Here is a 57,671-nt window from a genome sequence, read left to right on the forward strand (position 1 = left end):
GGCGCGCGACGGCGCGGCACCCTGCCGCGACGGCGCGCCGCCGCGGGCCGCGCGCCGCGGCGTCGGGAGACCGCGAACCGGACGGGCGCGCAGGCTAGTCGCGCCCGTCCGCGTCGTCGCGCCCCGGAGCCGTGAGTCACCGGATCGCGTGACCTCGGTGGTCGTCGGGCGCGACACGCCCGGCGTTTCGCGCCGCGAAGTCTGGATTGTGGGGGTGATGTAGGCCACAGTGGGCGACCTGCGGTCGGCGACGGTGCCGACCGGGACCCCCGGAGGTGCACGTGTCCGAGAGTCATCACGAGACCGACTACCAGCGTGTGCAGCGCTCGGCGGAGTTCCAGGACCTGCGGCGACGCTTCCGGCGGTTCGTCTTCCCGCTCACGGCGCTGTTCCTCGTCTGGTACTTCCTCTACGTGCTGCTCGCGAACTACGCGCACGACCTCATGAGCACGCGGGTCGCGGGGAACGTCACCGTCGGGCTGCTGCTGGGCCTGGGGCAGTTCGTGTCGACGTTCGTCATCACCATGGCGTACGCGCGGTGGGCCAACCAGAAGCAGGACCCGGTCGCCGAGCGGCTGCGCGAGCACATCGAGTCCGGCGCCGTGCTGGACGACGGTGCGACCCGCCGCGGCGAGGGGAGCGTCGCGTGAGCGCGCTCACCGCCACGGTCCTGGCCGCGGCCGCCCCGGCCGAGCAGGTCGGCGAGCCGGCCGTGAACATCGCGATCTTCGGCGCGTTCGTGCTCGTGACGATGGTCATCGTCTTCCGCGCGTCACGGAACAACCGCAGCGCCGCCGACTACTACGCCGCCGGGCGCTCCTTCACCGGGCCGCAGAACGGCACGGCCATCGCGGGCGACTACCTGTCGGCCGCGTCGTTCCTCGGCATCTGCGGCGCGATCGCCGTCTACGGGTACGACGGGTTCCTCTACTCGATCGGCTTCCTCGTGGCGTGGCTCGTGGCGCTGCTGCTCGTCGCGGAGCTGCTGCGCAACACCGGGCGCTTCACGATGGCCGACGTGCTGTCGTTCCGCCTGCGGCAGCGGCCCGTGCGGATGGCGGCGGCGATCTCGACGCTCGCGGTCGTGTTCTTCTACCTGCTCGCGCAGATGGCCGGGGCCGGGGGCCTCGTGGCGTTGCTGCTCGGCATCGACAACGCCGCCGCGCAGGGGCTGGTCATCGCCGTGGTCGGCGCGCTGATGATCATGTACGTCCTGGTCGGCGGCATGAAGGGCACGACCTGGGTGCAGATCATCAAGGCCGTCCTGCTGATCGCCGGCGCGGGCGTCATGACCGTCTGGGTGCTCGCGCGGTACGGGTTCGACCTGTCCGCGCTGCTGCAGGGCGCGATCGACACCGCGGGCGAGGGCGGCGAGACCCTCATCGAGCCCGGCCGCCAGTACGGCGCGTCGGCGCTCACGCAGCTGAACTTCCTGTCGCTCGCCCTCGCGCTCGTGCTCGGGACCGCCGGCCTGCCGCACGTGCTCATGCGGTTCTACACCGTGCCGTCGGCCAAGGAGGCGCGCCGGTCCGTCGTGTGGGCGATCTGGCTGATCGGCATCTTCTACCTGTTCACGCTCGTGCTCGGCTACGGCGCCGGGGCGATCGTCGGGCCCGAGCGGATCCTCGGCGCACCCGGCAAGGCCAACTCGGCCGCGCCGCTGCTCGCCTACGAGCTCGGCGGGGTGTTCCTGCTCGGGATCATCTCGGCGGTCGCGTTCGCGACGATCCTCGCGGTCGTCGCGGGGCTCACGATCACGGCCGCGGCGTCGTTCGCGCACGACATCTACGCGTCGGTCATCAAGCGCGGCGAGGTCGCGCCCGACGGCGAGGTGCGCGTCGCGCGCATCACGGTCGTCGCGATCGGCGCGCTCGCGATCGTCGGCGGCATCTTCGCCAACGGGCAGAACGTCGCGTTCCTCGTCGCGCTCGCGTTCGCCGTCGCGGCGTCGGCCAACCTGCCGACGATCATCTACTCGCTGTTCTGGAAGCGGTTCAACACCGCGGGCGCGCTGTGGAGCATGTACGGCGGGCTCGTCTCGTGCGTGCTCCTCATCGCGCTGTCGCCGGTCGTGTCGGGCAAGGTCGACCCCGCGACGGGCGAGAGCCTGTCGATGATCCGCGACACGGGCGTCGACTTCGCGGTGTTCCCGCTCGAGAACCCCGGGATCGTGTCGATCCCGCTGGCGTTCCTGCTCGGGATCGTCGGCACGCTGCTGTCGAAGGAGAAGCCGCACCCCGAGAAGTTCGCCGAGATGGAGGTCCGCTCCCTCACGGGTGCGGGCGCCGAGAAGGCGACGTCCCACTGACTGGGGGAGCGCCCCGCTCAGGTGCGGGGTCGGTGCGCGCGCACGATCAGCGTCCCGGGCAGCCGGGCGCCGCGCACCGGCCCCCACCCGCCCCACACGCGCTCGTGGCCCGCCGGCCACTCGGGCTCGACCAGGCCGTCGAGCACGAGCCCGGCGCCCACGACGTCGGCGACGTGGTCGGCGACCGTGCGGTGGTACTCGGCGTACAGCACGCGCCCGTCGGCGGCCGTCTCGACGTACGGCCGGCGGTCGAAGTACGAGCGCGTCGCGGTCAGCCCGTGCTCGCTCGGGTCGTCGGGGAACGCCCAGCGCAGCGGGTGGGTGACCGAGAAGACCCACCGGCCGCCCGGCCGCAGCACGCGCGCGACCTCGCGGTGCACGCGCTCGGTGTCGGGTACGAACGGGAGGGCGCCGAACGCCGTGAACACGACGTCGAACGACGCGTCGGCGAACGGCAGCGCACGCGCGTCGGCCTGCACGAGCGGCGTGCGGGTGCCGGCCGCGGCGTCGAGCCGGGCGGCCGCGGCCAGCATGCCCGCCGACACGTCGGTCGCGACCGCGTCCGCACCCGCGACCGTGCGCAGCCAGCGCGAGCCCTGGGCGGCGCCCGCGCCGACCTCGAGCACGCGCGACCCGCGCACGTCGCCCAGCAGCCGGGCCTGCGACTCGCGCAGACCCTCGGGGCACCACAGCAGGTCGGCAGGTCCGAGGAACGCGCCGTGCTCGTCGAGGTACTCCTCGGCGTTCGCGTCCCACCAGCCGCGGGCCGCGCGGCCGCCGGCCTCCGCGGGCACGTCGTGGTAGCCCGCGTCGGCGAGCGCGTCGTCCTGGGATCCGTCGGTCACGCGCCCAGTCTGTCCGCATCACAACGCGTACCCAGCGGTAACACAGGTGTGACACAGCACACCTACCGTCGCGGGGGTTCCGCACGGCGCAGCGCACCGCTGCGTCCTGACGAAGGGTGGCACCAGTGAAGAGCAGGTGGCAGATCGTCGCCGTGGGCGTCGTGGCAGGGCTCGCCCTGACCGCGTGCGCCGCGAGCGACCGCGACGCGCAGGGCGGCACCACCGACGGCGCGAGCGGCGGCGGCCGTGACACGTTCATCTTCGCGGCGTCGTCCGACCCCGCGTCGCTCGACCCGGCCCTCGCCAACGACGGCGAGTCGTTCCGCGTCGCGCGGCAGATCTTCGAGGGCCTCGTCGGCGTCGAGCCGGGCACGGCCGACCCCGCGCCGCTGCTCGCCGAGTCGTGGGAGGTCAGCGACGACGGCCTGGAGTACACGTTCCGGCTCAAGGAGGGCGTGACGTTCCACGACGGCACCGACTTCGACGCCGACGCGGTGTGCTTCAACTTCGACCGGTGGAACGGCTTCACGGGCGTGCTGCAGTCCGAGTCGCTCTCGTACTACTGGCAGAAGGTCAACGGCGGCTTCGCGACGAGCGACGTCGCGACGCTGAACGGCACCGGCAAGTACGAGTCGTGCGAGGCTCCCGACGCGGGCACGGCCGTCGTGCACCTCAAGAGCCCGCTGCCCGAGCTGGTCTCGGCGCTCTCTCTCCCGGCGTTCTCGATGCAGTCGCCCACCGCGCTGCAGGAGTACGACGCCGACGGCGTCACGGGCGAGGGCGACGCCCCCGTGCTGCCCGCGTACGCGACCGGCCACCCGACGGGCACCGGCCCCTACACGTTCGAGTCCTGGAGCCCGGGCGAGCAGGTCGTGCTGACCGCCTACGACGACTACTGGGGCGACCAGGGCCAGGTGCGCCGCATCGTCTTCCCGATCATCTCCGACGCGACCGCGCGGCGGCAGGCCCTGCAGGCCGGCGACATCGACGGCTACGACCTCGTCGGCCCCGCCGACGTCGTCGCGCTCGAGGACGCCGGGTTCCAGATCGTCAACCGCGAGCCGTTCAACATCCTCTACCTCGGCATGAACCAGGCGAACCCCGACCTCGCCGACCCGCGCGTGCGCCAGGCCATCGCGTACGCCATCGACAAGGAGGCGCTCGTCGCGCAGACGCTGCCCGAGGGCACGGAGGTCGCGACGAACTTCGTCCCGCCGTCGGTCGCGGGCTGGAACCCCGACGTCGCGCAGTACGCGTACGACCCCGAGAAGGCGAAGGCGCTGCTCGCCGAGGCCGGGAGGTCCGACCTCACGATCGACTTCAACTACCCGACCAACGTGTCGCGGCCGTACATGCCGACGCCCGAGCAGGTCTTCACCGCGATCTCGGCGGACCTCGAGGCCGTCGGCATCACGGTCAACGCCGTGCCCGACCCCTGGAACCCCGAGTACCTCGACAAGATCCAGGGCGGCGCCGACCACGGCCTGCACCTGCTCGGGTGGACCGGTGACTACAACGACACCTACAACTTCATCGGCGTGTTCTTCGGGGCCCCGTCCAACGAGTGGGGCTTCGACGACCCGGCCCTCTTCCAGGCCGTCAACGACGCGCGCTACGTCGCCGACATCGACGAGCAGACGACGGCCTACGAGCAGGCCAACGCCGCGATCATGGACTTCCTGCCGGGAGTCCCGCTCGCGCACCCGGTCCCGTCGCTCGCGTTCAAGGCCGACGTCAAGGGCTACCCGGCCTCGCCGGTCCAGGACGAGGTCTACAACGTCGTCACGCTCGGCGACTGAGGGAGCGGCACCACCCGATGACCCGACTGATCCTGCGGCGCCTCGCGCTGCTCGTCCCGACGTTGCTCGGGCTGTCGGTCCTGCTGTTCCTGTGGGTGCGCGCTCTCCCGGGCGGGCCGGCGACGGCCCTCCTGGGGGAGCGCGCGACCCCGGAGGCGGTCGAGCGGATCAACCAGCTCTACGGCTTCGACCGGCCGCTCCCGCAGCAGTACGTGCAGTGGCTCGGCCAGCTCCTGCAGGGCAACTTCGGCGTCTCGACGCGCACGGGGCGGCCCGTGCTCGACGAGTTCCTCGCACGGTTCCCGGCGACGGTCGAGCTCTCGCTCGTCGCGCTGGTCGTCGCCGTCGGGCTCGGCATCCCGCTGGGCTACCTCGCGGCCCGGTACCAGGGCCGCGCGCTCGACCACGCCGCCGTCGTGCTGTCCCTGCTGGGCGTCACGGTGCCGGTGTTCTTCCTCGCGTTCCTGCTCAAGTGGGTGTTCGCGGTGCAGCTCGGCTGGTTCCCGTCCTCGGGCCGGCAGGACCCCGCGATGATCGCGACCCACCCCACGGGGTTCTACGTGCTCGACGGCCTCATGACGCGCGAGTGGGACGCGAGCTGGGACGCCGTCGTGCACCTCGTGCTGCCCGCGCTCGCGCTCGGGTCGATCCCGCTCGCGATCATCGCGCGCATCACGCGCGCGTCCGTCATCGACGTGCAGCACGCCGACTACGTCCGCACCGCCCGGGCCAAGGGCCTGTCGGGCCCGCACGTGCGCCGCCGCGTGATCCTGCACAACGCGATGCTGCCGGTGTCCACGACCATCGGGCTGCAGGTCGGGCTGCTGCTGTCCGGTGCGGTGCTCACCGAGACGGTGTTCGCGTTCCCCGGCGTCGGCAAGTTCCTCGCCGACGCGGTGTTCGACCTCGACTACGCCGTGCTGCAGGGCTTCATCCTGCTCATCGCCGTGGTCTACGCCCTCGTCAACCTCGCGGTGGACGTGTCGTACGGCCTGATCGACCCGAGGATGAGGACGCGATGAGCGCACCCGAGGTGTACGAGGTCCCGCAGCCCCCCGTGGACCCGGGGGACGCGCTCGCGGAGGACCGGCGCGCGGGCGAGGCCCTGTGGCGGGTCGCGGCGCGGCGCCTGGTCCGCAACCCCGCGGCGCTGCTCGGCGCCGCGATCGTCGTCGCGTTCGTCCTGGTCGCGCTGCTCGCGCCGGTGCTCGCGCAGCACCCGGCCGGCGCCCTGCCGGGCCGGGCGGACGTGCGCCCGACCTTCATCCCCGGTCCGTCGGCCGCGCACCCGCTGGGGCTCGACCGGTACGGCGCGGACGTGCTGTCCCAGCTGATCTGGGGTGCCCGGTCGTCGCTGTTGATCGGCGTGCTCTCGACGCTGCTCGGCCTCGCGGGCGGTGCGGCCCTGGGGCTGCTCGCGGGCGCGTTCGGCGGCTGGGTCGACTCGGTGGCCATGCGGCTGGTCGACCTCATGCTCGCCGTGCCGAGCCTGCTGCTCGCGGTGTCGATCGCGGCGGTGGCGGGTCAGACGCCGTCGGCGGTGGTCGTCGCGATCGGCGTCGTGCAGGTGCCGGTCTTCGCGCGGCTGCTGCGCGGCTCGATGCTCGCGCAGCGCGGGCAGGACTACGTGCTCGCCGCGCGCTCGCTGGGGCTGTCGCGCCGCACCGTGACCATGAGCCACGTCCTGCCGAACAGCGTGTCGCCCGTGATCGTGCAGGCGACGCTGCTGCTCGCGACGGCGGTCATCGAGGCCGCCGCGCTGTCGTTCCTGGGCCTGGGCGGGGGCTCGCCCACCACGGCCGAGTGGGGACGCATGCTCGTCGCCGCGCAGAACGAGCTCGAGATCGCGCCGCGTCTCGCGCTGTGGCCCGGTGTCTGCATCTCCGTGACCGCGCTGGGGTTCACGTTGTTCGGCGAGGCGCTGCGCGAGGCCCTCGACCCGCGATCGAGGAGGCGGTGAGCGTGACGAGCGCACCCGGCACCACCGGTGGCGAGCAGCCGCTGCTCAGCATCCGTGACCTCGAGGTCACGTTCCGCACCGAGGCGGGCCGGTCGACGGCCGTGCGGGGCGTGTCGTTCGACGTCCGCGCGGGCGAGACCGTCGCCGTGGTGGGCGAGTCGGGGTCCGGCAAGTCCACCACCGCGGCGGCGGTCATCGGGCTGCTCGCCGGCAACGGCGCGGTGACCGGCGGGCAGATCCTCTTCGAGGGCGAGGACCTCGTCACGTTCGACGACGCCGCGATGCACCGCCTGCGCGGCGCGCGCATCGCGATGGTGCCGCAGGACCCGATGTCCAACCTCAACCCCGTGCGCCGGGTCGGCGCGCAGGTCGACGAGACGCTCGTCGACAACGGCGTCGTCCGCGGGCGCGGCGTGCGCGCGCGGACGGTCGAGCTGCTGGCCGAGGCCGGGCTGCCCGACGCGGCGCGGCGCGCGCAGCAGTACCCGCACGAGTTCTCGGGCGGCATGCGCCAGCGCGCGCTCATCGCGATGGGCCTCGCGGCGCGCCCGCAGCTGCTCATCGCCGACGAGCCCACGTCGGCGCTCGACGTCACGGTGCAGCGCACGATCCTCGACGGGCTCACCGACCTCACCGACCGGCTCGGGGTCGCCGTGCTGCTCATCACGCACGACCTGGGACTCGCCGCCGAGCGCGCCGACCGGGTCGTCGTGATGTACCGCGGCGAGGTCGTCGAGCAGGGCGCCGCGCGCACGCTGCTGACCGACCCGCGGCACGAGTACACGCGCCGACTGCTCGCCGCGGCGCCGTCGCTCGCGTCACGGCGCATCGAGCTCGCGCGGCAGGGCGTCGCGGTCGCGCAGCCGGCGGGCGAGGACCTGCTCGCACCGACCGCGACCGTGCCCGACGGCGCCGCCGGACCGGCGGACGACGACGAGCGCCCCCTCGTGGAGGTCGACCACGTCACGAAGGTCTTCCGCCTGCGCGGGCGGGGACTGCTCGGCCGCGGCACCGACCTCACCGCCGTCGACGACGTGAGCTTCGTGATCCCGCGCGGGCGGACGGTCGCGGTCGTGGGGGAGTCGGGATCGGGGAAGTCCACGGTCGCGCGCATGATGCTCGACCTGCTGCCGCCGACGTCGGGGTCCATCCGGTTCGACGGCGTGGACGTCGCGTCGCGCGACCGCGCGGGCGAGGTCGCGTTCCGGCGGCGCGTGCAGCCGATCTTCCAGGACCCGTACGCGTCGCTCGACCCGTTGTTCACGGTGTACCGCACGATCGAGGAGCCGCTGCGCGCGCACGGCCTCGGCGACCGTGCGGCGCGGCGCGCGCGGGTCCGGGAGCTCATGGACCAGGTCGCGCTGCCCGCGGACCTGCTGCGCCGCTACCCGGCCGAGCTCTCGGGCGGTCAGCGGCAGCGCGTCGCGATCGCGCGGGCGCTCGCGCTCGAGCCCGAGCTCGTGGTGTGCGACGAGGCGGTCTCGGCGCTCGACGTCGTCGTGCAGTCGCAGATCCTGCACCTGCTCGCCGACCTGCAGGCGCGGCTCGGGCTGTCGTACCTGTTCATCAGCCACGACCTGGCGGTGGTCCGGCAGATCGCCGACCACGTGTGCGTCATGCAGGGCGGTCGGCTCGTCGAGCAGGGCACGGTCGACGACGTCTTCGGGGCGCCCCGGACCGCGTACACGCGGGCGCTGCTGGACGCGATCCCCGGTCGCGACCTCGACCTCGGGCGCAGCGCCTGACGAGCCGGGCGGGCCGTCGGCGCAGGTCGGCGGCCCGCCCGGGACCGAAGGCACGCGGCGTGGCCGGCGTCGCTCGCTAGGGTGGTACCGGCGCCGCGTCGACGCGCGCCCCATCCCCCCGACCTCCCGGGGGTGACCCCTGCGAACGAGGAGCTGCAGCGTGCGAGTCGGTCTGCTGACCGGAGGCGGCGACGTCCCGGGCCTGAACGCCGCGATCCGAGCGGTCGTCAAGCGGGGGGAGGGTGAGCACGGGCACTCGATCATCGGCTTCCGCAACGGCTGGAAGGGCGTCGTCGACGGCGACGTCATGCCGATGGGCCGTCAGCACATCCGCAACGTCCTGCCCACGGGCGGCACGCTGCTGGGCACCGCGCGGTTCCACCCGCACGCGTCCGACGGCGGGCTCGACGCGGTGCTCGCGACCCTCGAGGCCGAGCGCATCGAGGCCCTCATCTGCATCGGCGGCGACGGCACGCTGCACGCCGCGAGCAAGGTGGCCGAGGCGGGCGTCAAGGTCGTCGGCATCCCGAAGACCATCGACAACGACGTGTGGGGCACCGACGCGTCGATCGGCTTCGACACGGCCGTCAGCATCGCGACCGAGGCGATCGACCGCATCCACACGACGGCCGAGTCCCACAACCGCGTGATGATCGTCGAGGTCATGGGCCGCACCGCCGGCTGGATCGCGGTGACGTCCGGCATCGCGGGCGGCGCCGAGCTCGTGCTGGCGCCCGAGGACCCGTTCGACATCGACAAGGTCGTGAAGTTCCTCAAGCACCGGCACCGCGCGCACGCGAGCTTCTCGATCCTCGTCGTCGCCGAGGGAGCCGTGCCGGCCGAGGGCACCTCGATGCACTACGAGACGCAGGTCGGCAAGTTCGGCGAGATCGTCGCCGGTGCGATCGGCGAGCGGCTCAAGGTCGAGATCGAGCAGCGCACGGGCTTCGACACGCGCGTGACGGTGCTGGGGCACACGCAGCGCGGCGGGATCCCCACGGCGGCCGACCGCATCCTCGCGTCGCGCTTCGGCGTGGCGGCGATCGACGCGGTGACGGCCGGCACGACGAACGTCATGACGGCGATCCGGGGCGAGGAGGTCGTGCTCGTCCCGATCCAGGAGATCGCCGGGAAGGTCAAGCACGTCCCGCAGGACCTGCTGACCGTCGCGCGGGCGCTCGCCTGACGGCCCCTTTGCCTGTGCCGCCGTCCACCCGATAGGGTGGACGGCGGTGATACGCGCGCTCTCGCGTTCTCGCCCTGCCCGTGGTCCGGCCGTCGGCCGACGTCGGGGGCGGGTTCCGGGAACACCCGGGCGATCGGCGCTGTTGCCGAGACGACACCACTCCTGTCCGCACTACATCCTGTCCGCATCGGAGCCCACCCCTACATGAGCATCTCCACCCCCGCGAAGCCCGCCGCCCCGCAGGTCGCGGTGAACGACATCGGTTCGGCCGAGGACTTCCTCGCCGCGATCGACGCCACCATCAAGTACTTCAACGATGGCGACATCGTCGAGGGCACCATCGTCAAGGTCGACCGCGACGAGGTCCTGCTCGACATCGGTTACAAGACCGAGGGCGTCATCCCCTCCCGCGAGCTGTCCATCAAGCACGACGTGGACCCCGGTGAGGTCGTCAAGGTCGGCGACGAGGTCGAGGCCCTGGTCCTCCAGAAGGAGGACAAGGAGGGTCGGCTGATCCTGTCCAAGAAGCGCGCGCAGTACGAGCGGGCGTGGGGCACGATCGAGAAGATCAAGGAGGAGGACGGCGTCGTCACCGGCACCGTCATCGAGGTCGTCAAGGGCGGCCTCATCCTCGACATCGGCCTGCGCGGCTTCCTGCCGGCCTCCCTCGTCGAGATGCGTCGCGTCCGCGACCTCCAGCCGTACGTCGGCAAGGAGATCGAGGCCAAGATCATCGAGCTCGACAAGAACCGCAACAACGTGGTCCTGTCGCGCCGTGCGTGGCTCGAGCAGACGCAGTCCGAGGTGCGCTCGACCTTCCTGCAGACCCTGCAGAAGGGCCAGGTCCGTCCGGGCGTCGTGTCCTCGATCGTCAACTTCGGCGCGTTCGTCGACCTGGGCGGCGTGGACGGGCTCGTGCACGTCTCCGAGCTGTCCTGGAAGCACATCGACCACCCGTCCGAGGTCGTCGAGGTCGGCCAGGAGGTCACGGTCGAGGTGCTCGAGGTCGACTTCGACCGCGAGCGGGTCTCCCTGTCGCTGAAGGCGACGCAGGAGGACCCGTGGCAGGCGTTCGCCCGGACGCACGCCATCGGCCAGGTCGTGCCCGGCAAGGTCACCAAGCTGGTCCCGTTCGGTGCGTTCGTGCGCGTCGAGGACGGCATCGAGGGCCTCGTGCACATCTCGGAGCTGGCCGTGCGCCACGTCGAGATCCCCGAGCAGGTCGTGCAGGTCGGCGACGACGTCTTCGTCAAGGTCATCGACATCGACCTCGAGCGTCGCCGCATCTCGCTGTCGCTCAAGCAGGCGAACGAGGGCTTCGACCCCGAGTCGGAGGACTTCGACCCCGCGCTGTACGGCATGGCGGCCGAGTACGACGAGCAGGGCAACTACAAGTACCCCGAGGGCTTCGACCCGACGACGAACGAGTGGCTCGAGGGCTTCGAGGCCCAGCGCGAGGCGTGGGAGGCCCAGTACGCGGCCGCCCACGAGCGCTGGGAGGCCCACCGCAAGCAGGTCGCCGCGGCGGCCCAGGCGGACCTCGACGCGCAGAACTCGGACACCGGTGCGTCGACGTCCGGCGGTGGCGGCGGGGCGATCCCGTCGACCTACTCGTCCGCGACGGAGGAGGCCACCGGCACCCTCGCGTCCGACGAGGCGCTCGCCGCGCTGCGCGAGAAGCTCACCGGCAACTGACGGACCGCGGGCCGACGCCCGCGCCCGGCACGCCACGACGGCCGGTCACCCCTGGGGTGGCCGGCCGTCGCCGTCCCCGCGGCACGACGGCGGGGCGGGTCGCGCCCGGCGTCCGTGGTGGGCACGATGGAGCGATGCAGCGCATCGGGCTCACGGGAGGCATCGCGGCCGGCAAGTCCGTCGCGGCGCGCAGGTTCGCCGAGCGCGGGGCGGTCGTCGTCGACGCCGACGTGCTCGCGCGCGCGGCCGTCGAACCCGGGACGCCCGGTCTCGACGCCGTCGTCGAGGCGTTCGGCCCGGAGGTGCTCCGGGAGGACGGCACGCTCGACCGACCGGCGCTCGCCCGCGTCGTGTTCTCCGACCCGGACGCGCGGTCCCGGCTCGACGCGATCGTCCACCCGGCGGTCCGGCGGCTCGCGGCCGAGCGCGAGGCGTCCGCCGCCGCGCTCGACCCGGGCGCCGTCGTCGTGCACGACATCCCGTTGCTGGTCGAGACGGGCCAGGCCGGCGACTTCCACGCCGTCGTGGTCGTCCACGCGCCCGCGGTGCTGCGGGTCGAGCGGCTCGTGCGGCTGCGGGGCATGACCCGCGCCGACGCGGAGGCGCGTGTCGCGGCGCAGGCGCGCGACGAGGAGCGCCTGGCGGTCGCCGACGTCGTGCTCGACGGCACGGGCGGCGACGCCGACCTGCGGCGGCAGGTCGACGAGCTGTGGGAGCGGGTCGCGGCCGAGCAGGACGCCGAGCGCGCCGCCGACACGCCCTGACCCCGTCTGCCACACGCTCACGTGGCGGGTGCGGGACGTTCGTCCGCCGATGCGGCGAACCGGCGTCACTCCGACGGGTGAATTGAACGCGTGTCCACGCGAGGAGTACGGTTCGACCGCCGATCACTCGGAGCGGGCGCGACGACGCGTCCGGGGGCCGCTGCGGCGGCCCGTCAGGGGAACAGCAGCCGGAGGAACGATGGCGCTCCAGTCGGTCGGCACGAACGGGTGGGAGGCGCGCCCGCTGCAGTCGAAGGCGTCGCTCTCGGTGGCCACGGGGACGCTCACGGCGACCCAGGTCCTCGATCTGGCGGTGAAAGCCGCCGCGGCGGTCGACGACCCGTCCGGCTGGCTGCGGACGGGGGAGCGCGGGTCGAGCAAGGTCTCGTTCGCCGTCCGCGACATGACGCGCGACGGCACCGAGCCGGTGCTGTTCTTCGACGCCGAGGTCGACCGGGCGGTGGGCCGCGTGACGGTGCGGACGCTCATCACGAGCTACGTGACGCGCTCGTCGGGCGTGAGCGCGCTCCTGCCGGTCTCGAAGCGCAAGGTCGCGGGCTTCTCGACGTACCGCGCGTTCATGGACGGCTACGCGAAGCTGCTCAAGGAGGCGGACCCCGCGGCCTCGGTGTCGTTCAGCGGTACGTGAGACGGACGGGCCCCTCGGGCGGGCCCTCGCGGGGTCGTTGTCGGTGGCCCGACGTACGGTGGTCGCATGCGCCCCGTGACCGACCTGCAGCGGACCGTCGCGCCGTTCGAGGTGGTGTCCGAGTACACCCCGAGCGGCGACCAGCCGACCGCGATCGCCGAGCTCGCCGAGCGCGTGCAGGCGGGCGAGAAGGACGTCGTGCTGCTCGGCGCGACCGGCACTGGCAAGTCGGCGACCACCGCGTGGCTCATCGAGCGGCTGCAGCGTCCCACGCTTGTCATGGCGCCCAACAAGACCCTCGCGGCGCAGCTCGCCACGGAGTTCCGTGAGCTGCTGCCGAACAACGCCGTCGAGTACTTCGTCTCGTACTACGACTACTACCAGCCCGAGGCGTACATCGCGCAGACGGACACCTACATCGAGAAGGACTCCTCGATCAACGAGGAGGTCGAGCGGCTGCGGCACTCCGCGACGAGCTCGCTGCTGACGCGCCGTGACGTCGTGGTGGTCGCGACGGTGTCGTGCATCTACGGGCTGGGCACGCCGCAGGAGTACGTCGACCGCATGGTGACCCTCGCGGTCGGCGACCGGATCGACCGCGACCAGCTGCTGCGCCAGTTCGTGACGATGCAGTACTCGCGCAACGACATGGCGTTCACGCGCGGGACGTTCCGCGTGCGCGGCGACACGATCGAGATCATCCCGGTCTACGAGGAGCTCGCGATCCGCATCGAGATGTTCGGCGACGAGATCGAGGCGATCGCGACGCTCCACCCGCTCACGGGCGACATCGTGCGGGACGAGCAGCAGGTCCACGTCTTCCCGGCGACGCACTACGTGGCCGGTCCCGAGCGCATGGAGCGCGCGATCACCGGCATCGAGGCCGAGCTGGCGGAGCGCCTGGCCGATCTCGAGCGGCAGAACAAGCTCCTCGAGGCGCAGCGGCTGCAGATGCGCACGACCTACGACATCGAGATGATGCGGCAGATCGGCTCGTGCTCGGGCATCGAGAACTACTCGCGGCACATCGACGGACGCGCGCCGGGGTCCGCGCCGCACACGCTGATCGACTACTTCCCCGAGGACTTCCTGCTCGTCATCGACGAGTCGCACGTGACCGTGCCCCAGATCGGCGCGATGTACGAGGGCGACCGGTCGCGCAAGCGGGCGCTGGTCGACCACGGGTTCCGGCTGCCGAGCGCGATCGACAACCGCCCGCTGCGGTGGGAGGAGTTCGTCGAGCGCATCGGGCAGACCGTGTACCTGTCGGCGACGCCCGGGGACTACGAGCTGTCGATGGCGGACGGCGTGGTCGAGCAGATCATCCGTCCGACCGGGCTCGTCGACCCCGAGGTCGTCGTCAAGCCCACGAAGGGGCAGATCGACGACCTGCTGGGCGAGATCCGCACGCGCGTCGAGCGCGACGAGCGCGTCCTGGTCACGACGCTGACGAAGAAGATGTCCGAGGACCTCACCGACTACCTCCTGGAGAAGGACGTCCGGGTCCGGTACCTGCACTCCGAGGTCGACACGCTGCGCCGCGTCGAGCTGCTCCGCGAGCTGCGCCTGGGCGAGTACGACGTGCTCGTCGGCATCAACCTGCTGCGGGAGGGCCTCGACCTGCCCGAGGTCTCGCTGGTCGCCATCCTCGACGCCGACAAGGAGGGTTTCCTGCGCTCGGGCAAGTCGCTGATCCAGACGATCGGCCGCGCCGCGCGCAACGTCTCCGGCCAGGTGCACATGTACGCCGACAAGATCACCCCGGCCATGCGGCTCGCGCTCGACGAGACCGACCGTCGCCGCGAGAAGCAGATCGCGTACAACCTCGAGCACGGCATCGACCCGCAGCCGCTGCGCAAGCGCATCGGCGACATCACCGACATGCTCGCGCGCGAGGACGCCGACACCGCCGAGCTGCTCGGCGGCGGCGGCCGGCAGGCGAGCCGCGGCAAGGCGCCCGTGCCCGGGTTCGGGTCGCGCACCGCGCCGCACGACGAACGCACGCGCCTCACCGGCGCGGCGGCGCACGAGCTCGCCGACCTCATCCAGCAGCTCACGGACCAGATGCACGCCGCCGCGGGCGAGCTGCAGTTCGAGCTCGCGGCGCGGTTGCGCGACGAGATCTCCGGGCTGAAGAAGGAGCTGCGGCAGATGCAGGCCGCCACCGCCTGACCGCGCGGCGCCGCCGCACGGGACCACCCGTACCGCCGCTGGAGGACTCATGGACCGCAGGTTGCAGATCGTCGTCGACGCGCACGACCCCCGCGGCCTGGGGGCGTTCTGGGCCGACGTGCTGGGCTACGTCGAGGAGCCGCCACCGCCGGGGTTCAGCACGTGGGAGGAGACCCTCCAGGGCTGGGGGCTGCCCGAGGACCGCTGGAACGACGCGTACGCGATCGTCGACCCCGACGGCGGCGGGCCGCGCCTGTTCCTGCAGAAGGTGCCCGAGGGCAAGGTCGCCAAGAACCGCCTGCACCTCGACGTCGGTCAGCCCGGACGCGCGCGCGGCGAGGAGCCCGACAAGCCCGCCGTCCGTGCGCGCGCGGACGAGCTCGTCGCGCGCGGAGCGACGCACGTGCGGGAGTTCGACGACCCGGCGCAGGGATTCTGGATCGTGCTGCAGGACCCCGAGGGCAACGAGTTCTGTCTGGTCTGACGCGACGCGCCGTCCGGCCGTCCGGCGCACGGACGCCCGGACGGCGGTCCGCCGGTCCGTCACCTATAGTGGCCCACTGGAGGGGAGTACTCCCCGCGACGTCATCGTCATCACGGTCGCCATCGTTGCCGGCCCGGTGCCGTCGGCCGCGCGTCCGACCCGCTGGGTCCGGCGCTGGCGGAAGAGACCTCCGGTCATCAGCCGTACCCTTCCGGAGGTCGTTTCGTGGATGTTCCTGTCTGGGCGTGGGCCGTCACCGTCGGCGCCATCCTGCTCATGCTCGCCGTCGACTACGTGGGTCACGTGCGCTCGCCGCACGAGCCCACCCTGCGCGAGTCGGCCTGGTGGTCGGCCGGCTACGTCGGCGTCGCGATCCTCTTCGGCCTCCTCGTGTGGGGCGTGTGGGGCGCGACCTACGGCGGCGAGTACTTCGCCGGGTACGTGACCGAGAAGAGCCTGTCCGTCGACAACCTCTTCGTGTTCGTCCTCATCATGGCGAGCTTCCGCGTGCCGCGGCTGTACCAGCAGAAGGTGCTGCTCATCGGCATCACGATCGCGCTCGTGCTGCGCACGGTCTTCATCTTCGTCGGCGCCGCGATGATCGAGAACCTGTCGTGGATCTTCTACATCTTCGGCGCGTTCCTGCTGTACACCGCGTGGACGCAGATCAGGTCGGGCAGCGAGGAGGAGGGCGAGTACCACGAGAACGCGGTGCTCCGCTGGACGCGTCGCGCGTTCCCGACGACCGACGACTACGTCGAGGACAAGATGGTCGTCCGCCGCGACGGCAAGCGGTTCATCACCCCGATGCTCATCGTCATGATCGCGATCGGCACCGCCGACATCATCTTCGCGGTCGACTCGATCCCGGCGATCTTCGGCCTCACGCAGGAGACCTACCTCGTCTTCACGGCCAACGCGTTCTCGCTGCTGGGCCTGCGGCAGCTGTTCTTCCTCATCGACGGGCTGCTCGACAAGCTCGTGTACCTGTCGTACGGCCTGGGCTTCATCCTCGGCTTCATCGGCGTGAAGCTGCTCATCCACGCGCTGCACACCAACGAGGTCGGCTTCATCAACGGCGGCGAGCACGTCACCGCGATCCCCGAGGTCAACACGTGGGTGTCGCTCGGGGTCATCATCGCGACCCTGGTCGTCACCACGGTGCTGTCGTTGCGCCGCACCCGCAAGGACGCCGCCGCGTCCGCGGCCGCGCAGGCGTCGTCGCGCGAGGCGCGCCTGGGCGTGCACGCCGACGCCCCCGAGGGTCCCGGCGTCGGGCGTGACGAGATCCGGGACGACCGTCCGTGACCCACGAGCTGCCCGCGGCCTTCCAGGTCGCCTCGCTCGTCGCGGTCGTCGCGATCCTCCTGGTCGACCTCGCCATCGTGCGGCGCCGTCCGCACGTGCCGAGCGTGCGCGAGAGCGTCACGTGGGTGCTCGTGTACGTGGGTCTCGCGCTCGCCTTCGCCGGGCTGCTGTCCGTCGTCGGCGGCGCGGCGCCCGCGGGGGAGTTCGTCGCCGGCTGGTTGACCGAGTACAGCCTGTCGGTCGACAACCTGTTCGTGTTCCTGCTGATCATGTCGAGCTTCGCCGTGCCGCGGGAGCAGCAGCAGCGCGTCCTCATGGTCGGCATCGTCGTGGCCCTCGTGCTGCGCGGCGGGTTCATCCTGGCCGGTGCGGCGCTCATCGAGCGGTACACGTGGGTGTTCTACCTGTTCGGCGCCTTCCTCGTGTGGACGGCCGTGAAGGTCGCCCGCGAGGGCGCGGGCGACGACGACGAGGAGTACAGCGAGAACGCGGTCGTGCGGGTCGTGCGGCGCGTGCTGCCGATGTCCTCGACGTACGACGGCGGGAACCTGCGCACCGAGCGCGACGGGCGGCGGGTCTTCACGCCGCTGCTCGTCGTCTTCCTCGCGATCGGCACGACCGACGTGCTGTTCGCCTTCGACTCGATCCCCGCGATCTTCGGGCTCACGCACGACCCGTTCATCGTGTTCACCGCGAACGTCTTCGCGCTGATGGGGCTGCGGCAGCTGTACTTCCTGCTGGGGGGACTGCTCGACACGCTCGTCTACCTGCCCTACGGGCTGGCGGCGGTGCTCGCGTTCATCGGCGGGAAGCTCGTGCTCGAGGCGCTCGCGACGAACACGCTGGGCTTCGTCAACGGCGGCGAGCCCGTGGCGTGGGCGCCCGAGGTGCCGACCTGGCTCTCGCTCGTGGTGATCGCGGGCGCGCTAGGTGCCGCGACGGTCGCGAGCCTCGTGCTGGGCCCGCGACGGTCGGTCGCTGCGCCACCCGCGCAGCACGACGACCCCCCGGCCCCCGGTCGACCGGGCGCCTGACGCGCGCGCGGGGTGGGCGCGTCTCGTGCCCACCCCGGCCGGTCGGTCTCAGACGGTCGTCGCCCACGGGCCGAGCACGACGTCCCACACGCGCACCTCGGTGGCGGCGACGAGCCCCTCGCGCGCGAACGGGTCCTGCGCGAGCAGGAGGCGCAACGCGGCCTCGTCCGTGGCGCGGAACACGAGCAGAGCGCCCGGGTCGCCGTCCGTGAACGGTCCCGAGCCGAGCAGCGCGCCGGCGTCGGCCTGCTGCGCGAGCCACGCGCGGTGCTCGGGACGCACGGTGTCGCGCACGTCGGCGCGCTCGTCGTAGGTGTAGCGGACGGCGAATGTGGTCATGGCGACATCCTGCCCGAGCCGCGCGGCGCGGTGGGCGCGCGCGGCGGTGGCAGAGTGGCGGCATGACCTCGACGACCCCGCCGGCACCGCGGCGGCAGCGCACCCTGCTGACCGACGAGCTGCTCGAGCGCGTCCGCTCGCGCGCCGACGCCCACGACCGCGACAACACGTTCCCGCACGACGACCTGGCCGACCTCGTCGCGGCGGGCTACCTCACGGCGTTCGTGCCGGAGCGGCTCGGCGGTGCCGGCCTGACCCTCGAGGAGGTCGCGCGCGAGCAGGTCCGGCTCGCGGGCGCCGCGCCTGCGACGGCCCTCGCGGTGAACATGCACCTCGTGGTCACCGGGCTCGCGGCGCTGCTCGACGCGCGCGGCGACGGCTCGGTGGAGTTCGTGCTGCGGGACGCCGCCGCAGGCGAGGTGTTCGCGTTCGGCAACTCCGAGGCAGGCAACGACCTCGTGATGTTCGCGTCGCGCACGCGCGCCGAGCGCCAGGACGACGGTGGCTACCGGTACCACGGCACCAAGATCTTCACGTCGCTCTCGCCCGTGTGGACGCGGCTGGCGACGTTCGGCCTCGACGACTCCGACCCCGACGACCCGCGGCTCGTGCACGGCGTCGTCGCGCGCGAGGACGGCGGCGTGCGGGCCAAGGACGACTGGGACACGCTCGGCATGCGGGCCACGCAGTCCGCGACCACGGTCCTCGAGGGCGCGTACGCGCCGCCGGACCGCGTGTACCGGCGGCTGCCCCCGGGCCCGAGCGCCGACCCGTTCGTGTTCGCGCTCTTTGCGGTCTTCGAGACGCTGCTGGCTGCCGTGTACACGGGGATCGGGCGTCGCGCGCTCGAGGTGGGCGTCGCGCACGCGCGCCGCCGCACCTCGATGAAGAACGGCGGGCGCAGGTACGCGCAGGACCCCGACATCCGGTGGCGGGTCGCGGACGCCGCGCTCGCGCAGGACGGCGCCGAGCTGCAGCTGTTCGCGCTCGCGCGCGACGTCGACGAGCGGGTCGACCACGGCGCGCGGTGGTTCGCGCAGCTCGTGGGCCTCAAGGTGCGGGCCACCGAGACCGCGCGCGTGGTCGTCGACCACGCGCTGCGGGTGTCGGGCGGCGGCGCCTACTTCACGGGCAGCGAGCTCGCGCGCCTGTACCGGGACGTGCTCGCCGGCATCTACCACCCGTCCGACGACGAGTCCGCGCACGCGACGGTCGCGGCGTCCGTGCTGGGGCCCCTCGAGGGCTGACCGCTCACCAGCCGCGTGCCGCCCAGGCGGCCAGCTGCGGACGCTCGGCACCGAGCGTCGTGTCGTCGCCGTGCCCGGGGTAGACCCCAGTGTCGTCGCGGAACCGGTCGAACACGCGTGCCGTGACGTCGCCCAGCAGCGCCGCGAAACGTACGGGGTCGCCGCCGGTCGCGCCGACGCCGCCGGGGAACAGCGAGTCGCCCGTGAACAGGTGCACGCGCCCCGGCACGGCGCCCGGCGCCGCGGCGTCCGCGGGCTCGGTCAGCGCGAGCGCGACCGACCCCGGGGTGTGCCCGCGCAGCGCGACGACCTCGAGCACGAGGTCGCCGACCGCGACCGTGTCGCCGTGCCGCAGACGCGTGGTCACCGGGTGGTCGGTCGCGGCGGCGATCGCGTCCGCGTCGTCCACCCCGGCCGCGACGTGCGCTCCGGTCACCGCCACCACCGACGTCAGCGCGCCGACGTGGTCGTGGTGGCGGTGCGTGACGACGACGACGTCGAGCCGCGCCGACGGCGAGCCCTCGCGCACGAGCGCGAGCAGCCGGTCCGGGTCGGCGGGCGCGTCGACGAGCAGCTGCGCGCCCGTGCGGCGGCACGTCAGCAGGTAGGCCGCGTTGTCCGTCGGACCGACGGCGACCTTGCGGATCTCCGCGCCGTCGAGCACGCGCACGTCGGTCGGGCCGCCGACGTGCACCCGCCCCGTGTAGCCCGGTCCCGTCATCGTGCCTCCACCGAGGTGCCGTCGTCCGCCGCGTCGGCCGCGGCGGCTGCCCGGCACGCGACGTCGTGGCTGTGGGCCGCGCGCACGAGCGCGAGGTGGGACAGCGCCTGCGGCACGTTGCCGACCATGCGCCGCGCCCGCGGGTCGTACTGCTCCGCGAGCAGCCCCACGTCGTTCGCGAGCGGCACCAGCGCGTCGAGCACCCGGGTCGACCCGGCGACGTCGCCCGCGCGCGCGAGCGCGTCCGCGAGCCAGAACGAGCACGCGAGGAACGGCGCCTCGTCGCCCTCCAGGCCGTCGTCGGTCCGCTCGGCGCGGTAGCGCAGCAGCAGCCCCGGCGCGACCTCGAGCTCGTCGCGCACCCGTGCGACCGTCGCGAGGACGCGCGGGTCGTCCGCGGGCAGGAAGCCGACCTGCACCATCTGCAGCAGGGACGCGTCGGTGTGCGTCGCTCCGTAGTGCTGCACGAAGCTGCCGACCTCGTCGGACCAGCCGTGCGCCAGCACGTCGGCGCGGATCTCGTCGCGCGCGGTGCGCCACCGGTCCAGCGGCGCGGGCAGCCCGTGGTCCTCCGCGCCGCGGATCGACCGGTCGAGCGCCGCCCAGGCCATGATCTTCGAGTGCGTGAAGTGGCGTGGCTCGCCGCGGACCTCCCAGATGCCGCGGTCCGGCTCGCGCCAGCCGCGGACCAGGTCGTCGACGAGCCGACGCTGCAGCGACCACGAGTCGGCGGTCTCGGCCAGGCCCGCGTCGCGCGCCATCGCGAGGGCCGACATCACCTCGCCCAGCACGTCGTGCTGCACCTGGTCGACCGCGCCGTTGCCGAGCCGCACCGGCCGCGACCCGGCGTAGCCCGGCAGGTGGTCGAGGTGCGTCTCGGGGAGCCGGCGCCCCCCGTCCAGGCGGTACATGATCTGCAGGTCGCGCGGGTCCCCGGCCACGGCCCGCTCGAGCCAGTCCCGCCACTGCGTGGCCTCGTCGCGGAACCCCTGCTCCAGCAGCGCCTCGAGCGTGAGCGCCGCGTCGCGCAGCCAGCAGTACCGGTAGTCCCAGTTGCGCTCGCCGCCGAACGTCTCGGGCAGCGAGGTCGTCGGCGCGGCGACGATGCCGCCCGTCGTCACGTCGGTCAGCATCCGCAGGACCAGCAGCGAGCGGACGACGGCCTCGCCGTACGGGCCGTCGTACGTGCAGTCCCGCGCCCACAGGCCCCACGCGATCACGGTCTCGTCGAGCCGGTCCGGCACCGTGAGCCGCGACGGGACGGGCTGCCACGAGTGCACCCACGTGAGGGACAGCTCGACGCTCTCGCCCGCGCGCAGCGTGAAGCGGTCGCGGTGCCGGTGGTCGACGGCGCGGGGGAGCCGGTCGCCGCGCAGGACCAGCGAGTCGGGCCCCGCGATCGCGCGGATCGCGTCGTTCCCGTCGGCGTCGCGCTCGTGCCGGACCCACGGCTGGATGCCGCCGTAGCCGAACCGCACGACCCACTCGTGCTCGACCTCGACCTCGCCGTGCGTGCACTCGACGCGCCGCACGACGTCGCTGCGGCCGTCGCCGAGCGGCATGGCGTCCGTCGCGACGGCCGTGCCGGTCGGCGTGACGTACGTCGTGTCGAGCACGAACGAGTCGCCACGGTACGTCCGCGTCACGGACGTCGCGTCGCGCACCGTCAGGAGCCAGCGCCCGTGGTCGGGCGTGCCGAGCAGCGCCGCGAAGCACGCGTCGGAGTCGAAGCGCGGCAGGCACAGCCAGTCGAGGGACCCCCCGCGCGAGACGAGGGCGGCGGTGTGGCCGTCTCCGAGGACCGCGTAGTCCTCGATGGGGACCTGGCAGCCGAGCAGGTCGGGGTGCCGCCGGGACGCGTCGGGGCTGGTCGTGGGCTCCATCGTGACCAGCATGGACCGGACGGGCGTCGCTCGCGCGCGCTGCGGCGCGGGCGTGCGCGTGCGGCCGACGGGGCGCGCGTCACGTCGAACACGTGTGCGATTGTCGGAGGGCGGTCGTAGACTGCACGGCTGTGACGCAACCTCTGTCCGACCGTCTCGTGGTCCGCGGCGCCCGGGAGCACAACCTCCGCAACGTCGACCTCGACCTGCCGCGCGACGCCATGATCGCGTTCACCGGCCTGTCCGGCTCCGGCAAGTCGTCGCTCGCGTTCGACACGATCTTCGCCGAGGGCCAGCGCCGCTACGTCGAGTCCCTGTCGGCGTACGCGCGGCAGTTCCTCGGGCAGATGGACAAGCCCGACGTCGACTTCATCGAGGGCCTGTCGCCCGCCGTGTCGATCGACCAGAAGTCGACGAACCGCAACCCGCGGTCGACCGTCGGCACCATCACCGAGGTCTACGACTACCTGCGCCTGCTGTTCGCGCGCGCCGGCACGCAGCACTGCCCGGTCTGCGGCGAGCGCGTCCAGGCGCAGACGCCGCAGCAGATCGTGGACCGCCTGCTCGAGCTGCCCGAGGGCACGCGCTACCAGGTGCTGGCGCCCGTCGTCCGCGGCCGCAAGGGCGAGTACGCCGACCTGTTCCGCGAGCTGCAGGGCAAGGGCTTCGCGCGCGCCCGCGTCGACGGCGAGGTCGTCCAGCTCGCGTCGCCGCCCACGCTCGAGAAGAAGCTCAAGCACGACATCGAGGTCGTCGTCGACCGGCTCGTGTCGCGCGAGGGCGTGCAGCGTCGCCTCACCGACTCGGTCGAGACCGCCCTCGGGCTCGCGGGCGGCCTGCTGGTCGTCGAGCTCGTCGACGCCGATGGGGACGACCCGCAGCGCGAGCGCCGCTTCTCCGAGCACCGCTCGTGCCCGAACGACCACGTCCTCACGCTCGACGAGATCGAGCCCCGCACGTTCTCGTTCAACGCGCCCTACGGCGCGTGCCCCGAGTGCACCGGCATCGGCTCGCGGCTCGAGGTCGACCCCGACCTCATCGTCCCGGACGACGAGCTGTCGCTCGCCCAGGGCGCGGTCGCGCCGTGGGCGCAGACGTCCTCGGAGTACTTCCAGCGCGTCCTGACGGCCCTCGCGGACGACCTGGGCTTCTCGATGGACACGCCCTGGCGTGCGCTGCCGAAGCGCGCCCGCGACGCCGTCCTGCACGGGCAGAACCACGAGGTGCACGTGCGCTACCGCAACCGGTGGGGGCGCGAGCGGCAGTACTCGACGGGGTTCGAGGGCGTCATCACGTTCCTCGAGCGGCGCCACTCCGAGACCGAGTCGGAGTGGAGCAAGGAGAAGTACGAGGCGTTCATGCGCGAGGTCCCGTGCCCCGCGTGCGACGGCGCCCGCCTCAAGCCCGAGGTGCTCGCGGTCAAGGTCGGCGGCCGCTCCATCGCCGACGTCTGCTCGCTGCCCATCGACGAGGCGCGCGACTTCATCGACGGCCTCGAGCTCGGCGAGCGCGAGCGCGCGATCGCCGCGCAGGTCGTCAAGGAGATCCAGGCGCGGCTCGGGTTCCTGCTCGACGTCGGCCTGGACTACCTGTCGCTCATGCGCCCCGCCGGCACGCTCTCGGGCGGCGAGGCGCAGCGGATCCGGCTCGCGACGCAGATCGGCTCGGGCCTCGTCGGCGTGCTGTACGTGCTCGACGAGCCGTCCATCGGGCTGCACCAGCGTGACAACCGCCGCCTCATCGAGACGCTCACGCGGCTGCGCGACCTCGGCAACACGCTCATCGTCGTCGAGCACGACGAGGACACCATCCGCACCGCCGACTGGATCGTCGACATCGGCCCCGGCGCGGGCGAGCACGGCGGTCGCGTCGTGCACTCGGGCGACCTCGAGGGCCTGCTCGCGTCGCAGGAGTCCGTCACGGGCGCCTACCTCTCGGGGCGGCGCTCGATCCCCATGCCCGCGACGCGGCGCCCCGTGGACCGCTCGCGGCAGGTCACGGTGGTCGGCGCGCGCGAGAACAACCTGCGCGGCATCGACGTGTCGTTCCCGCTCGGCGTGCTCACGGCCGTCACCGGGGTGTCGGGCTCGGGCAAGTCGACGCTCGTGAACTCGATCCTCTACACGGTCATGGCGAACGAGCTCAACGGGGCCCGGCAGGTCGCCGGGCGTCACAAGCGCGTGACGGGTCTGGACCAGCTCGACAAGGTCGTGCACGTCGACCAGGGGCCGATCGGCCGGACGCCGCGCTCCAACCCCGCGACGTACACGGGCGTGTGGGACCACGTGCGACGGCTGTTCGCCGAGACGTCGGAGGCCAAGGTCCGCGGGTACACGCCGGGCCGGTTCTCGTTCAACGTCAAGGGCGGGCGCTGCGAGGCGTGCTCGGGCGACGGCACGCTCAAGATCGAGATGAACTTCCTGCCCGACGTCTACGTGCCGTGCGAGGTCTGCCACGGCGCGCGGTACAACCGCGAGACGCTCGAGGTGCACTTCAAGGGCAAGACGGTCGCCGACGTGCTCGAGATGCCCATCGAGGAGGCCGCCGAGTTCTTCGCCGCGGTGCCGGCGATCTCCCGGCACCTGCGCACCCTGGTCGACGTCGGCCTCGGGTACGTGCGCCTCGGCCAGCCCGCACCGACGCTCTCGGGCGGCGAGGCGCAGCGCGTCAAGCTCGCGTCCGAGCTCCAGCGCAGGTCGACGGGACGCACCATCTACGTGCTCGACGAGCCCACCACGGGTCTGCACTTCGAGGACATCCGCAAGTTGCTCGGCGTGCTGCAGTCGCTCGTCGACAAGGGCAACACCGTGCTCGTCATCGAGCACAACCTCGACGTGATCAAGAACGCCGACTGGGTCGTCGACATGGGCCCCGAGGGCGGGTCGGGCGGTGGCACCGTCGTGGCGCAGGGCACGCCCGAGCACGTCGCGTCCGTGCCGCAGAGCCACACCGGCCGGTTCCTCGCCGAGGTTCTTGAGCCCGAGCGCGTCGAGGTGAGCGCCTGACGCCCTGACGCGTCGCTCGGGGCGGGTGCCGGGTCGCGCGACCCCGCACCCGCCGCAAGGCGTCTCAGGCGGTGACGACCACGGGCGCCGGCTCGTGGCGCACCGTGAAGTTGACCGACCGTGCGATGAAGCAGTGCTCGTGCGCGCGGCGGTGCACGTCCGCCAGCAGCGCGTCGTCCACGGCGCGGCCGTCGGACGCGGTGCCGCCACGGACCGTCACGCGCGGCCGCAGCACGACCTCGGTGAACTGGCCCTGCCCCTGGCTCTCGATGCGCATGGTGCCCGAGGCCGCGTCCTCGTACCCGACCACGACGACGCCCGCGCTCGCCGCGAGGTGCAGGAACCACAGCATGTGGCACTGCGCGAGCGCGCCGACGAGCAGGTCCTCGGGCGACCAGCGGTCCGCGTCGCCACGGAAGTGCGGGTCCGACGTGCCGAGCAGGGCGGGCTTGCCGCCCGCCGTCAGCGCGTGGTCGCGGCCGTAGGACGTGTAGGTCGCGGTCCCCGCCTCACCCGCGCCGGTCCACGTGAGGTCCACCGAGTACTGGTGCAGCAGCTGTGCCATGCACCGACCCTAGTGGTGCACGTCACACGTGCGCCCCGCGGTGGCCGCGTGGCGAGGCCGTGTCGGTGCCGCGAACTAGGCTCGGACGCATGGCCGATCCCGCGACCTACCGTCCCGCGCCGGGGGAGATCCCCGACGCCCCCGGCGTGTACCGGTTCCGCGACGAGCACGGCCGCGTCGTCTACGTGGGCAAGGCCAAGAGCCTGCGCAACCGCCTGAACAGCTACTTCCAGGACCTCGCCGGGCTGCACCCGCGCACGCAGCAGATGGTCACGACCGCGGCCTCGGTGCAGTGGACGGTCGTCGGCACCGAGGTCGAGGCGCTCGCGCTCGAGTACTCGTGGATCAAGGAGTTCGACCCGCGGTTCAACGTCAAGTACCGCGACGACAAGTCCTACCCGTACCTCGCGGTCACGATGGCGGACGAGGTGCCGCGCGTGCAGGTCATGCGCGGCGCGAAGCGGCGCGGCACGCGCTACTTCGGGCCGTACGCGCACGCGTGGGCGATCCGCGAGACGGTCGACCTCCTGCTGCGCGTGTTCCCGGTGCGGACGTGCTCGGCGGGCGTCTTCAAGCGCGCGAAGCAGCAGGGCCGGCCGTGCCTCCTGGGCTACATCGACAAGTGCTCGGCTCCGTGCGTCGGGCGGATCGGCGTCGACGAGCACCACCAGCTCGCGCAGGACTTCTGCGACTTCATGGCGGGCGACACCGCGCGCTTCACGCGCCGCCTCACCGCGCGCATGAAGGAGGCGGCCGCCGAGCTCGACTTCGAACGTGCCGCGCGGCTGCGTGACGACATCGCGACGCTCGAGAAGGCGACCGAGCGCAACGCGGTCGTGCTGTCCGACGGCACCGACGCGGACCTCTTCGCGATGGCCGGCGACGAGCTCGAGGCGGCCGTCCAGGTCTTCCACGTGCGTGACGGCCGCATCCGCGGGCAGCGCGGCTGGGTCGTCGAGAAGGTCGAGGACCTCGACGACGCCGCGCTCGTCGAGCACCTGCTGCAGCAGGTGTACGGCGGCGAGGACGCCGGCACGGCGCCCGGCGCGGTCCCGCGCGAGGTGCTCGTGCCGGTCCTGCCCGCCAACCTCGACGAGGTGCAGGCCTGGCTCAGCGGCCTGCGCGGCAGCCGCGTGAGCGTGCGCGTGCCGCAGCGGGGCGACAAGCGCGAGCTCGCGGCGACCGTGCTGCGCAACGCCGAGCACGCGCTCGCGCTGCACCGCACGCGCCGCGCGGGCGACCTCACGACCCGCAGCCAGGCGCTGCGCGAGATCCAGGAGGCGCTCGACCTGCCGAGCGCGCCGCTGCGCATCGAGTGCTACGACGTGTCGCACAACCAGGGCACGTACCAGTCCGCGTCGATGGTGGTGTTCGAGGACGGGCTCGCGCGCAAGAGCGAGTACCGGCTGTTCTCGGTGCGCGGCCCCGAGGGCCAGGGCGCACGCGACGACACGGCGGCGATGCACGAGGTCATCACGCGCCGCTTCCGCCGCTACCTCGCCGAGCGCGCCGAGTCCCACGACCTCGACCTCGGTGACGCCGACGACGAGGACGCGCCGCGCAGCGGCCCGGTCGACGAGCGCACGGGCCGCCCGGCCCGGTTCGCCTACCCGCCCAACCTCGTCGTCGTGGACGGCGGGCCGCCGCAGGTCGCGGCAGCGGCGGCCGCGATGGCCGAGCTGGGCATCGACGACGTCGCGCTGTGCGGCCTGGCCAAGCGGCTCGAGGAGGTGTGGGTGCCGGGGGAGGAGTACCCGGTCATCCTGCAGCGCAGCTCCGAGGGCCTCTACCTGCTGCAGCGCGTGCGCGACGAGGCCCACCGGTTCGCCATCACGGCCCACCGCAAGCGCCGCAGCAAGGGCATGACGGCGTCGGCGCTCGACGACGTGCCGGGCCTCGGCCCGGCGCGCAAGGCCGCGCTGCTGCGGCACTTCGGCTCGGTCAAGCGGCTGCGCGCCGCGTCCGCCGAGGAGATCGCGACGGTGCCGGGCATGGGCGCGCGCACGGCGGAGGCCGTCGTGGCCGCGCTCGCGCCGGCCGCCGAGCCGGGTGCGGCAGGCGTCGGCGTCACGCCCGGCGGGTCCGACGAGGCAGCCGCGGCGTCGCCTGGCACGATGGGGACATGAGCGAGCCGTCGCCGATCACCGTGCCGGCGGGCATCCCCGCCCTCGAGGCCGCGACCGTGGCCCCCGTCCTCGAGCTGCCGCAGGTCCTGGTCATCACCGGGATGTCGGGCGCGGGGCGCACGCGCGCCGCGGCCGTGCTGGAGGACCTCGGCTGGTACGTCGTCGACAACCTGCCGGCGCAGATGCTCACGCACCTCGTCGGCATGCTGACCAGCGGTCCGGTCAGCGGCCCCGCGCAGCGGCTCGCGGCCGTCATCGACGTGCGCGGCCGCGAGTACTTCGCCGCGCTCACGGGCGTCCTCGACGACCTGCAGAGCCGCGGCGTCGAGCTGCGCGTGCTGTTCCTCGACGCGTCCGACGAGGTGCTCGTGCGGCGCTTCGAGCAGGTGCGGCGTCCGCACCCGCTGCAGGGCGACGGCCGGATCCTCGACGGCATCGCGCACGAGCGCACGCTCCTGTCGGACCTGCGCGAGCGCGCCGACACCGTGATCGACACGTCCGACCTCAACGTGCACGACCTCGCCCGCCTCGTCCGGGCGGGCGTCTCGGGCCCGTCGGAGGACGTGCTGCACGTGTCGGTCCTGTCGTTCGGCTTCAAGTACGGCATCCCGCTCGACGCCGACCACGTCGTCGACGTGCGCTTCCTGTCCAACCCGTACTGGATCACCGAGCTGCGGCACCTGTCGGGCCGCGACGCGCCCGTGCGCGACTACGTCCTCGGGCTGCCGGGCGCCGTGACGTTCGTCGACCGCTACGTCGACGCGCTCGAGCCCGTGCTCGACGGCTACCTGCACGAGGAGAAGCGGTACGCGACCATCGCCGTGGGCTGCACGGGCGGCAAGCACCGCTCGGTCGCCATCAGCGAGGCCATCGCCGCGCGCCTGCGCGAGCGCGGGCACCGCGTGCAGGTCACGGCGCGCGACCTGGGCAAGGAGTGAGCGCGCCGCACGCGAGCCGGTTCGGCGACCCGTCGCGTCCGGCGGTCGTCGCGCTCGGCGGCGGCCACGGGCTCTCGGCGTCGTTGTCGGCGCTGCGGCTCATGACCGACCGCATCACCGCCGTCGTCACGGTCGCGGACGACGGCGGGTCGTCCGGCCGGCTGCGCGAGGAGCTGGGGGTGCTGCCACCGGGCGACCTGCGCATGGCGCTGTCCGCGCTGTGCGACGACTCCGAGTGGGGGCGCACCTGGCGGGACCTGCTCCAGCACCGGTTCTCGTCCGACGGGCCGCTGGACCGGCACTCGGTGGGCAACCTGCTGATCGTCGCGCTGTGGGAGCTGTTCGGGGACACCGTCGAGGGCCTGGACCTCGTCGGTCGCCTGCTGGGCGCGCGCGGCCGGGTGCTGCCGATGGCGTCCGTGCCGCTGCGGATCGAGGCCGACGTCGTCGGGCCGGCGGGGGAGCGCGACGTCGTGCGGGGCCAGACCCACGTGGCCACGACCGGGTGGCGCATCGCCCAGCTGCGGCTCGACCCCGTCGACCCGCCGGCGTGCCCCGAGGCGGTCGACGCGGTGCGCGAGGCCGACTGGGTCGTCCTGGGGCCCGGCTCCTGGTACACGTCGGTGCTGCCGCACCTGCTCGTGCCCGCGCTGCGCGCGGCGCTGCTCGAGACGACCGCGCGCGTCGTCGTGGTGCTCAACCTCACCCCCGACGACGAGACCGCGGGCATGCGCGCGGTGGACCACCTCGCGGTGCTGCGCGCGCACGCGCCCGAGCTGCCCGTGCACGCCGTGGTGGCCGACCCGGCGTCGGTCGAGGACGTCGACGAGCTCGCGGACCTCTGCGCGACGATGGGGGCGCAGCTGCTGGTCCGGCAGGTGCGGCGCGGCGACCAGAGCGCCGTGCACGACCCGCTGCGCCTCGCGGCGGCGCTGCGGGACGTCGTGGAGGACTACCTGGGCGACGTCGGGACGCGCACGGGACGGTGACGCACGCCCGGGCGGACCGGCCGAGATCGGGTCACGAGACGGTCACGACCACGGCCCGCTCGGTGGCAGGATTGCGGCATGGCGCTCACGGCACAGGTGAAGGACGAGCTCGCCCGGCTCAAGGTGGACAAGACCTCGTGCCGCAAGGCGGAGATCTCGGCGACCCTGCGGTTCGCGGGTGGTCTGCACATCATCTCCGGCCGGATCGTCATCGAGGCCGAGCTCGACACCGGGATCGCCGCGCGCCGCCTGCGGCAGGCGATCGCCGAGGTGTACGGGCACGAGAGCGACATCATCGTGGTGTCCGGCGGCGGGCTGCGCCGCGGCAGCCGGTACGTCGTGCGGGTCGTGAAGGACGGCGAGTCGCTCGCGCGGCAGACGGGTCTGCTCGACAACCGGGGGCGCCCCGTGCGCGGGCTGCCGCCGCAGGTCGTGTCCGCGGGCGTCGGCGAGGCCGAGTCCGCCTGGCGCGGCGCGTTCCTCGCGCACGGCTCGCTCACCGAGCCGGGTCGGTCGTCGTCGCTCGAGGTGACCTGCCCCGGGCCGGAGGCGGCGCTCGCGCTGGTCGGCGCGGCGCGGCGGCTGGGCGTGGCCGCGAAGGCGCGGGACGTGCGCGGCGTCGACCGCGTCGTGATCCGCGACGGCGACGCGATCGGCGCGATGCTCACGCGGCTGGGCGCGCACGACACGATGCTGGTGTGGGAGGAGCGTCGCGTGCGGCGCGAGGTGCGCGGCACGGCGAACCGGCTCGCGAACTTCGACGACGCGAACCTGCGGCGCTCGGCGCGGGCCGCGGTGGCCGCCGGCGCACGCGTCGAGCGGGCGTTCGAGATCCTCGGCGAGGACCTGCCCGAGCACCTGCGCCAGGCGGGCGAGCTGCGCCTCGCGCACAAGGAGGCGTCGCTCGAGGAGCTCGGCAAGCTCGCCGAGCCCGCGCTGACCAAGGACGCCGTCGCCGGGCGGATCCGGCGCCTGCTGGCGACCGCCGACCGGCGCGCGGCCGAGCTCGGGATCCCCGACACCGAGGCGGGCCTGAGCCCGGACCTGCTCGACCTGTGACGTCACGCACGGCCGCGGTGCCGGTCGCCGCCGGACGGCCACGCGCGAGGTCGCTCGACGACCGGCCGCGACGCGGTCGGCGGATGGTCCAGCATGCGAACACGTCGGAGGGTGGACCTTCGTCTTGGGCGTGACCTGGGCCACCGGGTATAGGCTCGGGTCATCCGATCGCAACGAGGACGCAACACGCTGGGCAACGTCCGGCGGGTGCGGACCGTGGCGGTCGGGACGCACAGCGGCGTGCGTGACCGAACACCAACTGTGTGCGCCGGCATGAGCACGGCGCGTGCCGAGGAGGGCAAGTGACCATCAAGGTCGGCATCAACGGCTTCGGCCGCATCGGGCGCAACTTCTACCGCGCCATCGTGGCCTCGGGGGCCGACATCGAGATCGTCGGCGTCAACGACCTGACGGACAACCACACCCTGGCCCACCTGCTCAAGTACGACACGGTCCTGGGCCGCTTCCCGCTGAGCGTGGACTACGACGACGAGAACATCATCGTCGACGGCAAGAAGATCCGCGCCCTCGCCGAGCGCAACCCGGCCGACCTGCCCTGGGCGGAGCTCGGCGCGGACATCGTCATCGAGTCGACCGGCTTCTTCACGGACGCCACCAAGGCGAAGGCGCACATCGACGCCGGCGCCAAGAAGGTCATCATCTCGGCCCCGGCCAAGAACGAGGACGGCACGTTCGTCGTCGGCGTGAACCACACCGACTACGACCCGGCCACGCAGCACATCATCTCGAACGCGTCCTGCACCACGAACTGCCTCGCCCCCGTGGCCAAGGCGCTCAACGACGCGATCGGCATCGAGCGTGGTCTCATGACCACGATCCACGCCTACACGGGCGACCAGAACCTGCAGGACGGCCCGCACCGCGACCTGCGTCGCGCCCGCGCCGCCGCGCAGAACATCGTCCCGACGACGACCGGTGCGGCCAAGGCCGTGGCGCTCGTCCTGCCCGAGCTCAAGGGCAAGCTCGACGGCTTCGCGCTCCGCGTGCCGACGATCACCGGCTCGGCCACCGACCTGACCTTCACCGCCTCGCGCGAGGTCACGGTCGAGGAGGTCAACGCCGCGGTCAAGGCCGCCGCCGAGGGTCCGCTCAAGGGCACGCTCGAGTACACCGAGGACGAGATCGTCTCCTCGGACATCGTGACGAACCCGCACCAGAGCATCTTCGACGCGAAGCTCACCAAGGTGATCGGCGACCAGGTCAAGATCATCGCCTGGTACGACAACGAGTGGGGCTACTCGAGCAGCCTCGTCAAGCTGACGGAGTACGTGGGCGCGCGTCTCTGACGCTCGCACCGTAGGCAGTCCATGCGTCCGCGTGCGCCGAGGCCACCGGCCCGGTGCACGCGGACGCTGCCGTGTCCGGGGCTCGACGCCCCACGGCCGTGCCCCCGCACCGCGGGGGAGTCCGAGCCGCCGAGCACCGGCGGCAGCGAGGGAGACACCGACCATGAAGACCATCGAGGACCTGGGCGACCTGCGCGGCAAGCGCGTGCTCGTCCGCTCCGACTTCAACGTGCCGCTCGACGGCACGACCATCACCGATGACGGCCGCATCCGCGCCGCGCTGCCCACGCTGCAGGCGCTGACCGCGCAGGGTGCGCGCGTGATCGTCGTCGCGCACCTGGGCCGCCCCAAGGGCGCGCCCGACGCGAAGTACTCGCTCGCGCCCGTCGCGGCCCGGCTCGGCGAGCTGCTCGGGCAGCCCGTCGCGCTCGCCGAGGACCTCGTCGGGGACTCGGCCAAGGCGACCGTCGCGGCGCTCGAGGACGGGCAGGTCGCCCTGCTCGAGAACGTCCGCTTCGACGCGCGCGAGACGTCGAAGGACGACGCCGAGCGCGGCGCGCTGGCCGACGAGCTCGCGTCCCTCGCGGACGCGTTCGTCTCCGACGGCTTCGGCGTCGTGCACCGCAAGCAGGCGTCGGTCTACGACGTCGCGCTGCGCCTCCCGCACGCCGCGGGCACGCTGGTCCTGGCCGAGGTCGAGGCGCTCCGCAAGGCCGTCGAGGACCCCGAGCGCCCCTACGTCGTCGTCCTCGGCGGCGCCAAGGTGTCGGACAAGCTCGGCGTCATCGGCAACCTCATCACCAAGGCCGACAAGCTGCTCATCGGCGGCGGCATGATGTTCACGTTCCTCAAGGCCCAGGGCCACGAGGTCGGCTCCTCGCTGCTCGAGGAGGACCAGGTCGACACGGTCAAGGGCTACCTCGCGCAGGCGCAGGAGGCCGGCGTCGAGATCGTCCTGCCCGTCGACACGCTGGTCGCGCCCGAGTTCGGCTCGGACGACTACCAGGTCGTCGCGGTCGACGCGATCCCGGCCGGCACGATGGGCCTGGACATCGGCCCGAAGTCCGCCGCGCTGTTCCGCGAGGCGATCCTCGCGGCGAAGACGATCGCGTGGAACGGCCCCATGGGCGTGTTCGAGCGTCCCGCGTACGCCGAGGGCACCAAGGCCGTCGCGCAGGCGCTCGTCGACACCGACGGCTTCTCGATCGTCGGCGGCGGCGACTCCGCCGCGGCCGTGCGCCTGCTCGGCTTCGACGAGGCCGGCTTCGGCCACATCTCCACCGGCGGCGGCGCGTCGCTGGAGCTTCTCGAGGGCAAGACCCTTCCCGGCATCGCTGTCCTGGAGGACTGATCGTGGCGACCACCCGCACCCCGCTCATGGCGGGCAACTGGAAGATGAACCTGGACCACCACCAGGCGACGCACACCGTGCAGAAGCTCGCGTGGAGCCTGCGCGACGCCAAGCACGACTACGCGGCCGTCGAGGTCGCGGTGCTCGTCCCGTTCACGGACCTGCGCAGCGTGCAGACCCTCGTGGACGCCGACAAGCTCGAGCTCGTCTACGGCGCGCAGGACGTGTCGGCGCACGAGTCCGGCGCGTACACCGGCGAGATCTCGCCGCTGTTCCTGTCGAAGCTCGGCTGCACCTACGTGGCCGTCGGCCACTCGGAGCGCCGGCAGTACCACCACGAGGACGAGGCCGTCGTCAACGCCAAGGTGAAGTCGGCGCTCGGCGCGGGCCTCGTCCCGATCGTGTGCGTCGGCGAGCCGCTCGAGGTGCGCAAGGCCGCCGAGCACGTGCCGCACACGCTGGCGCAGCTCGACGGTGCGCTCGAGGGCCTGACGGCCGAGCAGGTCGCGGGCCTCGTCGTCGCCTACGAGCCCGTGTGGGCCATCGGCACGGGCGAGACCGCGACGCCCGAGGACGCCCAGGAGCTGTGCGAGGCGATCCGCGTGCGCATCGCCGAGCTGTACGACCAGGCCACGGCCGACGCCGTGCGCGTGCTGTACGGCGGCTCGGTGAAGTCCTCGAACGTCGCGTCGATCATGGCCAAGCCCGACGTGGACGGCGCGCTGGTCGGTGGCGCGAGCCTCGACCCCGAGGAGTTCGCGAAGATCGCGCGGTTCCAGGCGCACACCGTCGCCTGACCCGGCAGTGGTCCGGCCGGTGCGCAGCCGCGCGCCGGCCGGACCACGCCGCAGGGTGCGACGGTGGTGGTCCCGACCGCCTCCCGTCGCCTACCCTGTACCGCGGTCGTCCCGTCCCCGCACCCCGGGGCCGGGTGACCGGAAGCACGAACCAGCACGACCCGCACCGACGCCGCGCGCGGCCCGGCGCACCGCTGCACCGACCGCCCGAGTGAGGAACCCACCGACGTGACTGCCCTGCGTATCACCCTCCAGGTGCTGCTGGTCCTGACCAGCCTCCTTCTCGTCCCGCTGGTGCTGCTGCACAAGGGCAAGGGCGGTGGCCTCTCGGACATGTTCGGCGGTGGCATCACGGCCAGCGCCGGTTCGTCGGGCGTCGCCGAGCGCAACCTCAACAGGATCACCGTCGGCGTCGCGCTGACGTGGACCGTGATGATCGTGCTGCTCGGCCTCATCGAGAAGTTCTCCGAGTAAGGGGGCACGGCCATGGCGAGCGGAAGTGCGATCAGGGGGTCGCGCGTCGGTGCCGGTCCGATGGGCGAGGCGGAGCGCGGCGACGCCGCGCCGCGCGTCTGGATCTCCTACTGGTGCGCGAACGGCCACGAGACGCGGCCGAGCTTCGCGGAGGAGGCCGCCGCCGAGGCGCCGGCCACCTGGGACTGCCCGCGGTGCGGGTTCCCCGCCGGTCAGGACCCGGAGGCGCCGCCGTCGCCCACGCGCAACGAGCCGTACAAGACGCACCTCGCGTACGTGAAGGAGCGTCGCAGCGAGGAGGACGGCGCGGCGATCCTCGACGAGGCGCTCGCCGCCCTGCGGGCGCGGCGCGGACGTCGCTGACGACGACCACCCTCTACGCGCGAACGGCGTCGCACCCCGCGGGGTGCGACGCCGTCCGCGTCCCCGGCCGGTGACGCGCTCACCGCACGAGCAGCAGCGCGAACCCGTCGTAGCCCTTCTCGCCGACGGTCTGCACGACGGTGCCGTCGACGCGGCCGTCGGCCGCGGCGCGCTCCAGGAACGTGCGCACGCCCTGCACGCGGTCGTCGGGGTGGTCGGCGTCGACCACCGCGCCCCCGCGCACCACGTTGTCGACCACGAGGAGCGTGCCGGGCCGCGACAGCGTCACGGCGCGGTCGAGGTAGGCCGCGAGCTGCTGCTTGTCGGCGTCGACGAACACGAGGTCGAACGGGGCGACGTGGGCGGCCACGAGACGGTCGAGCGACTCCAGGGCTGGTCCCACGACGACGTCGACGCGGTCCTGCAGACCGGCTGCCGCGAGCGACGTCCGGGCGACCGTCGCGTGCGCGTCGCTGACCTCCAGGGTCATGACCGAGCCGTCGGCCGGCACCGCCTGCGCGAGCCACCACGTGCTGTAGCCGCCCAGCGTGCCGATCTCGAGCACGCGGCGCGCACCCACGGCGCGCGCCAGCAGCTCGAGCAGGCGGCCCTGCGCGGAGCTCACCGCGATGTCGGGCAGGCCCGCGTCGGCGGCGGCGGTGCGCACGGCCACGGCGTCGGCACCCTCGGCGACCAGCGGTGCGACGTACGCCTCGACCGCCGTCCACGCGGGGTCCACCTCCGAGCGGGGGCGGCGGGGCCCGGAGACCGGGGGCGTCGCGGCCGGGTCGGCGCCCGGCAGCTCGGCCGCCGACGCGACGTCGACGAGCCACAGCGTGCGCTCCTGCCCGCGGGCGGCGGCGGCGGGCGTGGTCCGGACGTCGTCGCCCGCGAGGGCCCGCGCGACCGCGGGTGCCTTCTCGGCCCCGGCGGCGACGACCCACACCTCCCGCGCCGACCGGATGAGCGGGAACGTGAGCGACACCCGCTCGGACGGCGGCTTGGGGGAGTCGTGCTCCGCGACCACGAGCAGGTTCGCCTCGTACAGCGACGACCGCTCGGGGAACAGCGACGCGACGTGCCCGTCGGGTCCCATGCCGAGCAGCAGCACGTCGAACCGGGGGGCGAGCCCGTCGTCGGCGGCGTGCGCGCGCAGCTCGGCGGCGTAGGCGCGTGCGGCGGCCTCGCCGTCGGGCACGTCGTCGGAGGGCCCCGGGACGGCGTGCACGTTCGCGGCCGGCAGCGCGTCGCCGAGGGCGTCGATCAGCGCCGCGCGGGCCTGCGTCTCGTTGCGGTCCGCGTCGCCCGCCGGCAGGAAGCGCTCGTCGCCCCACCACAGGTGCACGCCCGACCAGTCGACGGCGTCGCGCACCGGCGAGTCCGCGACGGCCCGCAGCGTCGCGATGCCGACCGTCCCGCCCGTGAGCACGACGTGCACGGGCGAGCGGTGCGACTGCAGGTCCACCAGGCGCGTCAGCAGGCGCGCGGCCGCGGCGGCGGCGAGGACGTCGGCGTCGGGGTGGACCAGGACCTCGGGCGTGGCGGTGCTCATGCGTCTCCTCCTCGGCCCGGTCCGGCGCGGCCCGGGCGGTCGTCGCGGGGGTGCCGACGGGCCGCCCGGCGCGCGCGGTGGCGCGGGGCGGCCCGTCGGTGGGGTCAGGCGTCGATGCGCGCGAGGCCCTTCTGCAGGACCTCGCCGTACACCTCGTCGGCGTCGAGGCGACGCAGCTCCTCGACGAGGCACTCGCGCAGCTGGCGGATCGGCAGCGCGATGCGGTGCTCGGGCTGGTCGGGCTGGCGCAGCGCGGCCGTCTTGCCGTCGGGGCGGTCCAGCACGATGTCGCCCGAGGCGCGCTCGAGCCGCACCTGCGTGATGGCCGGCGCGCCGGGGACGCGCTCGATCTCGACCGGGCAGCGCAGCGCGTGCGCCAACCAGGCGGCCATGAGGTCGACCGAGGGGTGCGTGCTCTCGCCCGTGACCACGGCACGGCGCACGGGCTCGTACGGCGGCTGGTCGAGCGTCGCGGCGATGAGCCCGCGCCACAGCGTCGCGCGGGTCCACGCGAGGTCGGTGTCGCCCTCGGTGTAGACGCGCGCGAGGTTCCGCAGCGCGCGGCTCGGGCGCGAGCACGTCGACGTGTCGGTGATGCGGCGCTGCGCCATCTGGCCCAGCGGGTGCTCCGCGGGGTTCTCCGGCACGTCGTAGGGCCACCACGCGACGATCGGCGCGTCGGGCAGCAGCAGCGGCATGACGAGCGTGTCGAGGTGCCGCGTGACGCCGCCCGAGATGCGCAGCACGACGACCTCGCTCGCGCCGGCGTCGCCGCCGAGGCGGATCTGCGCGTCGAGGTTGGCGCGCCGCTCCTCGGTGCCCTCGGTGATGACGATGATGCGGCACGGGTGCTCGCGGCTGGCGGAGTTGGCCGCCTCGATCGCGTCCTCGGGGTCGTGCGCGTCGGCGTCGATGATGAGCGTCAGCACGCGCCCGAGGGCGATCGCACCGCCCTCGTCGCGCTCCTGCAGGAGGCGCTTGTTGATGTCCCGGGTGGTGGTGTCCGGCATGTCGATGATCACGGGAGCCTCCACGCCCGGCCGTCACGGGCCATCATCTCGTCCGCCGACGCCGGACCCCACGTTCCGGCGCGGTACTCGTCGGGCTTGCCGTGGCTCGCCCAGTACGCGGTGACCGGGTCGAGGATCTTCCACGACAGCTCGACCTCCTCGTGCTGCGGGAACAGCGGCGGGTCGCCCAGCAGCACGTCGAGGATGAGGCGCTCGTACGCCTCGGGGGAGGACTCGGTGAACGCGTGCCCGTACCCGAAGTCCATCGTGACGTCGCGGACCTCCATCGCCGTGCCGGGCACCTTGGCCCCGAACCGCAGCGTGACGCCCTCGTCGGGCTGCACGCGGATCACGAGGGCGTTCTTCCCCAGCTCGGACGTCGAGGTCGACTCGAACGGCAGGTGGGGCGCGCGCTTGAACACCACGGCGATCTCGGTGACGCGCCGCCCCAGGCGCTTGCCGGTGCGCAGGTAGAACGGCACCCCGGCCCAGCGCCGGGTGTCGATGTCGACCCGGATCGCGGCGTACGTCTCGGTCGTGGAGTCCGGGTTGAAACCCTCCTCCTCGGCATAGCCGACGACCTTCTCGCCGCCCTGCCAGCCGGCCGTGTACTGCCCGCGGGCGGTGTGCTTGCCGAGGTCGCGCGGCAGGCGCAGCGCCGACAGCACCTTCGTCTTCTCGGCCCGCAGCGCCTCGGCGTCGAACGACACCGGCTCCTCCATCGCGGTCAGCGCGAGGAGCTGCAGCAGGTGGTTCTGGATGACGTCGCGCGCGGCGCCGATCCCGTCGTAGTAGCCCGCGCGGCCGCCGATGCCGATGTCCTCGGCCATGGTGATCTGCACGTGGTCGACGTAGTTGCCGTTCCAGATGGGCTCGAACAGCTGGTTCGCGAAGCGCAGCGCCAGCAGGTTCTGGACGGTCTCCTTGCCCAGGTAGTGGTCGATCCGGAAGATGTCGTCCGGTCGGAACACCTGCGACACGATGTCGTTGAGCTCGCGCGCCGAGGCCAGGTCGTGGCCGAACGGCTTCTCGATGACGACGCGCCGCCACGTGCCGTCTTGCGGCTGCGACAGACCCGAGCGGGCGAGCTGCTGGCAGACGACGGGGAACGAGCTCGGCGGCACCGACAGGTAGAACGCGTGGTTGCCGCCCGTGCCGCGCGTGACGTCGAGGTCCTCGACCGTCTCGCGGAGCCGGTCGAACGCGTCGTCGTCGTCGAACGTGCCCTGCACGAACCGGATGCCCTCGGACAGCTGGCGCCACGTCGCCTCGCGGAACGGCGTGCGCGCGTGCTCCTTCACCGAGTCGTGCACGACCTGCTCGAAGTCCTGCGTCTCCCAGTCGCGCCGCGCGAAGCCGGTCAGCGCGAAGCCGGGGGGCAGCAGGCCGCGGTTGGTGAGGTCGTAGACCGCCGGCATGAGCTTCTTGCGCGCGAGGTCACCGGTCACCCCGAAGATCACGAGGCCGCAGGGCCCGGCGATGCGGGGGAGGCGGCGGTCGCGCGCGTCGCGCAGCGGGTTCTGGTCGGGCCCGACCTTGGCGCCGCTCACCGGGCCTCCTCGGTCGACGACGCGGCGGACGTGAGCCCGGCCTCGACCGTGCCGAGCAGCTCGGACCACGAGGCCTCGAACTTCTCCAGACCCTCGACCTCGAGCTGCTCGGTGACCTCGTCGATCGAGATCCCGAGGGCCTCGATGCGGTCGAGCAGCGCCGCCGAGGCGTCCTGCGTGCCCGTGACCGTGTCGCCGCGCACGGCGCCGTGGTCGGCGACCGCGTCGAGCGTCTTCTCGGGCATGGTGTTGACGCTGCCGGCGACCACGAGCTCGTCGACGTAGCGCGTGTCGGGGTAGGCCGGGTCCTTGACGCCCGTCGACGCCCACAGCGGACGCTGGGGCTTCGCGCCGGCGGCCGCGAGCGCCTGCCAGCGCTCGCCCGCGACGACCTCCTGGTAGACGCCCCACGCGAGGCGCGCGTTCGCGATCGCCGCCGTGCCGCGCAGCTCGGCCGCCTCGGCGGTGCCGAGCGCGTCGAGCCGCGGGTCGATCGCCGCGTCGACGCGCGACACGAAGAACGACGCGACCGAGCCGATCGGCGCGAGGTCGATCCCGGCGGCGCGCGCCTGCTCGAGCCCGTCGAGGAACGCGTCGAGCACCGCGCGGTAGCGCTGCAGCGAGAAGATCAGCGTCACGTTGACGCTGATGCCCTGCGCGAGCGCGGCCGTGATCGCGGGCAGGCCCTCGCGGGTCGCGGGGATCTTGACGAACAGGTTCGGACGCTCGATCTCCGACCAGAGCGTCTCGGCGGACGCGACCGTCGCGGCCGTGTCGCGCGCGAGCCGCGGGTCGACCTCGATCGACACGCGCCCGTCGACGCCGTCGGTCGCGTCGTACACGGGCCGCAGCACGTCGCACGCGTCGCGCACGTCGTCCGTGGTGATCCGCAGGACCGCCTCCTCGACGGCCGCGCCGTCGGCGGCCAGCGTGCGCAGCTGCGCGTCGTAGGCGTCACCGTGCGCGAGGGCCGAGGCGAAGATCGTCGGGTTGGTCGTGACGCCGACGACGCCGCGCCGCACGAGGTCGGCGAGACCTCCGGACGCGATCCGCTGGCGCGACAGGTCGTCGAGCCAGACGGCGACCCCGGCGTCACGCAGGGCCTGTACAGGGGTGGTGCTGGAGGTCATGGTCGTTCCCCTTCGTCCCACGACGAGCGGTGGTGCGGGTCGTGCGGGTGGTGCGCGGCGGGGCCGGTGCTGGTGCCGGCCCCGCCGCGTGGTGCGTCAGGCGGGCAGGTCGCCCGTGCCGGACTGCGTGGGCGTCGCGGCCGAGTCGGCCGGGGCGTGCGCCCCACGCGCCGCCGCGATCGACTCGTGCGCCGCGGCCACGACGGCCTCGGCGGTGATCCCGAACTCGCGGTACAGCGTCTGGTAGTCCGCCGACGCGCCGTAGTGCTCGAGCGAGACCGACCGGCCCGCGTCGCCCACGATCTTGTCCCACGACATCGCGATGCCGGCCTCGACCGACACGCGCGCGCGGACCGACGACGGCAGCACCGACTCGCGGTACGCCTCGTCCTGCTCGGCGAACCACTCGAGGCACGGCGCCGACACGACGCGCGTCGCGACGCCCGCGGCCTCGAGGGTCTCGCGCGCCTCGACGGCGAGCTGGACCTCGGAGCCGGTCGCGATCAGCACGACGTCGGGCGTGCCCGTCGACGCGTCGCGCAGCACGTACGCGCCCTTCGCGACGCCGTCGGCCGCGCCCCAGCCGTCCTCGCCGCGCGGGAACGTCGGGACGTTCTGCCGCGTGAGGACCAGGGCGACGGGGCCGTCGGAGCGCTCGAGGGTCGCCTTCCAGGCGTGGGCGGTCTCGTTGGCGTCCGCGGGGCGGACGACCGCGAGGCCGGGGATCGCGCGCACCGCGGTGAGGTGCTCGACCGGCTGGTGCGTCGGGCCGTCCTCGCCGAGGCCGATCGAGTCGTGCGTCCACACGTACGTCGCGTTCACGCCCATGAGGGCCGCGAGCCGCACGGCGCCGCGCATGTAGTCCGAGAACGTGAAGAACGTCCCGCCGTAGGGCCGCGTGAGGCCGTGCAGGCGGATGCCCGACAGGATCGAGCCCATCGCGTGCTCGCGGATGCCGAAGTGCAGCGTGCGGCCGTACTGGTCGCCCGCGAACTCGTGCGACGAGCGGTGCGCCGGCAGGAACGACGGCTCGCCCTTCATCGTCGTGTTGTTCGAGCCCGCGAGGTCGGCCGAGCCGCCCCACAGCTCGGGCAGCACGGGCGCGAGCGCCGAGAGGACCTCACCGGACGCGGCGCGCGTTGCGACGGACTTGCCGGCCGGGAACTGCGGCAGCGCCTCGGCCCAGCCGGCGGGCAGCTCGCCCGCGACGAGGCGGTCGAGCAGCGCCTTGCGCTCGGGGTTCGCGGCGGCCCACGCGTCGAACTTCTCCTGCCACGCGGCGCGCGCCGTGGCGGCACGGTCCGCGAGCGACCGGGTGTGGGCGATGACCTCGGGCGCGACGTCGAAGGACTTCTCGGGGTCGAAGCCGAGGACCTCCTTGAGGCCCTTGATCGCCTCGCCGCCGAGCTTCGAGCCGTGCGACGAGTGGTCGTCCGTCTTGCCGGGCGTGGGCCACGCGATGAGCGTGCGCAGGCCGATGAACGACGGCTTGTCGGTCACGGCCTTGGCGGCCTCGATGGCCGCGTGCAGCGCGTCGACGTCCTCGCGGTACTCGCCGCCGGCGGTCCAGTCGACGTACTGCACGTGCCAGCCGTACGACTCGTAGCGCTTGAGCACGTCCTCGGTGAACGCGATCTGCGTGTCGCCCTCGATCGAGATGTGGTTGTCGTCCCACAGCACGACGAGGTTGCCGAGCTCCTGCGTGCCGGCGATCGACGAGGCCTCGCTCGTCACGCCCTCCTGCAGGTCGCCGTCCGAGGCGATGACGTACACGAAGTGGTCGAACGGGCTCTCGCCGGGCGCCGCCTCGGGGTCGAGCAGGCCGCGCTCGCGGCGGGCCGCCATCGCGAAGCCGACCGAGGACGCGAGGCCCTGGCCCAGCGGGCCGGTCGTGATCTCGACGCCGGCCGTGTGGCGGTACTCGGGGTGGCCGGGGGTCTTCGAGCCCCACGTGCGCAGCGCCTCGAGGTCCTCGAGCTCCAGGCCGAACCCGGCCAGGTAGAGCTGGATGTACTGCGTGAGGCTCGAGTGCCCCGCCGACAGCACGAACCGGTCGCGGCCGAGCCAGTGCGGGTCGGTCGGGTCGTGCCGCATGACGTTCTGGTAGAGCAGGTAGGCCGCGGGGGCGAGGCTGATCGCCGTGCCCGGGTGGCCGTTGCCGACCTTCTCGACCGCGTCCGCCGCGAGCACGCGGACGGTGTCGACCGCCCGCACGTCGAGGTCGGACCAGCCGACCGTCGTGGCCAGGGGAGCCTTCGCGTTCACCGCACCTCATTCCCGTCCCGCACGCGCGGGGCGTCGTTCCGAGCGTCGGGCGTCGGCCGCGGGGAGCGACGCGCCCGGCGGATCCCCGTCACGCCGTCGGACGGGACCTCTGCCTCGTCGAGCCTATAGCGCGGCGGTGGGACCGCGCGCACTCGTCCCATCGGAAAGGCAATCGCTTGCCGTCGGGTGTGGGAGCGCGGCGACGGGCCTGATCACGCGGCGGTGCGACCGATCTCACGTCGCCGCAGGGCCGCGGGGCACGCCGGGGACGCCCGCCGGGACGGCACCATGCGTAGCATGGCGGGCGGGACCTCGGTCCCACCGCCCTCGTCGCGACGCCGCCGTGCGGACCGACGACGCCCCCGGGCGGACTCGTCCGACCTCCTGAACGGAGCACGAAGCACGTGCGCCTCTCCACCCCGTCGCCGCCCGACGCGAGCCGCCCCGACGTCGCCCCCGACGCGACGGCCGGCGCCGCGCACGACGAGGTCGCGACGCCGGGGGAGCGGGAGGCCGCAGGGCTGCGACGCGTGCTCGGCACGGTGGGCGCGTACGTCGCGCTGACGAAGCCGCGCGTCATCGAGCTGCTGCTCATCACGACGATCCCGACGATGTTCCTCGCGGCGCAGGGCTTCCCGCCGCTCGGGCTCGTCGTCGCGACGCTCGTCGGCGGCGCGGGCGCCGCGGGTGCGGCGAACACGCTCAACCAGTACCTCGACCGCGACATCGACCGCGTCATGAACCGCACGCGCCGCCGCCCGATCGTCACGGGCCGCGTGACGCCGCGCGCCGCGCTCGTGTTCGGGCTCGTGCTGGGCGCCGTCTCGCTCACGTGGCTGTGGTTCGCGGTCAACCCGGCCTCGGCGCTGTTCACCGGGTCGGCGATCCTCATCTACGTCGTCGGCTACACGATGATCCTCAAGCGCCGCACGCCGCAGAACATCGTGTGGGGCGGCGCCGCGGGGTGCATGCCCGTCGTCATCGGCTGGTCGGCCGTCACCGGGGGCGTCTCGTGGGCGGCGGTCCTGCTGTTCGGCGTCGTGTTCTTCTGGACCCCGCCGCACTACTGGCCGCTGTCGATGAAGTTCCGGCGCGACTACGCGGCGGCCGGCGTGCCGATGCTGCCCGTCGTGGCCGCCGACACCAAGGTCGCGCGCGAGATGATCGCGTACACCCTCGCGATGATCGCGTGCTCGCTGCTGCTCGTGCCCGTCGCCGGCATGACCTGGGTCTACGCCGTCGTCGCGAGCGTGCTCGGCGGGTGGTTCCTGTGGTCGTGCATCGGCCTGCTGCGCCGCGCCAACGACGCGCAGCGCGGTCCGCTGCGCGCGATGAGCGTGTTCCACGCGTCGATCACCTACCTCACGCTGCTGTCCGTCGCGATCGCGGTGGACGTGTTCCTGCCGCTGTGACGCGCCGGTGCCCGACCGTCTGACGTCCGCGCTCGAGGGGTACCTCGCTTACCTGTCGGTCGAGCGCGGGCTCGCGACGCACACGCTGTCGGCGTACCGCCGCGACCTCACGCGCTACGTCGCGCACCTGCACGCGCTCGGGCGCGACGACCCGTCGCAGATCACCGAGCGCGACGTCGAGGACTACCTGCTCGTGCTGCGCACCGGGTCCGACGGGCGGGCCGTGCTCTCGGCGTCGTCGTCCGCGCGCTCGGTGGTCGCGGTGCGCGGCTGGCACCGGTTCCTCGCGCTCGACGGCCTCGCGCCGACCGACGCCGCGGCCGACGTGCGACCGCCCGCGCAGCCCCGGCGGCTGCCCAAGGCGATCTCGGTCGAGGACGTCGGGCGCCTCATCGACGCCGCGGGGCTCGGCGACGGCCCGGTGCCGCTGCGCGACCGCGCGCTGCTCGAGCTCGTGTACTCGACCGGGGCCCGCATCTCGGAGGCCGTGGGCGTCGACGTCGACGACCTCGACCTCACGGCCGGCCGGTCGGCCGTGCGGCTGCTCGGCAAGGGCCGCAAGGAGCGCGTCGTGCCCGTCGGGTCGTTCGCGGCGGAGGCGGTCGAGGCGTACCTCGTGCGCGGGCGTCCCGCGCTCGCGGCCTCGGGGCGCGGCAACGCGGCCGTGTTCCTCAACACGCGGGGAGCGCGCCTGAGCCGGCAGTCGGCCTGGGCGGTGCTGCGCACGGCGGCCGAGCGGGCCGGGCTCGACACCGCGCACGTGTCGCCGCACACCCTGCGGCACTCGTTCGCGACGCACCTGCTGGCCGGCGGTGCGGACGTGCGCGTGGTCCAGGAGCTGCTCGGCCACGCGTCGGTGACGACGACGCAGATCTACACGATGGTGACGCCCGACACGCTGCGCGAGGTGTACGCCGCGAGCCACCCGCGTGCGCGTTGAGGCGGATCGCGGCGTGCCCGGTCTGTCGTGGTCGTGACGGCGCGTCGCTCGGGTAGGTTGTGCCGCGTGGTGGGCCCGGGAGGGCGAGGCGGGAAGCAGATGGTGAGCCGATGACGCAGGAGACGACCGAGCAGCCGCTCGACGCGGTGGGCCGCGTGCTGCCCAGGTTCCCGGTGCCCGCGGCGCTGCCGTCGCACGGTCCCGCGCGGGTCATCGCGATGTGCAACCAGAAGGGCGGCGTCGGCAAGACGACGACGACCATCAACCTCGCCGCCGCGCTGGCCGAGTACGGGCGGCGCGTGCTCATCGTCGACTTCGACCCGCAGGGTGCGGCGTCGGTCGGCCTCGGCATCAGCCCGCACGAGCTCGACCGCACGGTCTACAACCTGCTCATGGAGCGCGACGCGGACATCCACGAGGTCATCCGCGAGACCGCGATCCCCGGGCTGGACCTGCTGCCCGCGAACATCGACCTCTCGGCCGCCGAGGTGCAGCTCGTGGGCGAGGTCGCGCGCGAGTCCGTGCTGTCGCGCGTGCTGCGCCCCGTGCTCGACGACTACGACGTCGTGCTCGTCGACTGCCAGCCGTCGCTGGGCCTGCTCACGGTCAACGCGCTCACGGCCGCGCACGGCGTGCTCATCCCGCTCGAGTGCGAGTTCTTCGCGCTGCGCGGCGTCGCGCTGCTCGTCGAGACGATCGAGAAGGTCCGCGACCGGCTCAACCCGCGCCTCGAGGTCGACGGGATCCTCGCGACCATGTTCGACTCGCGCACGCTGCACGCCCGCGAGGTCGTCGCGCGCGTGCACGAGGCGTTCGGCGACACGCTCCTGCACACCGTCATCGGCCGCACCGTGAAGTTCCCCGACGCGACCGTCGCGGCCGAGCCCATCACCCAGTACGCGCCGACGCACGCCGGTGCCGAGGCCTACCGCCAGCTCGCGCGCGAGCTCGTGGCGCGTGGCGACGCCGCCTGACGGCGCGCCGGCGGACAGCGCACCGGAGGAGCACGCCCCGGCCGGGTCCACCGGCTTCGAGGTGCACCTCGACGTCTTCAGCGGGCCGTTCGACCTGCTGCTGGGCCTGATCGCCAAGCACAAGCTCGACATCACCGAGGTCGCGCTGTCGAAGGTGACCGACGAGTTCATCGCGCACATCCGCGCGGCCGAGCGGGCGGCGGCCGCGGGCGGCCGCGACTGGGACCTGTCGCAGGCGAGCGAGTTCCTCGTGGTCGCCGCGACGCTGCTCGACCTCAAGGCCGCGCGCCTGCTGCCGTCCGCCGAGGTCGAGGACGCCGAGGACCTCGAGCTGCTCGAGGCGCGGGACCTGCTGTTCGCGCGGCTCCTGCAGTACCGCGCGTACAAGCAGGTCGCGGCCGACCTCGGCGTCGCCCTCGAGGCGGGGTCGCGACGGTTCGCGCGCGCGGTCGAGCTCGAGCCGCACCAGGCGGCGCTGCTGCCCGAGCTGGTCTTCCAGATCGGTCCCGAGCGGCTCGCCGAGCTCGCGGCGCGTGCGCTCGCGCCCAAGCCGCCGCCCCCGCGCGTCGACCTCAGCCACCTGCACGCGCCGGTCGTGAGCGTGCGCGAGCAGGCCGCCGTGCTGGTCGACCGGCTGCGGCAGCACGGTGCGAGCACGTTCCGGGCGCTGACCGCCGACGCGGGCGAGCCCGTCGTCGTGGTCGTGCGGTTCCTCGCGCTGCTCGAGCTGTTCCGCGAGGGCGCTGTCGCGTTCGACCAGATGGTGCCGCTCGGTGAGCTGACCGTGCGGTGGACCGGCAGCGAGGAGGGCGAGGTGACCGTGTCCGACGACTTCGACCGCGAGGCGGGCGAGGTGCCGGCGGACGCGCCCGCGCAGGCACCCGTCGCGGTGGGTGCCGGTGGCGACGAGGAGGTAGTGACGTGACCGAGCAGACGCGCCAGACGCAGGACGCCGCACCGGGAGCGGCCCCCGACGCCGGGACCGACGACGCCCTGCCGGACGTCGACACGCTGCCCGGCGGTGCGCTCGCGGCGCTCGAGGCCGTGCTCATGGTCGCTGACGAGCCGATCCCGGCCGTGCGGCTCGCGACCGCGCTCGCGCTGCCGACCGCGCGCGTCGACGAGCTGCTCGCCGAGCTCGCGGCCGAGTACCGCGGCGAGCACGGCGGCCGGCCGCGCGGCTTCGAGCTGCGGCAGGCGGGCGAGGGCTGGCGGATCTACTCCGACCCGGCGTACGGCGACGTCGTCGGCCGGTTCGTCGTAGACGGCCAGACGGCGCGCCTCACGCAGGCCGCGCTCGAGACGCTCGCGGTCGTCGCCTACCGGCAGCCCGTGAGCCGCGGGCAGGTCTCCGCGGTCCGCGGCGTCAACGTCGACGGCGTCATGCGCACGCTGACGACCCGCGGCCTGGTGGCCGAGGTGGGCCAGGACGCGGTCACTGGTGCGGTGCTGTACGGGACCACGGGATACTTCCTGGAGCGGATCGGCCTGTCGACCCTCGACGAGCTGCCCCCGCTGGCGCCCTACCTGCCGGACATCGAGACGCTGGAGGGCGTCGACACGACCGACGGACGGGAGGACGGACGATGAGCGGCACGAACGCGCGCGGGCACCGCGGAGGTGGGCGCGCGGCAGGAGCCGGGCGTCCGGGACGCGGTCGCGGCACCACGGGTGGCGGGACGGGCGGCGCACGCCGTCCCCAGCGCCGGCCCGCACCGGCGGCCGAGCCGGTGGACGTGCACGACCCCGAGGGCGTGCGCCTGCAGAAGGTCCTCGCGACCGCGGGGCTCGGCTCGCGTCGCGCGTGCGAGGAGCTCATCGCGAACGGCCGCGTGACGGTCGACGGCCAGCTCGTGGTGGAGCTCGGCGTGCGCGTCGACCCGAAGAGCGCCGTGATCCACGTCGACGGCATGCGCGTGCAGCTCGACTCCTCGCTCATCACGATCGCGCTGAACAAGCCCAAGGGCGTCGTGTCGACCATGCACGACCCCGAGGGCCGGCCCGCGCTCGCGCAGTTCGTCGCGAACCGCGAGGAGCGGCTGTTCCACGTCGGCCGGCTCGACGCGGACTCCGAGGGGCTCATCCTGCTCACCAACGACGGGGACCTCGCGCACCGCCTCGCGCACCCCTCGCACGGCGTCGCCAAGACGTACCTCGTCGAGGTGCAGGGCCGCGTCAAGGAGTCCCTCGGCACGCGCCTCAAGCAGGGCGTCGAGCTCGAGGACGGCACGGTGACGGTCGACGACTTCAAGGTCGTGCAGGTCGCGAGCCACGCGAGCCTCGTCGAGGTCGTCCTGCACGAGGGCCGCAACCGCGTCGTGCGCCGGCTCATGGACGAGGTCGGGCACCCCGTGACGAAGCTCGTGCGCACGCGCATCGGCCCGATCCGCCTGGGCGACCTGCGCCCCGGGCGCACGCGCGTGCTGTCGAAGACCGAGCTGGGCTCCCTCATGACCTCGGTGGGCATGTGAGCATCGCCACGGTCGGCCCCGTGCGCATCGTCGGCACGGGGTTGCTGGGTGCGTCCGTGGGGCTCGCGCTGACGCAGCACGGCGTGGACGTGCAGCTCGAGGACCCGTCGCGCACCGCCCTCGCGCTCGCGCGCGACGTCGGCGCGGGCACGCCCGTCGGCCCGGGGTCGGCCGCGCCCGCGCTCGTCGTGGTCGCCGCACCGCCCGACGTGACGGCCGACGCCGTGCAGGCCGCCCTCGTGGCGCACCCCGACGCCGTCGTCACGGACGTCGCGAGCGTCAAGGGGTACGTGCTCGCCGAGCTGCGCGCGTCGGGCGCCGACCTGTCGCGCTACGTCGGGTCGCACCCCATGGCGGGGCGCGAGCGCTCAGGCCCGTCGGCGGCGGTGCCGGGCCTGTTCGTGGGACGCCCGTGGGTCATCACCGACTCGGGCACGTCGCGCGACGACGCGCTGCTCGCGGTGCGCCACCTCGCGGTCGACCTCGGTGCGGTGCCCGTCGTCATGGAGGCCGCCGAGCACGACGCCGCGGTCGCGGCCGTGTCCCACGTGCCGCAGCTCGCGTCGTCGCTCGTCGCGGCGCGTCTGCGCGGCACCGACGACGCCGCGCTCGCGCTCGCGGGCCAGGGGCTGCGCGACGTGACACGGCTCGCGGCGTCCGACCCGGCCCTGTGGACGTCGATCCTCGCCGCCAACGCCGCCGCGGTGCGGGACGTGCTCGTCGCGCTGCGGGCCGACCTCGACGTGGTGGTCGACGCGCTGGACCGGGCGGCCGGGGCCACCGGGCCCGAGGACGTCGAGCTCGGTGCGCTCGCGACCATCGCGCGCACCATCGCCGAGGGCAACACGGGCGCCGCGCGCATCCCCGGCAAGCACGGCGGCGCGCACAAGCAGTACGCCGTGGTGTCGGTGCTGGTGCCCGACACGCCCGGCGAGCTCGCGCGTCTGCTGGGGGACGTGGGCGCCGCGGGCGTCAACCTGGAGGACCTGCAGCTCGAGCACGCGGCGGGCCGCGCCGTCGGCATGGCGGCGATCTCGGTGCTGCCCGCGCGCGCCGAGCACCTGGAGTCCGAGCTGACCGCTCGGGGATGGAGGCTGGTGAGTTGAGCATCGTCGTGGCGATCGACGGGCCGTCGGGGTCGGGCAAGTCGAGCGTGTCCCGCCGTGTCGCGCAGCGGCTCGGGCTCGCGTACCTGGACACCGGCGCCATGTACCGCGCGGCGACGTGGTGGGCCGTGCACGAGGGCGTCGACCTCGCCGACACCGGCGCCGTCGCGGCCCTGGTGCGCGACATGGTGCTCGTCATGGTCGTCGACCCGCGCGGGCCGCAGGTGTGGGTCGGCGGGATCGACGTCACGGCCGCGATCCGCGAGACGTCGGTCTCGACGGCCGTGAGCGCGGTCGCGACGAACCTCGACGTGCGCGCCGAGCTCGCGCGTCGGCAGCGCGCGGAGATCGCGTTCCAGTGCGAGCCCGGCTCGTGGGCCGACGGCCGCGGGATCGTCGCCGAGGGCCGCGACATCACCACGGTGATCGCGCCGGACGCCGACGTGCGCCTGCTGCTCACCGCGAGCGAGGAGGCGCGCCTCGCGCGCCGCGCGCGCGAGGTGCACGGCTCGGACGACGCCGCGGCCGTCGAGGCGACGCGCGACCAGGTGGTGCGCCGCGACGCCGACGACTCCGCCGTCGCGCAGTTCCTCACGGCCGCCGACGGCGTCGTCACGGTCGACTCCTCGGCGCTCGACCTCGACCAGACCGTCGACGCCGTGCTCGGCGTCGTCGAGCGCACGCTGGCCGCGCGGGGCTGACGTGGCGGACGCGCCGCACGTGCCGTCGGCCGCCGGGCCCGCGTGGGCCCGGTGGGTCGGGCGGTTCCTCGCGCGCGTCGTGTGGGACACGCACGTCACCGGTGCCGAGCGCGTGCCGCGCAGCGGGCCGGTCGTGCTCGCGGCCAACCACGTGACGCTGCTCGACGGCCCGCTGCTCATCGGCGTCGCGCCGCGGCCCCTGCACATCCTCGTCAAGCAGGAGATGTTCCACGGGCCGGTCGGGGCCGTGCTGCGCGCCGCGGGTCAGATCCCCGTGGACCGTGCGATGGGGCGGCCCGCGCTGCAGGCCGGGCTCGGCGTCCTGCGGCGCGGCGGTGCCGTCGGGATCTTCCCCGAGGGCACGCGCGGGCGCGGCACCGCGGAGCAGGTGCGGGCCGGTGCCGCGTGGCTCGCGGTGCACGGCGACGCGCCGGTCGTACCCGTCGCGATCCTCGGGACGCGCCTGACGGGGGAGTCGGTGCGCGGGCTGCCGCCGCTGCGGCGCGACGTGCACGTCGAGATCGGCGACCCCGTCGACGTCGCCGGCGAGGGGCTGTCGCGGCGCGAGGCGATCGACCGCGCGGGGCGCCTCGTGCAGGCCGCGATGAGCGAGCTCGTCGTCGCGGCGCAGCGGCGCACGGGCGTCGCGCTGCCCGCCGACGACCCCCGCTCGACGGCCTGACGCACGGCCCGCCGGGGCCGCGCGGGGGCCCGTGTCGGTGCCGGGGCGCGCGACGGGGGAGAATGGGGGCATGGAGCAGCCCGACCCGACCCTGACGCGCGTCGACCCGCAGGACGCCGCCGAGCCGAGCGCGCCGCTCGACGCCGCCGCACCGCCCGCCGACGACGTCGACGACGAGGCCCGTGAGCGCGCGCTGCGCGCCGGGCTCGAGGAGTACGAGCTCGAGGACGACGACCTCGCGCTGCTCGAGGGCGAGGGCCTCGACGACGGCGGCGTCGACGTCGAGGCCGCCGCGCCGGTGCTCGCGGTCGTGGGCCGCCCGAACGTCGGCAAGTCCACGCTCGTCAACCGGATCCTTGGGCGCCGCGAGGCGGTCGTCGAGGACAAGCCGGGCGTCACGCGCGACCGCGTGAGCTACCCCGCCGAGTGGTCCGGGCGCCGGTTCACGGTCGTCGACACCGGCGGCTGGGAGGTCGACGTCGCGGGCATCGACAAGCGCGTCGCGCAGCAGGCCGAGGTCGCGATCGACCTGGCCGACGCCGTGCTGTTCGTCGTCGACGCGACCGTCGGCTCGACCGACACCGACGAGCAGGTCGTGCGCCTGCTGCGCCGCTCGGGCAAGCCCGTCGTGCTCGTCGCCAACAAGGTCGACGGCCCGGCCGTCGAGGCGGACGCGGCCGCGCTGTGGTCGCTGGGCCTGGGGGAGCCGCACCCGATCTCGGCGCTGCACGGCCGCGGCACCGGTGACCTGCTCGACGCCGCGATGCGCGCGCTGCCGACCGTGTCGGCGCACGCCGTGCCGCTGCCCGACGGTCCGCGTCGCGTCGCGCTCGTGGGCCGCCCGAACGTCGGCAAGTCCTCGCTGCTCAACAAGGTCGTCGGGTCCGAGCGCGTGGTCGTCGACGACCTCGCGGGCACGACCCGCGACCCGGTCGACGAGCTCGTCGCGCTCGGCGGACGCCCGTGGGTGTTCGTCGACACCGCCGGCATCCGCCGCCGCGTGCACCAGACCACGGGCGCGGACTTCTACGCGTCGCTGCGCACGCAGGCCGCGATCGAGAAGGCCGAGGTCGCGGTCGTGCTCGTGGACGCGTCGGCGCCCATGACCGAGCAGGACATCCGCATCGTGCAGCAGGTCATCGACGCGGGCCGCGCGCTGGTCGTCGCGTACAACAAGTGGGACCTCATGGACGAGGACCGCCGCCCGTTCCTCGAGCGCGAGATCGAGCAGCAGCTCGTGCAGGTGCAGTGGGCGCCGCGCGTCAACGTCTCGGCGCGCACCGGCTGGCACACCGACCGCCTGGTGCCGGCGCTCGAGCGGTCGCTCGAGTCGTGGGACACGCGTATCCCGACGGGTCGCCTCAACGCGTTCCTCGGCGAGCTGGTCTCGGCGCACCCGCACCCGCTGCGCGGCGGCAAGCAGCCCCGCATCCTGTTTGCGACGCAGGCCTCGACGCGTCCGCCGCGGTTCGTCATCTTCGCCAGCGGGTTCCTCGAGGCCGGGTACCGCCGGTTCATCGAGCGCCGCCTGCGCGAGACGTTCGGCTTCGAGGGCACGCCCATCACCATCTCGGTGCGGGTCCGCGAGAAGCGCCGCCGGTGAGCCTGCGCGCGGGCACGCCGTGACCTCGCTGCAGGACGGCGGCTCGCCGCGCCGCGTGACGACGCACGCGCTGCTGCGGCTCGGGCTGCCGCGCGACCCGCGCGCCACGCGGCACCTGGGGACGTTCCTCGTCGCGACCGCGGCGACCGTGCTGCTCACGCGCGCGTTCCTCGCGGCGACCGGGTACCCGCAGGTCGGCGGCGACGGCCTGCACATCGCGCACGTGCTGTGGGGCGGGCTGCTCATGGCGCTCGCGTTCGTGCTGCTGCTGTCGTTCGCGGGGCCCGCGCTGCGGCCGCTGGGGTCGCTGGTCGGCGGCGTCGGGTTCGGGCTGTTCGTCGACGAGGTCGGCAAGTTCGTCACGTCCGACAACGACTACTTCTACGAGCCGACGGCCGCGATCGTGTACGCGACGGTCGTCGGGCTGGGGCTGCTCGCCGAGGCGCTGCACGGGCGGCGCGAGCCGGACCCGCGCGAGGAGCTCGCGGGGGCGGTCGACGAGGCGGTTGCGGGGGTCGTGGGTGGCTTCACGCCGTCGGCGCGGCGCCGGGCCGAGGCGCACCTGCGGCACGCGGGCGACGTGCACGGCGCCGCGCAGGCCCGCGCGCTGGTCGACAGCATCGCCGAGGACGACGTCGCGCTGCCCGACCCCGTCGGTGCCGTGTCGTCGTTCGCGGTGCGGGTGCTGCACACCCTCATCAAGGCGCGGTTCGTGCCGTGGCTCGCGGTGCTCGTGCTGCTCGGGTCGTCGGCGTTCACCGTCGCGCGCGCCGTCACGGGGTGGTGGAGCGGCGACGGGAGCCCCGCGTGGGTGCTGGTCGGCGCGCTCGTCGCCGCGGCGGCCAGCGGCGTGCTGTGCGTCGTGGGGCTGCTGCGCGTCGGCGGGGACGCGATCGAGGGCTACCTGTGGTTCCGGCGTGCGGTGATCGTGTCGCTGCTGGTGACGCAGTTCTTCCTGTTCCGGCTCTCGCAGTGGGACGCGTCCTGGGGGCTGCTGGTCGACCTGCTGGTGCTGGGGCTGGTGGCCGCCGAGCTCGACGCGCTGCGGCGGCGGGCGGACGGCGAGGGCTGACGGGCACCGGGGCGGCGTGCCCCGGTTCGTCGCGGTGCGCGGGCGCCGCGGGTGTCGGCGGGGGATGCCGGCCGGTACCCGCGGCACGCGAGGTGTGCGGCGTTGCGGCGGCTGGACGGCCGGAACGCCGCACGGTCGGCGCACCGCGGGCGGGTTCGCGACGCGTGCGGGTCGCCTCGGGGCGCGGCCCCGGGGCGGCGTCGTCTCATCCGCTGGTCATCCCATGAATAAGTGGGCCCATGCATGCATGATGCATGCATGCCGCGCCGATCGTCCGCCCCGCCCGCGTCCGCCGCCGATACCGCCTACCGGCACGTCAAGGACGCGCTGCTCGGCGGCCGGCACCCCGGCGGCACGATGCTCAGCGAGGTCGACGTCGCCGCCGAGCTCGGCGTCAGCCGCACGCCCGTGCGCGAGGCGTTCCTGCGGCTGGCCGCCGAGGGGTGGCTGCGGCTGTTCCCCAAGCGCGGGGCGCTCGTCGTCCCCGCGACGCCGGGCGAGGCGCAGGACGTGCTCGACGCGCGCCTGCTGCTCGAGGGGCACGCGGTCGAGCAGGTGCTCGCGGGGCCGCCGGGCGCGCGCGAGGAGCTCGTCGCCACGCTGCGCGCGCTCGTCGCCCGGCAGCGCGACGCGCTCGACGCCGACACGCACGACGACGACGCCGACCTGGACGCCTACGCCGACCTCGACGCCGCGTTCCACCACGCGATCGTCGCGGCGGGCGGCAACGCCGTGCTCACCCAGGTCGCCGGGACCCTGCGCGAGCGGCAGAGCCGCATGGTGGCGCTGTCCGTGGGGCGGTCGTCGGCGCGGGCCGCGACGTTCGTCGACGGGCACGAGGCGCTCGTCGCCGCGATCGCCGACGGCGACGCGGCCGGCTTCCGGGCACGGCTCGCCGCGCACGTGCACGACGCGCACGGCACCGCCGGGCGGCACGGAGGGCAGCGGTGAGCCGCACGACGTCGGCAGGCCACACGCCCGCGGCGGGCGCGGGTGTCGCCGCCGCCGCACCTGCGCCCACGCGCGCGGCCGGCGCGGCCGGCGACGTGTCCGCTCCCGATCCGTCCGCGCAGACCGGCCCCGAGGTGCCTCCCCGGACCTCGCCCGCAGCCCCCGCGGGCAGGGTCGTCGGCGCGCACGCGTGGCGCGGCGTCGCCGCGCTCATGCTCGCGGTCGCGTGGGGCGGCAACGAGTTCACGCCGCTGCTCGTCATGTACCGCGACGTCAGCCACCTGACCGCGCTCACGGTCGACGTGCTGCTCGGTGCGTACGTCGTCGGGATCGTGCCCGCGCTGCTCGTCGGCGGTCCGCTGTCGGACCGGTACGGGCGCCGACCGCTGCTGCTGCCCGCCGCGCCGCTCGGCGTGCTGGGCTCGCTCGTCATCGCGTTCGGTCCCGCGTCGGCGCCCGCGCTCGCGGCCGGGCGCGTGCTGTCCGGCGTCGCGCTCGGGCTCGTCATGGCCGTCGGGACCACGTGGGTCGCCGAGCTGAGCGCCGCCACCGGCGACGCCGGTGCCGGGCCGCGGCGCGCGTCGCTCGCGCTCACGCTCGGGTTCCTGCTCGGGGCCGGCACCGCCGGTGCGCTCGCGCAGTGGGGGCCGTGGCGCACGGGCACCCCATACCTCGTGCACGCGTGCGTCGCGCTCGCGGCCATGGCCGCCGTGCTGTCGGTGCCCGAGACGCATGCCGCACCGCCGCGCGCACCCGGCGCGCGGCTGCGCGACGACCTGCGCGTGCCCGCGGTCGCGCACCGGCGGTTCTGGCGCGTCGTCGTGCCGGTCGCGCCGTGGGTCTTCGGGGCCGTCGGCAGCGCCTACGCGGTGCTGCCCGGGTTGCTGCGCCGCAGCGCCGGGGGAGTGCCGATCGCCTTCGCGGCGTTCCTCACGGTCGTCACGCTCGCGAGCGGGTTCGCCGTCCAGCAGCTCGCGCGGCGCATCGACACCGCGCGCAGCGCGCGGGCGTCGGTCGTCGCGATGGCCATCGTCGTGCCCGGCATGGCGGCCGCGGCCTGGGCGAGCGCCACGCTCAGCCTCGCGGTCGCGGTGCTCGCCGCGGTCGTGCTCGGCGCCGGGTACGGGCTCGCGCTGGTCGCGGGCCTGTCCGAGGTGCAGCGCATCGCGACGCCCGACGACCTCGCGGGCCTGACCGCCGTCTACTACTCGGTGGCGTACACCGGGTTCTTCGTGCCCGCTGCGCTCGCGTGGCTCTCGACGCGGTGGGCGTACCCGGCGATGTTCGTCGCGGGCGCCGTGATCGCGACGGCGTGCCTGGTCGCGGTGGCGTGCGCGTGGCGCGCTCACCTCCCGACGGGTGACGAGACGACCCCGCGAGTGCGGTAGAGTTTCCGAGGCCCCTGCGGGGGTGACGGGCTGTGGCGCAGCTTGGTAGCGCACTTGACTGGGGGTCAAGGGGTCGCAGGTTCAAATCCTGTCAGCCCGACCGTCCGACGTCGTCCGACGTCGAGAACGCCCGTAGCCGGGAAGTCGGCTACGGGCGTTCGGCGTTCACCGGGCAGGAGCGGTGGGTGCCTAGCGCCGCTCCTCGTTCCGGGTGTGGCCTCTCGGGTGGTGCCCGTCTACGTGCTCGTGGCCGTCGCGGGCTCGGGTGTCGTGGTCGGCCGGTTCCCTCGCCCCGGCGGGGCGATCGCCGCCGTGAGCACGAGCGCGAGACCGGCGGGGGCGAGCGCCCAGCCCGCGAGCGTCCCGGCCCGTGCGCCTGCCGCGAGGAGCGCGCCGCCCGCCGCGGCACCGACGGCCGAGCCCAGGTACATCGCGGCCATCTGGAACGCGACCACCGACATCGCGCGCTCGGGGGCGTGCTGCGTGAGCGCCTGCTGCAGCGTCGGCACGCTCGCCCAGCCGGCGGCTCCCCACAGGGCGGCGGCGACGAGCCACGTCGCGGGGGACGTGGTGAGCGCCAGCAGCGCGAAGCCGACCAGCAGCAGCGCCGGGAGCCCGACGAGCAGCGGGCGCGGCCTGTGGCGGTCGAGCGGCCGGCCGACGGCGGCCGAGCCGGCGACACCGCCGACGCCCCAGGCCCAGACCAGCGCGAACCCGAATCCGCCGAGGCCGCGGTCCTGCGCCATCGGCAGCACGTACGTGTAGAGGCCGAGGCTCGCGACGCCCAGCAGGAACGCGGCGGCCACGCCCACGAGGGTCCGCGCGTCGCGGACCGCGGCCAGCGGTGACGCCGCCGCGGTCGACGGCAGCGGCGGGAGGGTGTTGCGGCGCGTGGCCAGGGCCGCCATGCTGACGACGCCCACGGCGACGACGAGCGCCATCGTCCACCGCCAGCCGAACCGCTCGCCGACGAGCATGCCGAGCGGCACGCCGGCGACCGTGCCGGTCGACAGGCCGAACGTCACGAGGGACATCGCGCGGCCGCGTTCGTGCTGCTCGACCATCGCCGCGGCCGTCGCGGTCGCGACCGCGGTGAGGACGCCCGCGCCGACGCCGGCGACGACGCGCGACGCGAGGAACAGCGGCAGCCCGGCGGCGACGGCCGTCACGAGGTTGCCGAGGTTGAACAGCCCGAGCGCGACGAGCAGGGCACGTGCCGTCCCGGCTCGGGTCAGCCGTCCCGAGAGGGCCGGGCCGGCGACGGCGTACGCGGCGGTGAACGCCGTGACGCCCAGCCCGACGGCGGCGACGCCCGTGCCGAGGTCCTCGGCGATGCGGGGCAGGACGCCGGCCAGCACGTACGCGTCGACGCCGAGCGAGACGGCGGCCACGACCAGGGGCCACAGGCGGCGCGTCACGGGTGCGGGTCCGTGAGGTCGGTGGTGCGCTCGTACCCGTCGAGCACCGCGCCGAGCAGCCCGGGGAACCGGGACTCGAGGTCCTCGGTGCGCAGGCTGATGAGGCACTTGCGGCCCTGCGCGCGCACGTGCACGACGCCGGACTCGCGCAGCAGGCTCGTGTGGTGCGTAAGCGTCGAGCGCGGCAGGTCGGGGCCCAGCTCGAGGCTGTCGGTCTCGCCCTGCGCGGCGAGCACGCGCACCATGGCGAGCCGCAGCGGCTCGCTCAGCGCGAACAGCACGCGGGGGATCGCGATCTCGTCCGTGTCGGGGTGGTGGTAGGTCCGAGGTGAC

At 73.9% G+C, this 57,671-nt stretch carries 50 protein-coding genes and 1 tRNA gene (1 of these 51 running past the window's edge); 39 read left to right on the top strand and 12 right to left on the bottom strand.

Annotated elements, in window-relative coordinates; all coding sequences use genetic code 11:
* Positions 1-281 precede the first annotated feature (281 nt).
* Positions 282-650: a DUF485 domain-containing protein gene (locus tag CS2_RS03800; protein WP_046530559.1), complete on the top strand. Its 369-nt coding sequence runs from the start codon at positions 282-284 to the stop codon at positions 648-650.
* Positions 651-751: 101 nt separating this feature from the next.
* Entirely contained in the window at positions 752-2,308 is a 1,557-nt protein-coding gene (locus tag CS2_RS03805; protein WP_233421060.1) for a monocarboxylic acid transporter, read from the top strand.
* 17 nt (positions 2,309-2,325) lie between these two features.
* Here the strand turns inward: CS2_RS03805 and CS2_RS03810 are convergent, their stop codons facing one another.
* The gene (locus tag CS2_RS03810; RefSeq protein WP_070318958.1) at positions 2,326-3,153 is read right to left on the bottom strand and encodes a class I SAM-dependent methyltransferase; all 828 of its coding nucleotides are present in this window, start codon (positions 3,151-3,153) and stop codon (positions 2,326-2,328) included.
* A 125-nt stretch (positions 3,154-3,278) separates the two neighbouring features.
* Here CS2_RS03810 and CS2_RS03815 point away from each other — a divergent pair, with 125 nt between their 5' ends.
* From CS2_RS03815 to CS2_RS03870, 12 genes are all read left to right on the top strand, one after another.
* On the top strand, positions 3,279-4,952 hold the full coding sequence (locus tag CS2_RS03815; RefSeq protein WP_070318959.1) for an ABC transporter substrate-binding protein: 1,674 nt from the start codon (positions 3,279-3,281) through the stop codon (positions 4,950-4,952).
* Between the two features lie 17 nt (positions 4,953-4,969).
* Positions 4,970-5,974 (top strand): ABC transporter permease, encoded by a 1,005-nt coding sequence (locus CS2_RS03820; RefSeq protein WP_070318960.1) that lies wholly within the window; start codon positions 4,970-4,972, stop codon positions 5,972-5,974.
* Positions 5,971-6,912, top strand: coding sequence for an ABC transporter permease (locus CS2_RS03825; protein WP_070318961.1), 942 nt, complete (start codon positions 5,971-5,973; stop codon positions 6,910-6,912). The genes CS2_RS03820 and CS2_RS03825 overlap by 4 nt, the downstream gene beginning before the upstream one ends.
* Before the next feature lie 2 nt (positions 6,913-6,914).
* Positions 6,915-8,657 carry a dipeptide ABC transporter ATP-binding protein gene (locus CS2_RS03830; protein WP_082739783.1) on the top strand — a complete coding sequence of 581 codons (1,743 nt, stop codon included), beginning with the start codon at positions 6,915-6,917 and terminating at the stop codon, positions 8,655-8,657.
* 160 nt (positions 8,658-8,817) lie between these two features.
* The gene (locus CS2_RS03835) at positions 8,818-9,843 is read left to right on the top strand and encodes a 6-phosphofructokinase (protein WP_070318962.1); all 1,026 of its coding nucleotides are present in this window, start codon (positions 8,818-8,820) and stop codon (positions 9,841-9,843) included.
* 204 nt (positions 9,844-10,047) lie between these two features.
* Complete coding sequence (rpsA, locus tag CS2_RS03840) at positions 10,048-11,538, top strand: 30S ribosomal protein S1 (protein ID WP_046528482.1); 1,491 nt, start codon at positions 10,048-10,050, stop codon at positions 11,536-11,538.
* Positions 11,539-11,672: 134 nt separating this feature from the next.
* On the top strand, positions 11,673-12,302 hold the full coding sequence (coaE, locus tag CS2_RS03845) for a dephospho-CoA kinase (protein ID WP_070318963.1): 630 nt from the start codon (positions 11,673-11,675) through the stop codon (positions 12,300-12,302).
* 199 nt (positions 12,303-12,501) lie between these two features.
* A complete protein-coding gene (locus CS2_RS03850; protein WP_070318964.1) occupies positions 12,502-12,951 on the top strand; it encodes a hypothetical protein in 450 nt (149 codons plus the stop codon).
* Positions 12,952-13,017: 66 nt separating this feature from the next.
* Positions 13,018-15,123: an excinuclease ABC subunit UvrB gene (gene uvrB / locus CS2_RS03855; RefSeq protein ID WP_070318965.1), complete on the top strand. Its 2,106-nt coding sequence runs from the start codon at positions 13,018-13,020 to the stop codon at positions 15,121-15,123.
* A gap of 49 nt (positions 15,124-15,172) precedes the next feature.
* Positions 15,173-15,607 carry a VOC family protein gene (locus tag CS2_RS03860; RefSeq protein ID WP_046528478.1) on the top strand — a complete coding sequence of 145 codons (435 nt, stop codon included), beginning with the start codon at positions 15,173-15,175 and terminating at the stop codon, positions 15,605-15,607.
* A 225-nt stretch (positions 15,608-15,832) separates the two neighbouring features.
* On the top strand, positions 15,833-16,915 hold the full coding sequence (locus CS2_RS03865) for a TerC family protein (RefSeq protein ID WP_082739786.1): 1,083 nt from the start codon (positions 15,833-15,835) through the stop codon (positions 16,913-16,915).
* A complete protein-coding gene (locus CS2_RS03870; RefSeq protein ID WP_046528477.1) occupies positions 16,912-17,949 on the top strand; it encodes a TerC family protein in 1,038 nt (345 codons plus the stop codon). Before CS2_RS03865 ends, CS2_RS03870 begins: the two co-directional genes overlap by 4 nt.
* Positions 17,950-17,997: 48 nt before the next feature.
* Here CS2_RS03870 and CS2_RS03875 read toward each other — a convergent pair whose 3' ends face one another.
* On the bottom strand, positions 17,998-18,288 hold the full coding sequence (locus CS2_RS03875) for a YciI family protein (RefSeq protein WP_070318966.1): 291 nt from the start codon (positions 18,286-18,288) through the stop codon (positions 17,998-18,000).
* 62 nt (positions 18,289-18,350) lie between these two features.
* On the opposite strand from CS2_RS03875, the gene CS2_RS03880 reads away from it, so the two are divergent.
* Entirely contained in the window at positions 18,351-19,535 is a 1,185-nt protein-coding gene (locus tag CS2_RS03880) for an acyl-CoA dehydrogenase family protein (RefSeq protein WP_070318967.1), read from the top strand.
* Between the two features lie 4 nt (positions 19,536-19,539).
* Here the strand turns inward: CS2_RS03880 and CS2_RS03885 are convergent, their stop codons facing one another.
* On the bottom strand, positions 19,540-20,256 hold the full coding sequence (locus tag CS2_RS03885; RefSeq protein ID WP_070318995.1) for an MBL fold metallo-hydrolase: 717 nt from the start codon (positions 20,254-20,256) through the stop codon (positions 19,540-19,542).
* Positions 20,253-22,139 carry a glycoside hydrolase family 15 protein gene (locus CS2_RS03890; protein WP_134852265.1) on the bottom strand — a complete coding sequence of 629 codons (1,887 nt, stop codon included), beginning with the start codon at positions 22,137-22,139 and terminating at the stop codon, positions 20,253-20,255. Before CS2_RS03890 ends, CS2_RS03885 begins: the two co-directional genes overlap by 4 nt.
* A gap of 143 nt (positions 22,140-22,282) precedes the next feature.
* Between CS2_RS03890 and uvrA the strand changes: the two genes are divergently transcribed.
* Positions 22,283-25,144, top strand: a complete 2,862-nt coding sequence (uvrA, locus tag CS2_RS03895) for an excinuclease ABC subunit UvrA (protein WP_070318997.1) — start codon at positions 22,283-22,285, stop codon at positions 25,142-25,144.
* A gap of 64 nt (positions 25,145-25,208) precedes the next feature.
* Here the strand turns inward: uvrA and CS2_RS03900 are convergent, their stop codons facing one another.
* On the bottom strand, positions 25,209-25,709 hold the full coding sequence (locus tag CS2_RS03900; RefSeq protein WP_070318968.1) for an OsmC family protein: 501 nt from the start codon (positions 25,707-25,709) through the stop codon (positions 25,209-25,211).
* An 89-nt stretch (positions 25,710-25,798) separates the two neighbouring features.
* Here CS2_RS03900 and uvrC point away from each other — a divergent pair, with 89 nt between their 5' ends.
* The 9 genes from uvrC to CS2_RS03945 all read left to right on the top strand — a co-directional run bounded on the left by uvrC (position 25,799) and on the right by CS2_RS03945 (position 35,113).
* On the top strand, positions 25,799-27,835 hold the full coding sequence (uvrC, locus tag CS2_RS03905; RefSeq protein ID WP_070318969.1) for an excinuclease ABC subunit UvrC: 2,037 nt from the start codon (positions 25,799-25,801) through the stop codon (positions 27,833-27,835).
* Entirely contained in the window at positions 27,832-28,773 is a 942-nt protein-coding gene (gene rapZ, locus CS2_RS03910) for an RNase adapter RapZ (RefSeq protein WP_046528471.1), read from the top strand. Before uvrC ends, rapZ begins: the two co-directional genes overlap by 4 nt.
* Positions 28,770-29,762 (top strand): gluconeogenesis factor YvcK family protein, encoded by a 993-nt coding sequence (locus tag CS2_RS03915; RefSeq protein ID WP_070318970.1) that lies wholly within the window; start codon positions 28,770-28,772, stop codon positions 29,760-29,762. The genes rapZ and CS2_RS03915 overlap by 4 nt, the downstream gene beginning before the upstream one ends.
* A 78-nt stretch (positions 29,763-29,840) precedes the next feature.
* Positions 29,841-30,821, top strand: a complete 981-nt coding sequence (gene whiA / locus CS2_RS03920) for a DNA-binding protein WhiA (protein WP_070318971.1) — start codon at positions 29,841-29,843, stop codon at positions 30,819-30,821.
* A 302-nt stretch (positions 30,822-31,123) separates the two neighbouring features.
* A complete protein-coding gene (gap, locus tag CS2_RS03925) occupies positions 31,124-32,128 on the top strand; it encodes a type I glyceraldehyde-3-phosphate dehydrogenase (protein ID WP_046528468.1) in 1,005 nt (334 codons plus the stop codon).
* A 163-nt stretch (positions 32,129-32,291) separates the two neighbouring features.
* Entirely contained in the window at positions 32,292-33,479 is a 1,188-nt protein-coding gene (locus CS2_RS03930; protein ID WP_070318972.1) for a phosphoglycerate kinase, read from the top strand.
* Positions 33,480-33,481: 2 nt separating this feature from the next.
* Complete coding sequence (tpiA, locus tag CS2_RS03935; RefSeq protein ID WP_082131353.1) at positions 33,482-34,276, top strand: triose-phosphate isomerase; 795 nt, start codon at positions 33,482-33,484, stop codon at positions 34,274-34,276.
* A 228-nt stretch (positions 34,277-34,504) separates the two neighbouring features.
* Positions 34,505-34,750 (top strand): preprotein translocase subunit SecG, encoded by a 246-nt coding sequence (secG, locus tag CS2_RS03940; protein ID WP_046528466.1) that lies wholly within the window; start codon positions 34,505-34,507, stop codon positions 34,748-34,750.
* 12 nt (positions 34,751-34,762) lie between these two features.
* A complete protein-coding gene (locus tag CS2_RS03945; protein WP_046528465.1) occupies positions 34,763-35,113 on the top strand; it encodes an RNA polymerase-binding protein RbpA in 351 nt (116 codons plus the stop codon).
* Positions 35,114-35,192: 79 nt separating this feature from the next.
* On the opposite strand, the gene pgl is transcribed toward CS2_RS03945, so the two are convergent.
* The 5 genes from pgl to tkt all read right to left on the bottom strand — a co-directional run bounded on the left by pgl (position 35,193) and on the right by tkt (position 42,620).
* Complete coding sequence (pgl, locus tag CS2_RS19715; protein ID WP_070318973.1) at positions 35,193-36,665, bottom strand: 6-phosphogluconolactonase; 1,473 nt, start codon at positions 36,663-36,665, stop codon at positions 35,193-35,195.
* Positions 36,666-36,769: 104 nt separating this feature from the next.
* Complete coding sequence (gene opcA, locus CS2_RS03955) at positions 36,770-37,687, bottom strand: glucose-6-phosphate dehydrogenase assembly protein OpcA (RefSeq protein ID WP_070318998.1); 918 nt, start codon at positions 37,685-37,687, stop codon at positions 36,770-36,772.
* A complete protein-coding gene (gene zwf, locus CS2_RS03960) occupies positions 37,684-39,225 on the bottom strand; it encodes a glucose-6-phosphate dehydrogenase (RefSeq protein WP_046528463.1) in 1,542 nt (513 codons plus the stop codon). Before zwf ends, opcA begins: the two co-directional genes overlap by 4 nt.
* Entirely contained in the window at positions 39,222-40,355 is a 1,134-nt protein-coding gene (tal, locus tag CS2_RS03965; protein ID WP_070318974.1) for a transaldolase, read from the bottom strand. Before tal ends, zwf begins: the two co-directional genes overlap by 4 nt.
* 96 nt (positions 40,356-40,451) lie before the next feature.
* Positions 40,452-42,620: a transketolase gene (tkt, locus tag CS2_RS03970; protein WP_070318975.1), complete on the bottom strand. Its 2,169-nt coding sequence runs from the start codon at positions 42,618-42,620 to the stop codon at positions 40,452-40,454.
* A gap of 404 nt (positions 42,621-43,024) precedes the next feature.
* Between tkt and CS2_RS03975 the strand changes: the two genes are divergently transcribed.
* The 14 genes from CS2_RS03975 to CS2_RS04040 all read left to right on the top strand — a co-directional run bounded on the left by CS2_RS03975 (position 43,025) and on the right by CS2_RS04040 (position 56,020).
* The gene (locus CS2_RS03975; protein ID WP_082739791.1) at positions 43,025-44,032 is read left to right on the top strand and encodes a heme o synthase; all 1,008 of its coding nucleotides are present in this window, start codon (positions 43,025-43,027) and stop codon (positions 44,030-44,032) included.
* A 7-nt stretch (positions 44,033-44,039) separates the two neighbouring features.
* The gene (locus CS2_RS03980) at positions 44,040-44,972 is read left to right on the top strand and encodes a site-specific tyrosine recombinase XerD (RefSeq protein WP_070318976.1); all 933 of its coding nucleotides are present in this window, start codon (positions 44,040-44,042) and stop codon (positions 44,970-44,972) included.
* A 110-nt stretch (positions 44,973-45,082) separates the two neighbouring features.
* Positions 45,083-45,946, top strand: a complete 864-nt coding sequence (locus tag CS2_RS03985) for a ParA family protein (RefSeq protein ID WP_046528459.1) — start codon at positions 45,083-45,085, stop codon at positions 45,944-45,946.
* Positions 45,930-46,871: a segregation and condensation protein A gene (locus CS2_RS03990; protein WP_070318977.1), complete on the top strand. Its 942-nt coding sequence runs from the start codon at positions 45,930-45,932 to the stop codon at positions 46,869-46,871. The genes CS2_RS03985 and CS2_RS03990 overlap by 17 nt, the downstream gene beginning before the upstream one ends.
* Positions 46,868-47,536 (top strand): SMC-Scp complex subunit ScpB, encoded by a 669-nt coding sequence (gene scpB, locus CS2_RS03995; RefSeq protein WP_070318978.1) that lies wholly within the window; start codon positions 46,868-46,870, stop codon positions 47,534-47,536. Before CS2_RS03990 ends, scpB begins: the two co-directional genes overlap by 4 nt.
* Positions 47,533-48,417 (top strand): pseudouridine synthase, encoded by an 885-nt coding sequence (locus CS2_RS04000; protein ID WP_082739795.1) that lies wholly within the window; start codon positions 47,533-47,535, stop codon positions 48,415-48,417. Before scpB ends, CS2_RS04000 begins: the two co-directional genes overlap by 4 nt.
* Positions 48,414-49,523, top strand: a complete 1,110-nt coding sequence (locus tag CS2_RS04005; protein WP_070318980.1) for a prephenate dehydrogenase — start codon at positions 48,414-48,416, stop codon at positions 49,521-49,523. The genes CS2_RS04000 and CS2_RS04005 overlap by 4 nt, the downstream gene beginning before the upstream one ends.
* Positions 49,505-50,224 carry a (d)CMP kinase gene (gene cmk / locus CS2_RS04010; protein WP_070318981.1) on the top strand — a complete coding sequence of 240 codons (720 nt, stop codon included), beginning with the start codon at positions 49,505-49,507 and terminating at the stop codon, positions 50,222-50,224. Before CS2_RS04005 ends, cmk begins: the two co-directional genes overlap by 19 nt.
* Position 50,225: 1 nt before the next feature.
* Positions 50,226-50,906 (top strand): lysophospholipid acyltransferase family protein, encoded by a 681-nt coding sequence (locus CS2_RS04015; RefSeq protein ID WP_070318982.1) that lies wholly within the window; start codon positions 50,226-50,228, stop codon positions 50,904-50,906.
* Positions 50,907-50,976: 70 nt separating this feature from the next.
* Positions 50,977-52,509 (top strand): ribosome biogenesis GTPase Der, encoded by a 1,533-nt coding sequence (gene der, locus CS2_RS04020; protein WP_070318983.1) that lies wholly within the window; start codon positions 50,977-50,979, stop codon positions 52,507-52,509.
* Between the two features lie 19 nt (positions 52,510-52,528).
* Positions 52,529-53,581, top strand: a complete 1,053-nt coding sequence (locus CS2_RS04025; RefSeq protein WP_082739797.1) for a hypothetical protein — start codon at positions 52,529-52,531, stop codon at positions 53,579-53,581.
* A gap of 258 nt (positions 53,582-53,839) precedes the next feature.
* A complete protein-coding gene (locus CS2_RS04030; RefSeq protein ID WP_070318984.1) occupies positions 53,840-54,532 on the top strand; it encodes a GntR family transcriptional regulator in 693 nt (230 codons plus the stop codon).
* Entirely contained in the window at positions 54,529-55,920 is a 1,392-nt protein-coding gene (locus CS2_RS04035; protein WP_233421059.1) for an MFS transporter, read from the top strand. Before CS2_RS04030 ends, CS2_RS04035 begins: the two co-directional genes overlap by 4 nt.
* Positions 55,921-55,946: 26 nt before the next feature.
* Positions 55,947-56,020 (top strand) — tRNA-Pro (locus tag CS2_RS04040).
* A 136-nt stretch (positions 56,021-56,156) separates the two neighbouring features.
* Here the strand turns inward: CS2_RS04040 and CS2_RS04045 are convergent.
* Together CS2_RS04045 and CS2_RS04050 are read right to left on the bottom strand one after the other, a co-directional pair.
* Positions 56,157-57,338: an MFS transporter gene (locus CS2_RS04045; protein ID WP_082739798.1), complete on the bottom strand. Its 1,182-nt coding sequence runs from the start codon at positions 57,336-57,338 to the stop codon at positions 56,157-56,159.
* Positions 57,335-57,671, bottom strand: partial view of an ArsR/SmtB family transcription factor gene (locus CS2_RS04050; RefSeq protein ID WP_062103931.1) — the 3' portion only. Its footprint extends 2 nt past the window's final position; 337 of the gene's 339 nt are visible here — the last part of the coding sequence; its start codon straddles the right edge of the window (only 1 of its three bases is visible, at position 57,671); the stop codon is at positions 57,335-57,337. The genes CS2_RS04045 and CS2_RS04050 overlap by 4 nt, the downstream gene beginning before the upstream one ends.

Source organism: Cellulomonas iranensis NBRC 101100 = JCM 18110 (assembly GCF_001552375.1).
In the GTDB taxonomy this organism is placed as follows: domain Bacteria; phylum Actinomycetota; class Actinomycetes; order Actinomycetales; family Cellulomonadaceae; genus Cellulomonas; species Cellulomonas iranensis.

Excerpts from the sequence above, each read along its gene's own strand:
- CS2_RS03805 (WP_233421060.1), top strand. The coding sequence starts at position 752 with ATGGTCATCGTCTTCCGCGCGTCACGGAACAACCGCAGCGCCGCCGAC.
- CS2_RS03820 (WP_070318960.1), top strand. The coding sequence starts at position 4,970 with ATGACCCGACTGATCCTGCGGCGCCTCGCGCTGCTCGTCCCGACGTTG.
- CS2_RS03825 (WP_070318961.1), top strand. The coding sequence starts at position 5,971 with ATGAGCGCACCCGAGGTGTACGAGGTCCCGCAGCCCCCCGTGGACCCG.
- rpsA (WP_046528482.1), top strand. The coding sequence starts at position 10,048 with ATGAGCATCTCCACCCCCGCGAAGCCCGCCGCCCCGCAGGTCGCGGTG.
- coaE (WP_070318963.1), top strand. The coding sequence starts at position 11,673 with ATGCAGCGCATCGGGCTCACGGGAGGCATCGCGGCCGGCAAGTCCGTC.
- CS2_RS03850 (WP_070318964.1), top strand. The coding sequence starts at position 12,502 with ATGGCGCTCCAGTCGGTCGGCACGAACGGGTGGGAGGCGCGCCCGCTG.
- uvrB (WP_070318965.1), top strand. The coding sequence starts at position 13,018 with ATGCGCCCCGTGACCGACCTGCAGCGGACCGTCGCGCCGTTCGAGGTG.
- CS2_RS03860 (WP_046528478.1), top strand. The coding sequence starts at position 15,173 with ATGGACCGCAGGTTGCAGATCGTCGTCGACGCGCACGACCCCCGCGGC.
- CS2_RS03875 (WP_070318966.1), bottom strand. The coding sequence starts at position 18,288 with ATGACCACATTCGCCGTCCGCTACACCTACGACGAGCGCGCCGACGTG.
- CS2_RS03880 (WP_070318967.1), top strand. The coding sequence starts at position 18,351 with ATGACCTCGACGACCCCGCCGGCACCGCGGCGGCAGCGCACCCTGCTG.
- CS2_RS03885 (WP_070318995.1), bottom strand. The coding sequence starts at position 20,256 with ATGACGGGACCGGGCTACACGGGGCGGGTGCACGTCGGCGGCCCGACC.
- CS2_RS03890 (WP_134852265.1), bottom strand. The coding sequence starts at position 22,139 with ATGGAGCCCACGACCAGCCCCGACGCGTCCCGGCGGCACCCCGACCTG.
- CS2_RS03900 (WP_070318968.1), bottom strand. The coding sequence starts at position 25,709 with ATGGCACAGCTGCTGCACCAGTACTCGGTGGACCTCACGTGGACCGGC.
- uvrC (WP_070318969.1), top strand. The coding sequence starts at position 25,799 with ATGGCCGATCCCGCGACCTACCGTCCCGCGCCGGGGGAGATCCCCGAC.
- rapZ (WP_046528471.1), top strand. The coding sequence starts at position 27,832 with ATGAGCGAGCCGTCGCCGATCACCGTGCCGGCGGGCATCCCCGCCCTC.
- whiA (WP_070318971.1), top strand. The coding sequence starts at position 29,841 with ATGGCGCTCACGGCACAGGTGAAGGACGAGCTCGCCCGGCTCAAGGTG.
- CS2_RS03930 (WP_070318972.1), top strand. The coding sequence starts at position 32,292 with ATGAAGACCATCGAGGACCTGGGCGACCTGCGCGGCAAGCGCGTGCTC.
- CS2_RS03945 (WP_046528465.1), top strand. The coding sequence starts at position 34,763 with ATGGCGAGCGGAAGTGCGATCAGGGGGTCGCGCGTCGGTGCCGGTCCG.
- pgl (WP_070318973.1), bottom strand. The coding sequence starts at position 36,665 with ATGAGCACCGCCACGCCCGAGGTCCTGGTCCACCCCGACGCCGACGTC.
- tal (WP_070318974.1), bottom strand. The coding sequence starts at position 40,355 with ATGACCTCCAGCACCACCCCTGTACAGGCCCTGCGTGACGCCGGGGTC.
- CS2_RS03985 (WP_046528459.1), top strand. The coding sequence starts at position 45,083 with ATGACGCAGGAGACGACCGAGCAGCCGCTCGACGCGGTGGGCCGCGTG.
- CS2_RS04000 (WP_082739795.1), top strand. The coding sequence starts at position 47,533 with ATGAGCGGCACGAACGCGCGCGGGCACCGCGGAGGTGGGCGCGCGGCA.
- cmk (WP_070318981.1), top strand. The coding sequence starts at position 49,505 with ATGGAGGCTGGTGAGTTGAGCATCGTCGTGGCGATCGACGGGCCGTCG.
- der (WP_070318983.1), top strand. The coding sequence starts at position 50,977 with ATGGAGCAGCCCGACCCGACCCTGACGCGCGTCGACCCGCAGGACGCC.
- CS2_RS04030 (WP_070318984.1), top strand. The coding sequence starts at position 53,840 with ATGCCGCGCCGATCGTCCGCCCCGCCCGCGTCCGCCGCCGATACCGCC.